55 protein-coding genes and 1 pseudogene (2 of these 56 only partly in view) are annotated in these 57,671 nt (G+C 32.8%); 32 read left to right on the plus strand and 24 right to left on the minus strand.

Translation table 11 applies throughout. The annotated features are described in order from the left end of the window. Positions 1 to 401 carry the 3' portion of an FUSC family protein gene (locus ASE40_RS18695; protein ID WP_057118639.1) on the plus strand. Its footprint begins 1,822 nt before the window's first position, so 401 of the gene's 2,223 nt are visible here — the last part of the coding sequence; the start codon falls outside the window, past its left edge; its stop codon occupies positions 399 to 401. 44 nt (positions 402 to 445) lie between these two features. Here the strand turns inward: ASE40_RS18695 and ASE40_RS18700 are convergent, their stop codons facing one another. From ASE40_RS18700 to ASE40_RS18710, 3 genes are all read right to left on the minus strand, one after another. Further along, positions 446 to 1,939, minus strand: coding sequence for a malate:quinone oxidoreductase (locus tag ASE40_RS18700; RefSeq protein ID WP_057118640.1), 1,494 nt, complete (start codon positions 1,937 to 1,939; stop codon positions 446 to 448). 126 nt (positions 1,940 to 2,065) lie between these two features. Continuing rightward, on the minus strand, positions 2,066 to 2,479 hold the full coding sequence (ruvX, locus tag ASE40_RS18705; RefSeq protein WP_057118641.1) for a Holliday junction resolvase RuvX: 414 nt from the start codon (positions 2,477 to 2,479) through the stop codon (positions 2,066 to 2,068). 144 nt (positions 2,480 to 2,623) lie between these two features. Further along, positions 2,624 to 3,253, minus strand: coding sequence for a PAS domain-containing protein (locus tag ASE40_RS18710; protein WP_057118642.1), 630 nt, complete (start codon positions 3,251 to 3,253; stop codon positions 2,624 to 2,626). A 264-nt stretch (positions 3,254 to 3,517) separates the two neighbouring features. On the opposite strand from ASE40_RS18710, the gene ASE40_RS18720 reads away from it, so the two are divergent. From ASE40_RS18720 to ASE40_RS18730, 3 genes are all read left to right on the plus strand, one after another. Further along, complete coding sequence (locus ASE40_RS18720) at positions 3,518 to 4,333, plus strand: 2,3,4,5-tetrahydropyridine-2,6-dicarboxylate N-succinyltransferase (protein ID WP_057118644.1); 816 nt, start codon at positions 3,518 to 3,520, stop codon at positions 4,331 to 4,333. Between the two features lie 106 nt (positions 4,334 to 4,439). Beyond that, entirely contained in the window at positions 4,440 to 5,516 is a 1,077-nt protein-coding gene (locus tag ASE40_RS18725) for a glycosyltransferase family 9 protein (protein ID WP_057118645.1), read from the plus strand. Next, positions 5,513 to 6,286 carry a glycosyltransferase family 2 protein gene (locus ASE40_RS18730; protein ID WP_057118646.1) on the plus strand — a complete coding sequence of 258 codons (774 nt, stop codon included), beginning with the start codon at positions 5,513 to 5,515 and terminating at the stop codon, positions 6,284 to 6,286. Before ASE40_RS18725 ends, ASE40_RS18730 begins: the two co-directional genes overlap by 4 nt. On the opposite strand, the gene ASE40_RS18735 is transcribed toward ASE40_RS18730, so the two are convergent. After that, entirely contained in the window at positions 6,283 to 7,050 is a 768-nt protein-coding gene (locus ASE40_RS18735) for a hypothetical protein (RefSeq protein ID WP_057118647.1), read from the minus strand. The two genes, ASE40_RS18730 and ASE40_RS18735, sit on opposite strands and share 4 nt — an antisense overlap. An 83-nt stretch (positions 7,051 to 7,133) precedes the next feature. Between ASE40_RS18735 and ASE40_RS18740 the strand changes: the two genes are divergently transcribed. From ASE40_RS18740 to ASE40_RS18760, 4 genes are all read left to right on the plus strand, one after another. Then, positions 7,134 to 8,210, plus strand: coding sequence for a glycosyltransferase family 4 protein (locus ASE40_RS18740; RefSeq protein ID WP_057118648.1), 1,077 nt, complete (start codon positions 7,134 to 7,136; stop codon positions 8,208 to 8,210). A gap of 66 nt (positions 8,211 to 8,276) precedes the next feature. Next, positions 8,277 to 9,248, plus strand: a complete 972-nt coding sequence (locus tag ASE40_RS18745; RefSeq protein WP_057118649.1) for a hypothetical protein — start codon at positions 8,277 to 8,279, stop codon at positions 9,246 to 9,248. Between the two features lie 184 nt (positions 9,249 to 9,432). Continuing rightward, complete coding sequence (locus ASE40_RS21910) at positions 9,433 to 10,110, plus strand: acyltransferase family protein (RefSeq protein ID WP_128414999.1); 678 nt, start codon at positions 9,433 to 9,435, stop codon at positions 10,108 to 10,110. 104 nt (positions 10,111 to 10,214) lie between these two features. After that, positions 10,215 to 10,775, plus strand: a complete 561-nt coding sequence (locus ASE40_RS18760; RefSeq protein ID WP_057118652.1) for an L-threonylcarbamoyladenylate synthase — start codon at positions 10,215 to 10,217, stop codon at positions 10,773 to 10,775. Between the two features lie 108 nt (positions 10,776 to 10,883). Here the strand turns inward: ASE40_RS18760 and ASE40_RS18765 are convergent, their stop codons facing one another. Further along, positions 10,884 to 12,008, minus strand: coding sequence for a cysteine desulfurase family protein (locus tag ASE40_RS18765; protein ID WP_057118653.1), 1,125 nt, complete (start codon positions 12,006 to 12,008; stop codon positions 10,884 to 10,886). Positions 12,009 to 12,095: 87 nt separating this feature from the next. Here ASE40_RS18765 and ASE40_RS18770 point away from each other — a divergent pair, with 87 nt between their 5' ends. After that, the gene (locus ASE40_RS18770) at positions 12,096 to 13,085 is read left to right on the plus strand and encodes a hypothetical protein (protein WP_057118654.1); all 990 of its coding nucleotides are present in this window, start codon (positions 12,096 to 12,098) and stop codon (positions 13,083 to 13,085) included. 146 nt (positions 13,086 to 13,231) lie between these two features. Here the strand turns inward: ASE40_RS18770 and ASE40_RS18775 are convergent, their stop codons facing one another. Both ASE40_RS18775 and ASE40_RS22145 read right to left on the minus strand, forming a co-directional pair. Beyond that, a complete protein-coding gene (locus ASE40_RS18775; RefSeq protein ID WP_057118655.1) occupies positions 13,232 to 13,783 on the minus strand; it encodes a Smr/MutS family protein in 552 nt (183 codons plus the stop codon). A 1-nt stretch (position 13,784) separates the two neighbouring features. After that, positions 13,785 to 13,958, minus strand: coding sequence for a hypothetical protein (locus tag ASE40_RS22145; RefSeq protein WP_172426676.1), 174 nt, complete (start codon positions 13,956 to 13,958; stop codon positions 13,785 to 13,787). Between the two features lie 106 nt (positions 13,959 to 14,064). On the opposite strand from ASE40_RS22145, the gene ASE40_RS18780 reads away from it, so the two are divergent. Then, complete coding sequence (locus ASE40_RS18780) at positions 14,065 to 14,349, plus strand: DUF2752 domain-containing protein (protein ID WP_057118656.1); 285 nt, start codon at positions 14,065 to 14,067, stop codon at positions 14,347 to 14,349. A 109-nt stretch (positions 14,350 to 14,458) separates the two neighbouring features. On the opposite strand, the gene ASE40_RS18785 is transcribed toward ASE40_RS18780, so the two are convergent. Then, positions 14,459 to 15,160: a DUF1003 domain-containing protein gene (locus tag ASE40_RS18785; RefSeq protein ID WP_057118657.1), complete on the minus strand. Its 702-nt coding sequence runs from the start codon at positions 15,158 to 15,160 to the stop codon at positions 14,459 to 14,461. Positions 15,161 to 15,350: 190 nt separating this feature from the next. Between ASE40_RS18785 and epsC the strand changes: the two genes are divergently transcribed. From epsC to ASE40_RS18805, 4 genes are all read left to right on the plus strand, one after another. Then, positions 15,351 to 16,142 (plus strand): serine O-acetyltransferase EpsC, encoded by a 792-nt coding sequence (epsC, locus tag ASE40_RS18790; RefSeq protein WP_057118658.1) that lies wholly within the window; start codon positions 15,351 to 15,353, stop codon positions 16,140 to 16,142. Continuing rightward, on the plus strand, positions 16,142 to 17,029 hold the full coding sequence (gene cysM / locus ASE40_RS18795; RefSeq protein ID WP_057118659.1) for a cysteine synthase CysM: 888 nt from the start codon (positions 16,142 to 16,144) through the stop codon (positions 17,027 to 17,029). The genes epsC and cysM overlap by 1 nt, the downstream gene beginning before the upstream one ends. 113 nt (positions 17,030 to 17,142) lie before the next feature. Then, a complete protein-coding gene (locus ASE40_RS18800; RefSeq protein ID WP_057118660.1) occupies positions 17,143 to 18,129 on the plus strand; it encodes an aldo/keto reductase in 987 nt (328 codons plus the stop codon). 63 nt (positions 18,130 to 18,192) lie between these two features. Then, positions 18,193 to 18,420 (plus strand): hypothetical protein, encoded by a 228-nt coding sequence (locus ASE40_RS18805; RefSeq protein ID WP_057118661.1) that lies wholly within the window; start codon positions 18,193 to 18,195, stop codon positions 18,418 to 18,420. Between the two features lie 45 nt (positions 18,421 to 18,465). Here the strand turns inward: ASE40_RS18805 and ASE40_RS18810 are convergent, their stop codons facing one another. Continuing rightward, positions 18,466 to 19,515 carry a sensor histidine kinase gene (locus ASE40_RS18810; RefSeq protein ID WP_057118662.1) on the minus strand — a complete coding sequence of 350 codons (1,050 nt, stop codon included), beginning with the start codon at positions 19,513 to 19,515 and terminating at the stop codon, positions 18,466 to 18,468. Positions 19,516 to 19,674: 159 nt separating this feature from the next. On the opposite strand from ASE40_RS18810, the gene rlmD reads away from it, so the two are divergent. From rlmD to ASE40_RS18825, 3 genes are read left to right on the plus strand one after another with little or no spacing between them, the layout of a single operon-like run. Further along, positions 19,675 to 21,087, plus strand: coding sequence for a 23S rRNA (uracil(1939)-C(5))-methyltransferase RlmD (gene rlmD / locus ASE40_RS18815; protein WP_057118663.1), 1,413 nt, complete (start codon positions 19,675 to 19,677; stop codon positions 21,085 to 21,087). 9 nt (positions 21,088 to 21,096) lie between these two features. Further along, positions 21,097 to 21,633, plus strand: coding sequence for a DUF6452 family protein (locus ASE40_RS18820; protein ID WP_057118664.1), 537 nt, complete (start codon positions 21,097 to 21,099; stop codon positions 21,631 to 21,633). Next, complete coding sequence (locus tag ASE40_RS18825; protein ID WP_057118665.1) at positions 21,605 to 22,423, plus strand: DUF6048 family protein; 819 nt, start codon at positions 21,605 to 21,607, stop codon at positions 22,421 to 22,423. Before ASE40_RS18820 ends, ASE40_RS18825 begins: the two co-directional genes overlap by 29 nt. A 140-nt stretch (positions 22,424 to 22,563) precedes the next feature. Here the strand turns inward: ASE40_RS18825 and ASE40_RS22420 are convergent, their stop codons facing one another. Both ASE40_RS22420 and ASE40_RS18835 read right to left on the minus strand, forming a co-directional pair. Beyond that, positions 22,564 to 22,800 carry a hypothetical protein gene (locus ASE40_RS22420; RefSeq protein WP_057118667.1) on the minus strand — a complete coding sequence of 79 codons (237 nt, stop codon included), beginning with the start codon at positions 22,798 to 22,800 and terminating at the stop codon, positions 22,564 to 22,566. A gap of 88 nt (positions 22,801 to 22,888) precedes the next feature. Then, positions 22,889 to 24,046: a class I SAM-dependent RNA methyltransferase gene (locus tag ASE40_RS18835; protein ID WP_057118669.1), complete on the minus strand. Its 1,158-nt coding sequence runs from the start codon at positions 24,044 to 24,046 to the stop codon at positions 22,889 to 22,891. A gap of 158 nt (positions 24,047 to 24,204) precedes the next feature. Between ASE40_RS18835 and ASE40_RS18840 the strand changes: the two genes are divergently transcribed. Both ASE40_RS18840 and ASE40_RS18845 read left to right on the plus strand, forming a co-directional pair. Then, the gene (locus ASE40_RS18840; RefSeq protein ID WP_057118671.1) at positions 24,205 to 24,969 is read left to right on the plus strand and encodes a class I SAM-dependent methyltransferase; all 765 of its coding nucleotides are present in this window, start codon (positions 24,205 to 24,207) and stop codon (positions 24,967 to 24,969) included. 114 nt (positions 24,970 to 25,083) lie between these two features. Continuing rightward, positions 25,084 to 25,752 carry a ZIP family metal transporter gene (locus tag ASE40_RS18845; RefSeq protein ID WP_057118673.1) on the plus strand — a complete coding sequence of 223 codons (669 nt, stop codon included), beginning with the start codon at positions 25,084 to 25,086 and terminating at the stop codon, positions 25,750 to 25,752. Positions 25,753 to 25,825: 73 nt separating this feature from the next. Here ASE40_RS18845 and ASE40_RS18850 read toward each other — a convergent pair whose 3' ends face one another. Together ASE40_RS18850 and ASE40_RS18855 are read right to left on the minus strand one after the other, a co-directional pair. After that, positions 25,826 to 28,213, minus strand: coding sequence for a TonB-dependent receptor domain-containing protein (locus ASE40_RS18850; protein WP_057118676.1), 2,388 nt, complete (start codon positions 28,211 to 28,213; stop codon positions 25,826 to 25,828). Between the two features lie 153 nt (positions 28,214 to 28,366). Then, positions 28,367 to 29,503 (minus strand): helix-turn-helix domain-containing protein, encoded by a 1,137-nt coding sequence (locus ASE40_RS18855; protein WP_057118678.1) that lies wholly within the window; start codon positions 29,501 to 29,503, stop codon positions 28,367 to 28,369. A gap of 169 nt (positions 29,504 to 29,672) precedes the next feature. Between ASE40_RS18855 and murQ the strand changes: the two genes are divergently transcribed. The 9 genes from murQ (at position 29,673) to ASE40_RS18900 (ending at position 38,949) form a co-directional block, all read left to right on the plus strand. After that, the gene (gene murQ, locus ASE40_RS18860; protein ID WP_057118680.1) at positions 29,673 to 30,485 is read left to right on the plus strand and encodes an N-acetylmuramic acid 6-phosphate etherase; all 813 of its coding nucleotides are present in this window, start codon (positions 29,673 to 29,675) and stop codon (positions 30,483 to 30,485) included. Positions 30,486 to 30,660: 175 nt separating this feature from the next. Continuing rightward, complete coding sequence (locus tag ASE40_RS18865) at positions 30,661 to 30,882, plus strand: DUF6095 family protein (protein ID WP_057118682.1); 222 nt, start codon at positions 30,661 to 30,663, stop codon at positions 30,880 to 30,882. Between the two features lie 84 nt (positions 30,883 to 30,966). Next, positions 30,967 to 31,539, plus strand: a complete 573-nt coding sequence (locus tag ASE40_RS18870) for a pentapeptide repeat-containing protein (RefSeq protein WP_057118684.1) — start codon at positions 30,967 to 30,969, stop codon at positions 31,537 to 31,539. Between the two features lie 114 nt (positions 31,540 to 31,653). Next, positions 31,654 to 32,232, plus strand: a complete 579-nt coding sequence (locus tag ASE40_RS18875; RefSeq protein WP_057118686.1) for a DUF1572 family protein — start codon at positions 31,654 to 31,656, stop codon at positions 32,230 to 32,232. A gap of 85 nt (positions 32,233 to 32,317) precedes the next feature. After that, complete coding sequence (locus ASE40_RS18880) at positions 32,318 to 32,689, plus strand: hypothetical protein (RefSeq protein WP_057118688.1); 372 nt, start codon at positions 32,318 to 32,320, stop codon at positions 32,687 to 32,689. A 215-nt stretch (positions 32,690 to 32,904) separates the two neighbouring features. Next, a complete protein-coding gene (locus ASE40_RS18885) occupies positions 32,905 to 34,824 on the plus strand; it encodes a DUF294 nucleotidyltransferase-like domain-containing protein (protein ID WP_057118690.1) in 1,920 nt (639 codons plus the stop codon). 2 nt (positions 34,825 to 34,826) lie between these two features. After that, positions 34,827 to 35,456 carry a PolC-type DNA polymerase III gene (locus ASE40_RS18890; RefSeq protein ID WP_057118692.1) on the plus strand — a complete coding sequence of 210 codons (630 nt, stop codon included), beginning with the start codon at positions 34,827 to 34,829 and terminating at the stop codon, positions 35,454 to 35,456. Positions 35,457 to 35,617: 161 nt separating this feature from the next. Continuing rightward, complete coding sequence (locus ASE40_RS18895) at positions 35,618 to 37,096, plus strand: hypothetical protein (RefSeq protein ID WP_057118694.1); 1,479 nt, start codon at positions 35,618 to 35,620, stop codon at positions 37,094 to 37,096. A gap of 68 nt (positions 37,097 to 37,164) precedes the next feature. Next, entirely contained in the window at positions 37,165 to 38,949 is a 1,785-nt protein-coding gene (locus tag ASE40_RS18900) for a cytochrome-c peroxidase (protein WP_057118697.1), read from the plus strand. Positions 38,950 to 39,010: 61 nt separating this feature from the next. On the opposite strand, the gene ASE40_RS18905 is transcribed toward ASE40_RS18900, so the two are convergent. After that, positions 39,011 to 39,574 (minus strand): hypothetical protein, encoded by a 564-nt coding sequence (locus tag ASE40_RS18905; RefSeq protein WP_057118700.1) that lies wholly within the window; start codon positions 39,572 to 39,574, stop codon positions 39,011 to 39,013. Positions 39,575 to 39,591: 17 nt separating this feature from the next. On the opposite strand from ASE40_RS18905, the pseudogene ASE40_RS18910 reads away from it, so the two are divergent. Next, a pseudogene (locus ASE40_RS18910) lies at positions 39,592 to 40,551 on the plus strand (AAA family ATPase); the annotation flags it as partial. A 50-nt stretch (positions 40,552 to 40,601) separates the two neighbouring features. On the opposite strand, the gene ASE40_RS18915 reads toward ASE40_RS18910, so the two are convergent. The 8 genes from ASE40_RS18915 to ychF all read right to left on the minus strand — a co-directional run bounded on the left by ASE40_RS18915 (position 40,602) and on the right by ychF (position 51,289). Next, on the minus strand, positions 40,602 to 43,319 hold the full coding sequence (locus tag ASE40_RS18915) for a DNA gyrase/topoisomerase IV subunit A (RefSeq protein ID WP_057118702.1): 2,718 nt from the start codon (positions 43,317 to 43,319) through the stop codon (positions 40,602 to 40,604). Positions 43,320 to 43,376: 57 nt separating this feature from the next. After that, positions 43,377 to 45,245 carry a DNA topoisomerase IV subunit B gene (locus ASE40_RS18920; protein ID WP_057118705.1) on the minus strand — a complete coding sequence of 623 codons (1,869 nt, stop codon included), beginning with the start codon at positions 45,243 to 45,245 and terminating at the stop codon, positions 43,377 to 43,379. Between the two features lie 163 nt (positions 45,246 to 45,408). Then, a complete protein-coding gene (gene pncB / locus ASE40_RS18925) occupies positions 45,409 to 46,584 on the minus strand; it encodes a nicotinate phosphoribosyltransferase (protein WP_057118707.1) in 1,176 nt (391 codons plus the stop codon). A 46-nt stretch (positions 46,585 to 46,630) separates the two neighbouring features. Next, the gene (locus ASE40_RS18930; RefSeq protein ID WP_057118709.1) at positions 46,631 to 47,611 is read right to left on the minus strand and encodes a transglutaminase domain-containing protein; all 981 of its coding nucleotides are present in this window, start codon (positions 47,609 to 47,611) and stop codon (positions 46,631 to 46,633) included. A 1-nt stretch (position 47,612) separates the two neighbouring features. Next, the gene (locus ASE40_RS18935; protein ID WP_057118711.1) at positions 47,613 to 48,137 is read right to left on the minus strand and encodes an NADPH-dependent FMN reductase; all 525 of its coding nucleotides are present in this window, start codon (positions 48,135 to 48,137) and stop codon (positions 47,613 to 47,615) included. Positions 48,138 to 48,205: 68 nt separating this feature from the next. After that, positions 48,206 to 49,126 carry a YihY/virulence factor BrkB family protein gene (locus ASE40_RS18940; protein ID WP_082586857.1) on the minus strand — a complete coding sequence of 307 codons (921 nt, stop codon included), beginning with the start codon at positions 49,124 to 49,126 and terminating at the stop codon, positions 48,206 to 48,208. A gap of 116 nt (positions 49,127 to 49,242) precedes the next feature. After that, complete coding sequence (locus ASE40_RS18945) at positions 49,243 to 49,920, minus strand: TIGR02117 family protein (RefSeq protein ID WP_057118713.1); 678 nt, start codon at positions 49,918 to 49,920, stop codon at positions 49,243 to 49,245. A 274-nt stretch (positions 49,921 to 50,194) separates the two neighbouring features. Next, complete coding sequence (gene ychF / locus ASE40_RS18950) at positions 50,195 to 51,289, minus strand: redox-regulated ATPase YchF (RefSeq protein ID WP_057118715.1); 1,095 nt, start codon at positions 51,287 to 51,289, stop codon at positions 50,195 to 50,197. A 294-nt stretch (positions 51,290 to 51,583) separates the two neighbouring features. Here ychF and ASE40_RS18955 point away from each other — a divergent pair, with 294 nt between their 5' ends. Then, on the plus strand, positions 51,584 to 54,217 hold the full coding sequence (locus tag ASE40_RS18955; RefSeq protein WP_057119855.1) for a TonB-dependent receptor: 2,634 nt from the start codon (positions 51,584 to 51,586) through the stop codon (positions 54,215 to 54,217). Positions 54,218 to 54,316: 99 nt separating this feature from the next. Here the strand turns inward: ASE40_RS18955 and ASE40_RS18960 are convergent, their stop codons facing one another. Together ASE40_RS18960 and ASE40_RS18965 are read right to left on the minus strand one after the other, a co-directional pair. Beyond that, positions 54,317 to 55,474 (minus strand): hypothetical protein, encoded by a 1,158-nt coding sequence (locus ASE40_RS18960; protein ID WP_057118717.1) that lies wholly within the window; start codon positions 55,472 to 55,474, stop codon positions 54,317 to 54,319. Positions 55,475 to 55,642: 168 nt separating this feature from the next. Next, positions 55,643 to 55,993: a 4Fe-4S dicluster domain-containing protein gene (locus ASE40_RS18965; RefSeq protein WP_057118719.1), complete on the minus strand. Its 351-nt coding sequence runs from the start codon at positions 55,991 to 55,993 to the stop codon at positions 55,643 to 55,645. A 136-nt stretch (positions 55,994 to 56,129) separates the two neighbouring features. Here ASE40_RS18965 and ASE40_RS18970 point away from each other — a divergent pair, with 136 nt between their 5' ends. Both ASE40_RS18970 and serC read left to right on the plus strand, forming a co-directional pair. Beyond that, a complete protein-coding gene (locus ASE40_RS18970) occupies positions 56,130 to 57,203 on the plus strand; it encodes an acyl-CoA reductase (protein WP_057118721.1) in 1,074 nt (357 codons plus the stop codon). Positions 57,204 to 57,296: 93 nt separating this feature from the next. Then, positions 57,297 to 57,671, plus strand: partial view of a 3-phosphoserine/phosphohydroxythreonine transaminase gene (serC, locus tag ASE40_RS18975; RefSeq protein WP_057118723.1) — the 5' portion only. Its footprint extends 696 nt past the window's final position; 375 of the gene's 1,071 nt are visible here — the first part of the coding sequence; the start codon lies at positions 57,297 to 57,299; the stop codon falls past the right edge of the window.

The raw sequence follows: 57,671 nt of genomic DNA on the forward strand, positions 1-57,671 counted from the left end.
CTTTGGTAAACAAACTAGTGGTTTTAAATCACTCATTATTATCTGCTTTAGCATCGCTGTCAACTTATATTCAATCGCATCAAACTACATCTGCTTCTGAGTCTTTCAATTATATCATTAAAACGATTTTAGCTAATCTTGATCACTCTATTTCTATTTTAAGAAATGAAGTTATTTTAAAAGATACATTTTTTGAAAAAGAAGATGTAACGTTACAATTTGAAGAATTAAAAAGAAAGAACTTTACACGGTTGGCAGAAGATGATGGTTTAGACAAAGAAACACGTCAAGCCAAAATGCAGGAAGCTTCAATGGTTATCGAACAATTAATCTGGATGAGCAATCTTGCCGAAAAAATTCTAAAAAACACAACCGACCTAAAAGCAACAAATCCAGATTAATTCATCTGGATTTGTTTTTTTTTATTCTATTAATTTAAAGAAGCTTATTTTATTTTTAAAACTTCTGCTGTATGTTTTCTAAGCTCTGCTAAAAGCTCCGGCTTATCATTTAAAGTCTGACCATAAGAAGGAATCATTTTCTTTAATTTAGCTTCCCATTCTGGTGTTTTAATTTGATTGGTAAAACATCTGCTAATCAAATCAACCATAATCGCTACGGCTGTAGAAGCACCTGGAGAAGCACCCAATAAAACTGCTAAAGTTCCGTCATGTGTATTAATTACTTCGGTACCAAATTCTAAAATACCGCCTTCTTTTTCATCTTTCTTAATAACCTGAACACGTTGTCCTGCTTTTTCTAATTTCCAATCTTTAGAACGTGCAGTTGGTAAATATTCACGTAAAGCTTTCATTCTATCTTTTGGAGACTGGCGAACCTGCTCAATCAAATATTTTGTCAGCGGGATATTATGATAACCTGCCGCAAGCATTGGAATTAAGTTATTAGCTTTAATTGACAAAGGCAAATCTAAATAAGAACCGTTTTTTAAGAAACGAGTTGAGAACCCAGCAAATGGTCCAAAAAGAAGTGCTTTTTCCCCATCGATTACACGGGTGTCAATGTGAGGAACAGACATTGGCGGAGCTCCAACACTTGCTTTTCCGTAAACTTTTGCCTGATGTTTAGCAATAACCTCTGGATTAGTACATTTCAGCCATTGTCCACTTACTGGAAAACCGCCGTAACCATGTCCTTCTGGTACATTTGCTTTTTCTAGCAAAGGTAAAGAACCTCCGCCTGCACCAATAAATACGAATTTAGTGTAAGCTTTACGAATTTTTCCTGTAGATAAATCTTTAATCTTTATTCTCCAAGATTTATCTTCACGCTGTCTTAGTTTTTTAACTTCGTGATTAAAAAATAAAGAAACGCCATCTAATTTTTCTAAATAATTGAACATACTTCTGGTTAAAGCACCAAAATTTACATCGGTACCAATTTCCATATGTGTGGCTGCTAATTTTTCATCAGCATTTCGTCCTTCCATTACCAGCGGCATCCATTTTTTTAGCTGCTCGACATCGGTACTGAAAGTCATTTCAGAAAAAATTGGATTGCTCTGCAGAGCTTCAAATCTCTTTTTTAAATAATTTACGTTTTTATCTCCCCATACAAAACTCATATGAGGTACGCTTTTAATAAAATTTTCAGGAGAAGGCACTTTTTTTTCCTGCACTAAGTAAGACCAAAACTGTCTTGAAATCTCAAAAGATTCTGCAATACTTATTGCTTTTTTAGGATCGATACTGCCGTCTGCCTTTTCTGGAGTATAATTTAGTTCACAAAAGGCAGAATGTCCAGTTCCTGCATTGTTCCAAGCATCAGAGCTTTCTGCAGCAGCAACATCTAATCTTTCGTAAATTTCAATTTTTATATCCGGTTGTAATTCTTTCAAAATTACTCCTAGAGTGGCACTCATAATTCCAGCTCCAATGAGTACTACATCACTATTTGAACGTATGGTTTCGTCAGGCATAACAGTATTTTTATTTAAAGTGCAAAGGTACTTTTTTAATTGCAAAAAAAAACTAATTTTTAGATGATAAAAGTTAGGATTTTCTAAAAACCTTTAAATTATAAACAATAAATAAGACGAAGAGCGTTATTTTTTTGCGGAAAGATAATCTTGAAGTAAAATTGTAGCAGATATCTCGTCTATTAAACCTTTATTTTGACGCTGTTTTTTACTTAAACCGCTGTCGATCATTGTTTGGAATGCCATTTTTGAAGTAAAACGCTCATCTACTCGAATCACTTTCATATCTGGAAAAATATTTGAAAAATGAGTCGCAAAACCATTAATTATAGAAGCACTTTCTGAAGGTTGCCCATTCATTTGCTTAGGCTCACCAATTAATACTGCTTCGACTTTTTCTTTTGCAAAATAATCTTTTAAAAAATCAATTAAAGTATGAGTTGGAATCGTTGTAAGACCTGATGCAATAATCTGCATTTCGTCTGTAACAGCGATTCCTGTACGTTTTTGTCCGTAATCTATAGAAAGGATTCTAGGCATTTATTTTTTTTGACAAATTTACTTCAAAATATTTTTCCAAGTTTTATTTCACTCAAATAAAAGAGATTAAAAATAAAAAAAAAATCCGCCTCGAAAACTCAAGACGGACCTATCCAAATATTTAAACCTAAAAAATAACTCAAATTATCTACCAAACAATCGGCCAAAAAAGCCTCTATGTTCTTCCTCTTCTCCATCTTCTTCTTCAACATAATTAGCAAACTTAGCTTGTGCTTTTTCATGTTCGTAAATCAACTCCTTAATATATTCAACATAAGATCTTTTTTTCTCTTCTAAAAATCCGATTAGGTATTTTTCGCTGAATTCCACTCCGCTCGCCGCTTCGATTTGCAATAATTTTTTATACAAAGGCTCTATATGCATTGCAATTACTTCCTGCGGTACAGATTGTCTACGTCCAAAATAATTTACGATTACATCATTTTCGTCACGAGCGATTTCAAAATCGGTAATTACCCAATAGTATCTTCCGGATTTAGCGAGATTTTTTACAATAGCGTGAAAGTTTTTACCGTTTTTAAGATTTTCCCAAAGTACTTTAAAAATAACTTTAGGCATGTCTGGGTGACGTATAATATTATGCGGCTGTCCCATTAATTCGTAATCTTCGTAACCACAAACATCTACAAATACTTCGTTGGCATATTCAATAATACCAAAGGCATTTGTTTTACTCATAATAACTTGTGTTTTATCCCAAGTTACCTCTTTGTCAATAATTACTCTGTTCTGAAGTTGATTTTCTTGATTCATATTTTACTGCTTATATGATTAATTTATTGAATGGAATGTTTTTCAATGATGCGAAATTAGAGAGAAGAAAAAACACAAAATCTGACTTTTGTCATATTTTGACATAAAAAAAACTTCTAGAGGTAGTTTTAAAAAATCTTTAATCCGTATAACAATTCTAAGTTTTACAAATAAGAAACAAAAAGTTAAATCTGTAACATTTTCGAGTCGTTTTGCTTTTTTGCATTTCTACAAATACGTTATCTTTGCCAAAAATTTAAACGTATGAATTCTTTACAGACTATAATTGAACAAGCTTGGGAAAACAGAGCTTTATTGCAAGAAACTACAACAACTGATGCTATTAGAGAAGTTATCGAATTAGTAGACGCAGGAAAATTACGCGTTGCTGAACCAGTTGGTGATAAATGGCAGGTAAACGAATGGGTTAAGAAAGCTGTTGTGATGTATTTCCCAATTCAGAAAATGGAAACATGGGAATCTGGTATTTTCGAATATCACGATAAAATGTTACTTAAAAGAGATTATGCTGCAAAAGGAATTCGTGTTGTACCAAATGCTGTTGCTCGCTACGGAGCTTACATTTCGAGCGGTGTTATCTTAATGCCAAGTTATGTAAACATTGGTGCTTATGTTGACGAAGGAACAATGGTTGATACTTGGGCTACTGTTGGAAGCTGTGCACAAATTGGTAAAAATGTACACTTAAGCGGTGGTGTAGGTATTGGTGGTGTTCTTGAGCCATTACAAGCTGCTCCAGTTATTATCGAAGATGGTGCTTTTATTGGTTCTCGTTGTATTGTTGTTGAAGGTGTTCACGTAGGAAAAGAAGCTGTTCTTGGCGCTAACGTATGTTTGACTGCTTCAACAAAAATCATTGATGTTACAGGTGATGAGCCAGTAGAAATGAAAGGTTTTGTTCCTGCTCGTTCTGTAGTGATTCCTGGAAGCTACACTAAAAAATTCGCCGCAGGAGAATTTCAAGTTCCTTGCGCTTTAATTATTGGTACTCGTAAACCATCTACAGATTTAAAAACTTCTTTAAATAATGCGCTTCGTGAATACGATGTTGCTGTATAGATTTTAAGAAAATATAGTAAAAAAAATCCAAATTTCAATTTTATCAATTGGAATTTGGATTTTTTTTGCTTCAATTTGTAAATTCTTAAAAGACTTAATTCACTATATGAAGATACTTGTAATTCAGCAAAAAATGATTGGTGATGTTTTGATCAGCAGTATAATATGCAATAATTTGCGTACTGCTTATCCAGAGGCTCAAATCGATTATTTAGTTTATGCCTCAACAACTCCAGTTTTACAAAGCAATTCAAGTATTGACAATATTATTTTATTTGAAGAAAAACACCGAAAAAGCAAAAAAGAGTTATTAAATCTTGGATTTCAGATTAGAAAAGAAAAGTACGATTTATTAATTGATGCGTATTCTAAGCTCGAAAGCTGGATAATAGTTTTATTAAGCAATGCTAAACGAAAAATATCTTACAAAAAACCAGGAAGAAACTTTTTATACACTGATAATGTGCCGTTTGAGCCTTTTCCAAAAACAAATTTAGGTTTAGCAATCGAGAGAAGACTTTCGTTATTAGAACCTTTAGATCTCAAAATTAAAATTAATCCAATTCCGAAATTATTTGTTTCTGAAAAAGAAAATCAAGATGCTATTACTCTTTTTGAAAAATATAATGTTCAAAAAGATCGAAAAACAGTTATGATCAGTCTTTTAGGCAGCGAAAAATTAAAAACCTACCCTTTAGAGTTTATGTCTAAAGTGGTTGATTTTATAGCTGATACCACAGATGTAAATATTCTTTTTAATTATTTCCCAAAACAGTTAGAAGAAGCTAAAACCGTTTTTAATGCCTGTAAACCTTCAACACAAGCAAAAATTTATTTTGATTTATTGGGAGGAGATTTGCGCTCCTTTATTGGTCTCATGAATCAATGTGATTTGATTATTGGTAACGATGGCGGTGCAATAAATATGGCAAAAGCCCTTGAAAAACCATCGTTTATCATTTTCTCGCCTTGGATTGAAAAGAAAATCTGGGCCACTTTTGAAGACGGAATTCATCATCTTTCTGTTCATTTAAAAGATTATCGTGCTGATTTATTTGAGCAAAAAACCGAAAAAATACTGAAGAGGGAAGCCTTATCTTTATACCATGAATTTAAACCTGAATTTTTTGAGAAAAAAATTGAGTCCTTCCTTAGTCAAAACCTAAGCGCTACAATAAAATGATTTTGACAGCAAAACAAGCAATGACCGCATTGGTTATTACTTATAATGAAGAACAAAATATAAAAGATGTGCTGGATAATTTGGCATTCGCAAATGAAATAATCATCGTAGATTCTTTTAGCATAGATAAAACTTTTGAGATCGCCTCTTCATTTCCTAATGTAAAAGTAGTACAGCGTGCTTTTGACAATTTTGCTTCTCAGCGTAATTTTGCCCTGAGTCTTGCTTCAAATTCATGGATTCTTTTTGTAGACGCTGACGAAAGATTGACTCCAGAACTTCAAAAAGAAATCAGTTTCATAACCAGCCAAAAAGATTGTGCTTCGGCTTATTTTGTTCGCAGAAACTTTATGTTTAAAAATAAAAAACTGCGTTTTAGCGGCTGGCAAACAGATAAAATTATCCGACTTTTTAAGAAAGAAACTGCAATTTATAATCATGAAAAAATTGTTCACGAAAAATTAATTGTAAGTGGGAAAATTGGTCAATTAAAAACAAAATTGATTCATTATTCGTATTCGAATTATGAAAATTACAAGCAAAAAATGATCTTTTACGGAAAATTAAAAGCTCAAGAAGAGCTATTAAAAAATACTAGGCCTAATTTTTTTCATTTTTACATTCGTCCGGCTTATCAATTCATAAATCAATACTTACTACGACTTGGAATCTTAGACGGAAAAAAGGGAATTATAATTTGCTACCTAAACGCATTGAGTGTTGCTGTTCGATTTCAAGAGCTAAAAAAAATTAGGTCTAGAAACGACTAAGATTTCCAAAATTTTAATTTCTTTTTTAATCTTTTCTTTCTCGCAAATTCTTCTTGAAAGTGATTAGTTGCATACCACATTTTCTCAAAAATTTCAGACTCTGTTTTATCTGTATAATACTTAGAATATTCATTGCTCATCACTGCAACCATCTCTTTTTTAGGCGTCAAGCGTCTAAAATTATTCATACGCTGTTCAAAACTCATAAAATCATGAAAATTCATTCTATTCAAATCTACCAAGAAAAAATCGTATAGATTTTCAGAAACTTTTTTAATTAAGGTATTTCCAGGCGAATGATCTAAAAACTCTACTCCTTTTTCATGAAGATCAAAAGAAAATTTGGTAAATTGTCTTAATATAGTGTCATGATCTGGATAGGTCGGAATTTCTACCAATTCTCTATATGTCAATTCGGTTACTAAATGTTCACTGGCGTAGTAACTGTCCTTTAAACCAATAAAATTGAAATTTTCAAGAAACGCAATGGGCTCAGGAGTTCCAATTCCTTTTTCCAACAAAAGAGTAGCATATTCAAACGAACGTCTTGCTTTTGATTTTCTAAAATATTTATAAGCGACTTTATTGATTAAATTCGGAACCTTAAATGATTTTATGTTAATCGTTTTTCCGTTTAATTCAAATAATTTAATTTTATTTCGATCGCCGTTTCCAAAAAGAATTCCTATATCATTAAAACCTTTAATACTTCCGATTATGGAGTCCGTATTATTCTTGAAAAGTGGATTTACTTTAAAATTCATCAGTATATTTTTATTAAGTACAAAAGTACATATACAATCTAACACTTCAAATTAATATTGTATTTTCGTAAAAAAAATAAAAGATGCAGCAACAAAAGACTGTTTTTTTAGAAACTCATAACATAAATAATAGAGCTACTGGTTTAGGAACTTTCAATTACGAGTTAATCAAAGGATTATCTCAACTAGAACTTGAAAACTTAAAGCTAACATTAAATGCTACAGATATAAAGCTTCTTGAAAGTGAATTTGGAAACAAATTCGATTACAACAAATACAGTAATTTATCAAGGATGAAATTCTTTAGAGTTCGCAAAAAATACGACCTATGGCATTCTGTAAATCAGAATATAAAAGTTGAACCTTTAATAAAAACCAAATATTTGCTTACAATTCACGATGTGAATTTTGCTGAGGAAATATCTTCAGATATTAATCACAGAAGAAATAAACTTTTTTTAGAAAAATTAAATAAAGCAACTGCCGTTACCTACATATCGGAGTTTGCAAAAAAGCAAACCCATCAATATTTTGATGTTCCAGACGTTCCTGAATATGTTATCCATAATGGAAATCCAATCACTAAATTTCTAGATACATCTTCATATGTACCTAATGTCCTTGTTGACAAACCTTTTTTTTACAGTATTGGCGATTTTATAGAAAGAAAAAACTTTGAATCTATTATTAATATGATGAGATTAATAAAAGATTACAATTTGATAATTTCTGGAAATCATGATAGAAAGTACGGAGAAAAAATAAAACAGTTAATAAAAGATAATGGCTTATCAAATCAAGTTTATTTAACTGGAAAAGTGAGCGATGAAGGTAAACAGTTTTTTATGAAAAATTGCACAGCATTTCTTTTTCCTTCAATAAGGGAAGGTTTTGGCTTACCACCAATTGAAGCAATGAGTTTTGGAAAACCTACATTTTTATCTGATAAAACTTCACTGCCCGAAATAGGAGGAAACGCCGCAAAATATTGGTCTGATTTTGATCCTGAATATATGAAAAACGTATTGTTTGATGGTTTAAATAATTTTGAAAATAATAAACCTGAAAATGAATTACTTTTCAAACAAAGAGCTGCAAGTTTCAATTGGAAAACAGCTGCTGCAGAATACGTAAAAGTCTATAACAAAATTTTACTGTAATATATACATAAGCCTCGTAACCAAGATTAAATAGTAAAGACTACAAACCGCATTAGAAATAAAACAATGAATATAACTCTAATAAGTTTAGATAATTTAGGCATGAATGAATGTATTTCGTCTGCTTTAGAAAAACAAGGACACAATGTCCATCATATTAATTTTAGAGATTATAAATACAAATATCCTACAGTTTTTCACAGGGTATATAATTTTGTTTTGAAAGCTTTTTTAAAAAAGAATCTCAAAACACTCCATCACGGAAAAGAAATACTGAAAGAATTAAAAAAAAACAATCAAATTCAGGATGTAATTTTGACAATAAAAGGCGATTTTATTGATCCCGATAGCGTTTTAAAATTCAAAAAATACACTAAAAAATCGATTGGATTTTTTAATGATAATATCTATCGCTGTCCTAAAATCAAACGAGTTATTCCTAGTTTTGATGAAGCATATTCGTTCGAAAAAGAAGACTGCGTAAATTTTAATTTAAATTTCGCTCCTAACTGGATTTACAGTAATAAGACCTCTTCAAATAATGAAATTCCTTTAGAATATGGCGTTTTCAATATTAGTACAATAGATAAAAGACTATCAACATTAATTCGAATAGCTAACGAATTGAAGTCTAAAAAAGTAAATTTTAAATTCATTGTTTACGATAAAAAAAACAAACATAAATCGGGAGATGACGGTATTACATATGTCACCAAACATGTTCCTTTGTCGAAAGTGCATGAATATGCAGACCGTTCTAAAGTATTGCTAGATATTCATCGAAATGGTCAAATAGGGCTAACTTTTAGAACTTTTGAAAGTCTCGGATTAGAAAAGAAACTTATCACAACAAATCCAGATATTAAAAACTACGATTTTTATAATCCAAACAATATTTTAGTAATTGACGAAAATAAACCTGTTATTCCTGTTTCTTTTTTCGAAAATGAATATGAAAAAATTCCAGAGTCAATTTATAAAAAATACACGGTAGAGGGCTGGATTGAAAATGTAATTTTCAAAAACAGCACCTTATAAATAGATCTTAAAAAATCTAGACCTCTTTGTCGAAATCATTGTTTTTAATTTTCACCAACACTTAACTCGAATTATCTATCTAATTTACAATGTTTTAATTCGTATTTAAATTAAAGTAAATATTTACTTACAGTTATTACATATTTTACAATACTATTTCATTAATTTATAAGTTTGAGTTTGTTTGCAAAAAAATAAAATAGCATCTACTCATTTATTTAGTAGTGCCACAGTCACATTACTAAGTATGATTTTTTCCGTTTTTATATCCCTGATTCCAATTCTAGTTGTTTTAATTTTAAACGTTTTTACAGTAAACAAAATAATAAAGATAGACCTAAAAGCGGTATTAAGTTTTACGTTTGCTGCTGCAATAATTATGGTTTTAAATAAATCATCATTGAGACACTTTACTCCTTTTCTTGGTGGAATTATAGTTGCCTCAATAATGAGCATGAAAAAGACCGAAGCGATTTTTAAGCAAAAGAAATATACAATTCTAGCCTTACTGCTGTTAGGAGTTTCAGTATATTTTTTTAACGGTGGAAAAAAGCCAATTCAAATTATAATTTCATCACTTGTATTTTTAATTATCGCATCTGGAAATAGCTTTTTCGGAATTCTGTCGAGTGCATTTTCACGTAAATTTGGTCAAATAACTTACAGTTTATACTTGCTTCATGGTATTTTTCTATTCATACTATTTCATTTTGTTGTTGGACTTGAAAGAGCAAAAACTTTAACTGATCTTGAATTTTGGATGATTGTAACAGTTTCAATTTTACCACTGCTTTTTATTTGTCAACTGACTTTTAAATATATTGAATCGCCTTTGATGTCATTTTCTAAGACAAAAAAATAAAAAAAGCAAAATACTTGATTATCCTGCCTATTCAAATAAATAATCTTTTTATTTATAACTTTGCAGCTGTATTATACATTCAAAACCAGTATAGATTTTTTATAATGAACGAAGAAATAATCAACGCATACGAAGTAATCAAAGAAGGCGGTATAATTTTATATCCAACAGATACTGTGTGGGGCATTGGCTGTGACGCCACAAATCCTGAAGCTGTTGCCAAAATCTACAAATTAAAACAGCGCGCAGAGACACAAAGCATGATAGTTTTGATGAATGGCGAAAAGATGATTTACAACGTGTTTAAAAACATTCCTGAAGTTGCTTGGCAAATCTGGGATTTATCAGACAAACCAACGACTTTAATTCTGGACGATGCCAGAAATGTGGCACCAAATATTATCGCAGCCGATAAATCTTTGGGAGTTCGATTGGTAAAAGAGCCTTTCTGTTACAAATTAATGGAAAGAATGAAAAAACCTTTAGTTTCAACTTCAGCAAATATTTCTGGACAGCCTACACCTCTTGCCTTTAAAGACATTAGTCCAGAAATTATAAATGGTGTTGATTATGTGGTAAAATTAAACCAAGACAAAATCAACGGAAAATCTTCTACAATTATCAAATTAACAAACGATTCTCAGGTAAAAGTAATACGTAAATAAAGGGCTTCGACTTCGCTCAGCCTGACAATCCTTATGTCTTTCTGAATGAAGTCGAAGAATATTTTAAACAAAAATCTTAGAATCTTAGCCTCTCAGAACCTTAGTTGCTTAAATATTTTTCAAACTCTCAATCAGCCAATCGACATCTTCTTTGGTGTTGTAATGGCTAAATGAAATTCGAAGATTGGGCAATTTTAGATCTTCTTCAGAAAGCATTTCTTTTAAAACATGCGAAGGTTTAATACTTCCAGACTGGCAGGCACTTCCTCTCGAAACTGCAATTCCTTTCATATCTAAACTAAAAAGAAGCATTGAAGTTTTATCTGATGAAAAAGGTAAAATGATATTAATGATATTATAAAAATCATCTTTTTTTCCATTAATTCTAAAATCAGGAAAATGACTTTCAAGCTGATCAATAAGATATTTTTTCAATTCTAAAATATAGTTTCTTTCCTCATCTAGTTTTTCATACGAAATAGACAAAGCTTTTGCCATTCCGGCAATTTGGTGTACTGCTTCGGTTCCTGCGCGAAGACCTTTTTCTTGTTCTCCACCAAAAAGTAACGGCTGCAAACCTGAGTTTTTTCTAACAAAGGCAAATCCGATTCCTTTTGGTCCGTGAAATTTATGCGCACTAGCCAAAATGAAGTCAATGGGGGTCTTTTGCAAGTCGATTTCAGTTTTTCCGACAGACTGGACTGTATCAGAATGAAACAAGGCATTATACTGCCTGCAAATAAGGCTTACTCTTTCTAAATCTAAAATTGTACCTGTTTCGTTATTAACATGCATTAAACTAACTAATGTCTTTTTCTCATCAGATAATAGATTAGACAAGTGCGTTAGATCTAAACTTCCGTCAGCATTTACCTTTACATAATCAACCTGAATATTGTATTCTTCCTGCAGCGCCAAAACAGTATATAGAACAGCGTGATGTTCAATTTTAGAAGTAATAATTCGCTCAACTTTCAAATCTTCAACCGCAGAACGCAGAATCCAATTATCCGCTTCAGTTCCGCCAGAAGTAAAAATTATTTCTTGGGCAGTACACTTGAAATGTTTCGCAATACTTTTTCTGGAAAGCTCTACTATTGTTTTGCCATTTCGTCCAAAACTATGTGTAGACGATGGATTACCAAAATCCTCAACCATAATTTTTGTTATTTCCTGAATTACTTCGGGACGTATTGCAGTTGTTGAGGCATTATCTAGATATACTTTTTTCATCGGGACAAAGTTAAGAAATATCAATTGTCAATTCTTAAATATCATTTGCCATTTTTTTCACTATTTTTGACCCAAATAAATTTTACGATGAAAAAATATGCTTCTCTCCTATTATTTGCTTTTTTATTAAACGGCTGCGATGATGGAGATTTAACTGTAGAAACAATAGATTTTGAAAGCGTTACAACTTCTCAAGCCTGCGATCCATTAACCAATACTTTAATTTATAAATTAAAAAATCAAGAAGCGCTTTTACTGCAATTGCCAGAAACTGCGGGAATTGTTAATGATCCTGGAACTTATGAGTATCCAATTGACTCAAAAGGTAACGGACAATATCGTGTAGTTTATAGAGCTTATGATGGCGCTGTTGCAACTGCTAATATTTGTGGAGCAATTCCGCCAAGTACTCCTAAAGTTACAGAAGAATGGCTTGCAACAGATGGTATAATTACAATTGAAACTTCACAAATCGAAAAACCAAATACAACTGATGATGGTTCACGCATAACAGGTTATGACCATAGTATTATAATCAAAAATGTAACATTTGCTAAACCGTCTGGAAACCAAACTCAGGCTCAATATGTTTTTGGAACCTACAGTACAACTGTAACTCCTGCTAGTTTAGTTTTCAAAACTAATACTAATGGTACGGCTTACGAATGTGGAGATCTTAAAAAAGTATATAATTACAACAACTCTTTTTATTTGACAATTGATGACATAGATCCTGCTTTAATTGTAAATACAGATACACCAGCAAACCAGCCTAGAACGAGTTTAATTACTGCATCAATGAATAAGGTTTATTATAGAACAGCAAAGGCAGAGACAGGTTCTTTTTCAGAAGCATATATCTGTAATCCGACATCTACACCTGCAATTGACGAAACGTGGAGTGGTCAACTTGGGGTAGCTGGAACAAGCGGAATTATAGAAGTAACAACAACACACGTTGCACAAGTTTACACACACACGATAGTTCTTAGAAATGTAATTTTAGAAAAAGGAAATAGCCATTTTAAACTGGGAAGCCGTTTTCTTTTAGGAAACATCGAAAGAACTGTTAACTAAAAAAATATAGATTTTCGACGAAAATCAAAAAAATAATTCTTACAAAAAACGTCTGTTTTTCAAAACTGGTTTAATACTAAAGCAGATGGAAAAACAGACGTTTTTTTATGCTCAAAAATAATCGATTTTAAGCTTCTAAATTGGTTTTATTTATTGTTTTGTCTAAAATAAACTTCGGTTGCACCAAGACCGTATTTTTGATAATTGGCATCTTGAAAATCAATTCCGTCATAACGACCTAATAAAAAATCAAGTTCGGCTTTTAAAATTCCTTCGCCGACACCGTGAATAAAAACGATTTTCGGAATGCGGTTTCGAATCGCAAATTCGATATGTCTTTTTGCCGTTTCTGTCTGTAATGTCAAAATATCATAATTGGACATTCCGCGTTTATTAGGAACCAATTTTTCGATATGCAAATCAAATTCTGGAACACCAACATCCCGCTTTTCTTTCTTTTCTTTAACAAAACTTCTAGGTTTTGGCTCTGTTTTTTCTTTTGAAACTTGATCTAAATCTATTCTTTTAATAGAATTCATTAAATCACTGGAATCTTGAATCTTAAGCAATTCATTGACAAAAAATGTCATCATAAATCCATCTTCAGTTTCTATCAAAACCTCGTTATTTTTAACCGAAACTACCGTTCCGTTTATGGCTTCATCAAGTACAGAAACCTTATCTCCTTTTACCAGCATCCTACTCTTCTTTATCGTTATTTTTACTTGGTGTTTTTGCACTTAGCTGCATCATTCCGAACATGAAAACTACAATTGCAATGATCATGATATAGATGTTTTTTTCTTCTGAAACCTGTTCGTAAAACGCAACCGAAATCGCAAGAATCATTATTATAATTTTAAAAGCTTTCATCAATTCAAAGTTTAAGATTTCAAAAGTATAAAACTTTCAAGTAGTACTTCTATCCTGTGCAAAACGTTTGTCATATTTTTTTAGTAAAATTGCAAAAAGATCTGTCATGACTTTAGAGAAATATATGATCCCATGTTTGTTCAAAACCATCTTCGGTTTCGAATGTTTGGGCTGTGGTTTTCAGCGGTCATTAGTCTTACTTTTTCAAGGTGAATTTTCAGCTGCTTTTAAAATGTATCCAGCAATATTTACCTGTCTTTTATTATTTGGTTTTATAGCGCTTCATTTTTTAGACAAATCTAAAAATTACAAAAAATTAGTTTGGAGAATGGCAGCTGTAAATTTCATTTTTATGCTTGGAGGTTATTACTTCAAGCACTTTTATTTTTAGATTTTAGTCCCGAAGCCTCGGGATAGATTTTAGATTTTAGATTTTCTAAAAAATCGCTTCGCTCTTTTTTGGAATTTGGGATTTTAAAAAATTGGAATTTTAAGAACCTTTATTTCTTAATCTGATCCAAAATATCATTCATCATCTCGATTTGCACTTTCTGAATTTCGATTAATTCTTGCTGCTGATGCATAATCAAATGATCGATTTTATCATGGATCATTCTAATTTCTAATTCAGACTTTAGATTAATCATATAATCTTTTTTAGCTCGATTCCTATCTTTTTCTTCTTGGCGGTTTTGACTCATCATAATCACCGGCGCCTGCAAAGCTGCTACGCAAGAAAGAATTAAATTTAAAAGAATAAACGGATACGGATCAAAACCTTTATTTAAAAGAATATAAACATTGGAGCCGATCCAGATAGCAATAAAAACGACAAACGAAATAATAAAAGTCCAGCTTCCGCCAAAATCGGCTACTCTATCAGCTACTCTTTGTCCTAAGTTTCGAACTTCTTCTTCGTCTTCAACAATACTTACTATTGATTTATCTTGTTTTAATGAAGAAATAACACTTTTCTCCATTGCCGAAAGCGCTCCAATTTCTGTCGAAAGATAATTGGAAATATATTGCTGGCGATAAACATTTAATTCGTTTACAGCGATACAATCGTCATCATTAAAATCAGGAAATTCTTTTTTGATTAAACCCAAAATAGGATCATGAATTGATTTACCACAGATTTTTTCGTTTTCACTAAATGGAAGTCCCGAAATTGCACTCTTAAATGTTTTATTATTTTTCATTTTGATATGTTTTGAAAGCTAATTTACGCAATTAACTTGGTAAGAAACACATAAAAAAGAAGTGTTTAGAATTCGTTTTTTATCACAAATACAACTATCTAAACAAAATTTCTTTAGTTAAATCGTGACTTTATTTCCAAAAAACACCTTACTTTTAACGTTCCAAAATTATTCATTCATTTTTACCATTGTGACAAAAGACACTATCATACAAAATATAAAGGCCTTAAAGAGCCATTCGCACATAAACTACGGTATTAAAACCAAAACAGAAGACTTTACAGAAAAGCTTTTTTACACTCTTTTTGATTCAAATGCAATTTTAGAAGAAAGCATTGATGAATTGGAAAAATGCTTTAAAGAAATCGCTGTTTTAGCCTGCAAAAAACCACAAAATTTATGCGGTTCTATGTGGGATAGATTTTTAGAAAAACTTCCAAGCGTTTTAGAAAAATTAAACCAAGATGCCGAGTACATTTTAGAAAACGATCCTGCCTCAAATAGTATCGATGAAGTTTATCTGGGATATCCTGGTTTTTACGCTATAGCTATTTATAGATTAAGCCATGAATTGTACCATTTAGATTTACTTCTGTTTTCTCGATTAATGAGCGAATATGCACATAGGATTACAGGAACAGATATTCATGCCGGAGCAAATATTGCATCGCCATTTTTCATTGACCACGCTACCGGAATTGTAATTGGAGAAACTACTGTTATCAAAAAACATGTAAAAATTTATCAAGGTGTTACGCTTGGTGCATTAAGTGTGAGCAAGGATATGAAAAATGCTAAAAGACATCCTACCGTTGAAGCGAATGTGTGTATTTATGCCAACGCAACAATTTTAGGCGGAGAAACGGTAATTGGAAAGAACAGTGTTATTGGCGGAAATTCATGGGTAACTAAATCTATCCCTGAAGATTCCATCGTATTAAACACCACCACAACAGAAGTCAAAATAAAAGAAAAAAAATAATGGGTCCACAGAAATTATTAAACCTAATTGGAAATACTCCTTTAATGGAAACTGTCAATTTGGTTAAAAATAAAAATGTAAAACTTTTGCTAAAACTCGAAGGAAATAATCCTGGAGGAAGCGTAAAAGACAGGGCAGCTTACAATATGATCGCTGCCGCATTAGAAAGAGGTGATATTAAAAAAGGCGATAAATTAATTGAAGCAACCAGCGGAAATACTGGAATTGCACTGGCAATGATCGCTCAATTATTTGGCATAGAAATCGAATTGGTTTTACCTGAAGATTCCACAAAAGAGCGCACACAAACAATGCGTGCTTACGGCGCTACAGTTATTTTAACCCCTGCCAGCGAAGGAATTATTGGTTCACGAGATTATGCAGACAAAAAAGTAGCACAAGGCGGTTATTTAATGTTAAATCAGTTTGCCAATGATGATAACTGGAAAGCGCATTACAAAACAACCGGTCCTGAAATATGGAACGATACTGAAGGAACTGTTACGCATTTTGTTTCGGCAATGGGAACTACTGGAACTATTATTGGAACTTCGACTTATTTAAAAGAAAAGAATCCAAATGTGCAGATTATCGGCGCTCAGCCAAGCGATGGATCACAGATTCCTGGAATTCGTAAATGGCCGGAAGAATATCTTCCGAAAATTTTTGATGCTTCTAAAGTTGATACTGTCGTGGATGTAAGCGAAGAAGAAGCACGCCAAATGACCAAAAGATTAGCATTAGAAGAAGGTGTTTTCGCGGGAATGAGCAGCGGAGGTTCTGTTGCCGTTGCCTTAAAAATTGCAGAACAATTAGAATCTGGTGTTATAGTTGCCGTTATCTGCGACAGAGGCGATCGTTATTTGTCTTCGGATTTATTTGATTAAAAAAAGATACTAAGAAACTAAGTTACTAAGGTTCTAAGATTTTAAACACTAAAACTTAGAATCTCAAAAAAACTTAGAACCTTAGCAACTCAGAAACTTAGAACCTCAAAAAAATGAACTACAGAAAACTAGGAAAAACAAACTTTAATATATCTGAAATCTCTCTTGGCACTTGGCAGGTGGGAGGAAAATGGGGTTCGGGTTTTGATGATAAAACCGCAGATGAACTTTTAAATACAGCAATAGACAACGGCGTTAATTTTATCGATACAGCCGATGTTTATGAAAACGGATTAAGTGAAACCGCTGTCGGCAGAGTGGTTCGATCTCGATCTGAACGAATTTATGTTGCTACAAAATGCGGACGCCAGATCAATCCTCATGTCAATGAAGGATATACTCCAAAAGTCCTTCAAAAATTCGTAGAAGACAGTTTAAAAAGAACTGGTTTAGAGACCCTAGATTTGATTCAGCTGCACTGTCCGCCCACTGAAGTTTATTACCGTCCTGAAATCTTCGAACTTTTTGACCGTTTAAAAGACCAAGGAAAAATACTTAACCTTGGTGTAAGTGTCGAAAAAGTTGAAGAAGCCTTAAAGGCAATAGAATATTCGAATGTAATGACTGTTCAGATTATTTTCAATTTGTTCCGCCAGCGTCCTTCAGAATTATTTTTCTCAGAAGCCAGAAAAAAAGATATTGGCATTATTGCCAGAGTTCCTCTTGCAAGCGGACTTTTAACGGGTACATTCAGCGAAAAAACAGTTTTTGAACCTCAGGATCATCGTAACTTTAACCGTAACGGAGAAGCTTTTGATAAAGGAGAAACTTTTTCTGGAATTGATTATGAATTAGGTTTAAAAGCAGTTGAAGCCCTAAAAGCATTATTCCCAGAAACGCCAAACCTCGCTCCTATTGCTTTACAATGGATTTTGAGTTTTAAAGAAATAAGCTGTATTATTCCCGGAGCATCAAAAGTAAATCATGTTTTATCAAATTTATCGGTTTATGATACTCCAAAATTAACTGTAGAGCAGATTTCGGAAATGAATAAAATTTATGATGAATTTATAAAACCTTCTGTTCATCAGCTTTGGTAATATTTTAAGTTTTTTTCTTTCATAAATACGCAGCCTTGCACAAATCCAGAAGATTGGGCATATATGAAACTTGATCCTTCTGGCTGCTCAGGATATATTATGTATTCTAAAAAAATAGACTTAGCTGTTTTTCAGAAAAAAATTGACAAGTACATTAATACTAGAGGAAAAATATATTCTAAATGGGGATTATATGCAGACTATGCAGATTGCGTAATGGTAATACCTCCAACAGGAATAGAATGTATAGATGAGAAACCAACGTTAGTATTTGGGGTTTATACAAAATAAAAAAAAGGTTATATAAGATTTACAAAACAATCTTAATAACCTTTTTTATATATCAAATTCAATTCTAAATTCAGCACCTTTGTTCTTGCCGTCACTCGAAGCCGTTAATCGGCCTTTGTTACGTTCTATTATTTTCTTGCATAAATACAAGCCAATTCCCGTTGAACCTTCATTAGCAGTTCCTAGTCGGCTCATTTTGGTAAACTTTTTAAACAATTCCTCAATCTGATTTTTATCGAAACCAATTCCAGAATCTTTTACCGTTAAAATCAATTTTGAATCTTCTGAAAAAATTCTCACTTTGATTTCACTGTCAAAATAAGAGAATTTCACGGCATTGCTTATTAAATTCACTAAAACCTGAATCAAAAGACCTTCGTCAATTTTAAGTTTAGCTTCAACACATTCTAAGATTAAATTCAATTTTATCTTTTTATCAAATAAACGCTGTTCTACCTGTTCATTAATAAAAGGAAGGATATTAGGAAACAAAATCGTTTTTGTATCTGAAGTTACTTTTACAACTTGATCCTGCTCGTTTAAAAGCTTAATAAAATTATCAATATATCTAAATTGAAGATTGGTTGACTCACAGATTAATTCTGCAAGGTTTTTAACTGATTCTGATGGATTTTCGCTTATAATTAATTGAGCCAAACCCTGCGGATTTCCAGCAAAATTCTTTAAATCATGCGAAAGCATATAAACTAAATCTTGTTTTTCATTAATAAAACTCTCGGCTTCGTAAATCGATTCTTGAATATTGCATAAAAGGAGTCCAGCTTCATCTGTATATTCTGTCGGCAAAACAGACAATTTTCTCAAGTTTCGGTAATCATCTAATGCTTTTGATGCAGTTGCAATAGGTTTAATTAACTTATTTAAAACTAAAAGTGTTATCGCCGTTGCCAGCAAAGTCATTATTAAAGAAAAAACGAGAATTGAAGTTGGAGAAATACTGTATTTAAAATACAATACAAAAAATAATATTCCGATTAAAGGAATATGAATCCCTATAAAAGCAACAAATAAAAATTTGAATGCATAACTTTTTTTCAGAAAGCTGATTTGTGAGAGCGCGTGATACAACTTCATAAAAAGAGGACAATATGGTAGGTTGAAATTCTAATTTTATTAGGATTATTATGCAAACAAAATTAGCTTTTAAAGTTTACTAAACTAATTTTTTGAAGAATTTCTAAAATATTTTTAAAATTAAATTTGTAAAAGTTTTCAAAGGCTTATTTTTGCGCTATGGGAAAAAAAAATACAGACAAAGTTGTCTTTCATCAAATTCAAGTTCTTGATGCCGGTGCAAAAGGAGTTTCGGTTGCCAAAGCACCTGACGGAAAAGTAATCTTTATTCCGAATGTGGTACCTGGAGATGTAGTTGACGTGCAGACATTTAAAAAAAGAAAGGCGTATTACGAAGGTAAAGCCGTAAAATTTCACGAATTATCTGATTATAGAGTAGAACCAATTTGTGAGCATTTTGGAGTATGCGGAGGCTGTAAATGGCAAAATATGAAGTACAGCCAGCAACTTGCATTTAAACAAAATGAAGTTAAAAATCATTTACAAAGAATAGGAAAAATTGAACTTCCGGAATTTGAAACTATTTTAGGTTCTGAGAAACAGTTTTTCTATAGAAATAAAATGGAATTTTCTTTTTCTAACAGCCGCTGGCTTACAGAAAAAGAAATTGGAAGTACAGAAGATTTAGGAAATAGAAATGCATTAGGATTTCATATTCCGAAAATGTGGGACAAAATTCTAGACATTAATAAATGTCATTTACAAGAAGATCCTTCAAATGCAATCCGCAATGAAATTCGCGCATTTGCAAACGAACATAATTTAGCGTTTTTTAATCCGAGAGAGCATTCTGGATTATTGAGAACCGTAATGATTCGTACCGTTTCGACAGGAGAAATCATGGTTTTAATTCAGTTTTTTGAAGAAGACAAAGAAAACAGAGAGTTAATTCTAGATCATTTATACGAGAAATTCCCTCAAATTACTTCATTACAATATGTTGTAAACGGAAAACCAAATGATACTATCTACGATCAGGATGTTGTTCTTTATAAAGGAAGAAATTACATTCTAGAAGAAATGGAAGGTTTGAAATTTAGTATCAACGCTAAATCTTTCTACCAAACCAACTCAGATCAAGCGTACGAATTATATAAAATAACTCGTGATTTTGCTGATCTTACTGGAAATGAAATCGTTTATGATTTATATACAGGAACTGGAACAATTGCTCAGTTCGTTTCTAAAAAAGCAAAAAAAGTAATTGGAGTAGAAAGCGTTCCCGAAGCTATTATTGATGCAAAAGCCAATGCAGAACGCAATAATATTACTAATTGCGAGTTTTTTGTTGGAGACATGAAAGTTGTATTTAATGAAGCTTTTATTGCTCAACACGGTAAACCTGATGTAATTATTACAGATCCACCGCGCGACGGAATGCATAAAGACGTAGTAGAACAAATCTTAAAAATTGCTCCAAAAAGAGTCGTTTATGTAAGCTGTAATTCTGCAACTCAAGCTCGTGATTTGGCTTTAATGGATGAAAAATACAAAGTTACACGTGTAAGACCTGTAGATATGTTTCCGCAGACACATCATGTTGAAAATGTTGTACTTTTAGAACTTCGATAGAAAATATACATGAAAAAATTACTCTCTATTTTGCTGCTCTTTACTTTTGGCTTATCAAGCTGCGAGAAAGATGATATCTGCGATGCAAACACACCAACTACACCTAGATTGATAATTACATTCTATGATATTGCCAATCCTACTAAAACTAGGAATGTCAATAATTTAAAAGTAATTGGCGAAGGAATGACCGAAGGAATCGTTTTTAACGAAAATGGCACAGATGAGACTAAATATCTAACTAGCGGAAGTACGGTTGCAATTCCTTTAAAAGTTAATGACGGTACGGTTACCTATAAATTTATTTATAATGCTGCCAGTACAAACCCAACATCAATTAATACTGATGTATTAACTATAAATTACACCAGTCAAAATGTATACGTGTCTAGAGCATGTGGTTTTAAAACTATTTTTGCTTTAAAGCCTGTTGACCCTTTTCTTCGCACAGATCCAGATGGAGATACCGTTTGGATGACTGATGTACAATTAAAAAACCCTAACATTGAATCTGAAAATGAAACACACATTGAAGTTTATTTCTAGTATTTTTTTATTCTTTTCAGTGTTTTTAGGGCAAGCTCAAGATACACCAGAGATATCACCAAATAAAAAAGACACTATTGTAAAACCTAAAACTGTAACTAGTAAACCACCAGTTCAGAAAGCTGAGGTAAAAAAAGACAGTGTCGTCAAAACAGATCGATACGGTCTTCGTGTTGGTGTAGATTTGTACAAACTTACCCGCGGTCTTTATGACAAAGATTATAAAGGAGTAGAATTTGTTGGTGATTGGAGATTAACCAAAAAATACTATCTGGCTGCAGAATTGGGTTATGAAAATAAAACAACAGATGATGACAGATTAAATTCATCGGCCGCTGGAACTTATGTAAAAGCTGGATTTGATTATAATTTCTATGAAAACTGGCTTGACATGGAAAACTTAATCACAATTGGACTTCGAGGCGGTTTTAGTACTTTTAGCCAGGATTTAAACAGCTATAAAATTTACAATCCTAATCCGTATTGGGGTGAACTGCCTGCTATAACAACAGACCAAAAATACAGCGGACTTACAGCGACATGGCTGGAAGTAGCAATGGGATTAAAAGCAGAAGTTTTTGATAATGTATTCGTTGGTTTTGGCGTTCAGCTGAAACTTTTGGCTACCAATAAAAAACCCAGCGGATTTGATAATCTTTATATCCCAGGTTTCAACAGAACTTACGATGGAAGTTTTGGAGTTGGCTTTAATTATACTGTTTCTTATTTTATTCCAATTTACAAGAAAAAGGTAGTGGTGCCAGAGATTAAGGAAGCTCCTAAAAAATAAGATGAGGTTCTAAGGCACTAAGGTTCTGAGATACTAAGTTTTATTATACAATATAAAAAAAGCCGTCAAATCAAAAATTGACGGCTTTTTTATGCTTTATAAATACTAAGAAACTTAACTGCTTAGAATCTTAGTAACTTCTACTCTATTTCTTTAATTCCTTTCACGAAAATCCATTTCATAAAAAGTTTTTCTCCATCTTTCGTTTTTACTGCCTGAAATTTTGGTCCAATAATGGTAGCCACCACAAAAGCAGTCAATGGAATCCAAATTCCAGTTAATCCTGTATAAGATGCAATTACAAATCTCAACAATAGAAATAAAATTGCGAAACTTCCTAATTGATATAAAAAAGCTCTTAATTGTAGTTTTGTCATTTTTTTTTNAAACAGCCAGAAACTTAATGTTTTTTTATAATATTCATTTCCAATTCTTAGCTCCTTAGAACCTTAGTAACTTAGAATCTTAGATCTGAAATTTCGTTCTCTTACTTCCCTCGTACATTTCGTATTTAACCAAACGTGCTTCTAGACTCGCATTAAAAAGTTTTATTTTTCTTGAAGGTTTTAAACCTACAAATTTCAACGCATCTAGATTTGCTGTAATAAACCAGGCATCGGTTCCTGGATAATTTTTCTTTAGCGTGTCACCAATACTACTATAGAATCTTTCCATTTGAATATCTAAACGTTCGTCATACGGCGGATTGAAAACCATATGGAGTTTTCCTTCGGTTTCTTTTTCAGTATCAAAAAAGTTATCTTCACGAATAGTTACATAATCCTCTAAATTGGCATTTCGAATATTGTCTTTCGCTTTGCTTACGGCACTTGGCGCTTTGTCAAAACCTTTAATAGTGTAATGAAACTCTTTTGTTTTTTTCATTAAACTATTTATAATTTGATCGAATAAATCATTATCCCAATCTTTCCATTTTTCAAAAGCAAATTCCTTTCTATTGATATTTGCAGGAATATTGCAGGCGATCATTGCGGCTTCCGCCAAAAAAGTTCCAGATCCGCACATTGGGTCCAAAAAGTGACCTTGACCTTCCCAGCCGGATAATAATAAAATCCCGGCAGCCAAAACCTCATTAATAGGAGCAATATTTGTAGCGGTTCTATAACCACGCTGATGCAGTGAATTTCCAGAAGTATCTAAAGATACCGAAACCTGATCTTTATCTATATGAACATTTATACGTAAATCTGGATATTGCTTATCGATACTTGGACGTTGTCCTGTTCTTTCTCTAAACTGATCGACAATTGCATCTTTACATTTCTGAGAAACAAATTCAGAATGATTGAAATATGTAGAATGTACCGTTGTATCTATTACAAAAGTCTGGTTTGCATTTAAATATTTAGACCAGTTTAAACCAGAAATCCCTTTGTATAATGCCTGCTCGTTATTAGCTCTAAAAGAGTAAATTGGTTTTAAGATTTTAAGAGCAGTACGCAAAGATAAATTGGCTTTGTACATAAAACCTTTATCTCCTTTAAAACTTACCATTCTCACTCCTTTTTCAACATCCTGAGCTCCAAGTGTACGTAATTCTTTTTCTAATATTTCTTCAAAGCCAAAAAAACATTTGGCAATCATTTTAAAATTTTCTTCCATCTTTTCTTTTAAATTAAAAAAAACTAAAGTTTATAAAGATGCACTACATTGCATCTGTACATAATAGCAAGGATTATCGAGGTATCGCTGCTAAATAGTTATTTTTCGGCAAAAATACACTAAATTTGCGGGACTTTGAATTAATTGAAATAGAATAAATGTCTGAAAAGCATAACGCATCAATCCCAAATCAAGAAGATGACAACCAAAATTGGTATTCTTCATGGTTTGACACTCCTTACTATCACATTCTTTATAAGGATCGCAACTATCGTGAAGCTCAGGTTTTCATGGACAATTTAACGCATTACCTTAATTTGCCTGAAAAAGCAAAAGTGCTTGACTTGGCATGCGGAAAAGGCCGTCATTCTATTTATTTAAATCAGTTAGGTTATGATGTCTTAGGTGCCGATTTATCTGAAAACAGCATTGCAGAAGCCAGCAAAAACAGCAACGAAACCCTGCATTTTAAAGTGCATGACATGCGCGAGCCTTTTGAAGAAAAGTTCGATGCTATCTTTAACTTGTTTACAAGCTTTGGTTATTTTGAAAACGATGAAGACAATCTGACTACTTTAAAAGCCATAAAAGAAAGTTTATCAGAATATGGTTTTGCCGTTATTGACTTTATGAATGTTACTCAGGTAATTGAAACTCTGGTTCCTCAAGAAGTTAAAACAGTTGACGAAATTGATTTTCACATCAAACGATATGTTGAAGACGGACATATTTTTAAAGAAATTGACTTTGAAGATCAAGGCAGAAAATATCATTTTACCGAAAAAGTAAAAGCGCTGACATTAAAAGATTTTCAAGATTTAATGGACGAAGCTGGTATTTATCTTTTGGATATTTTTGGAGATTACAAACTCAAAAAATTCCACAAAACCGAAAGCGAAAGATTAATCATGATTTTTAAATAGCTTTTATTGGTAAACCGTTTATTTGTTTAGTCGTTAAATCTATTAAACATAGACAACGATTAAACAATTAAACAGCTAAAAAGATTAAACAAATCAACGATTAAACAAATACAAATGAACTATCTACTACCCTTATTTTCTGTACTTTTAGGATATAGTGTGGCTTTGTTTATTAAACCCAATAACAAAACCAATTTAAAATTGCTGCTTGCTTTTAGCGGTTCATTTTTATTGTCATTAACTGTAATGCATCTGCTGCCAGAAGTTTACAGCACTCACAATCATAAAATTGGTGTTTTTATAATGGTTGGGATTTTGTTTCAAATCATTCTAGAATTTTTCTCCAAAGGTGCAGAACACGGTCACGTTCACGGACATGCAAAAATGTCTCAGATTCCGTGGCTTTTGTTTATCAGTTTGTGCATTCATGCCTTTTTAGAAGGTTTTCCAGTAAGTCATCACCACGATTTAGCACTCGGAATTGCCATTCATCATTTACCAATTGCGGTTATTTTAACGACATTTTTCATCAATGCCGATTTAAACAAAAAAGCCATTTTCGCCTTTATGCTGACTTTCGCCATTATGACACCGCTTGGAACTGTTGCCTCTGAATATTTACCCTTTTTAAGCGATTATTATACTGAAATTACAGCCATTGTAATTGGTATTTTATTTCATATTTCCTCAACAATTATCTTTGAAAGCAGTGAAGGCCATAAATTTAATATCGCCAAAGTCTCGATGATTGTTCTGGGAATTTTACTGGCATTCTTTTTATAATAAATTAATTAGAAAATGTGTCAATTAGATAATGAGATAATTTTCTAATTGACGCATTATCTAATTATCTAATTTAATTCCCCGTTCTCTTTTTCTCCTCCTGATTTCCGAAAGCACGCTCTTTTACATTTATTTTCTTGTTTCCGAAATTGTAAACTAAAGATAAGCGTACAAATCTATTGCTCTCATTCTGGCTGTAAACTTGTTTAACGCCATTTACAACAGAAGTAAAATCTTTTAAATAAGACATATTAAAAATATCATTGGCCAAGAATGCAATCTGCAATGTTTTATTAAACAAATCCTGTTTAAAACCAATATCAAAACTCGATGCATATCCTACTTCATACAAGCCGCTTTTAAAAGGCGAACTATAACTAAAATCAATTTGTAGTTTTGTCGTTTTGCCTAATATAAAAGTATTATTGGTAGAAAATTCAACTTGTAAACTATTTGAAGGCGTTGCATTTATATTTTTGATAAACTTGGTTTTTGCTCCTAAAAAATACAAGGAATTTTCACTTGACCACCAATCTGCAAAACCAGCTGAGTAACTTTCTCCAACACCATAATTCAAGTTTTTAAAATAGTTTTCGCGCGTTACAATCTGTGTGTTAGTTTCAGGATTTGATGTAAACAAAACTCCGTAACCGTTTGTAATTACATTCAAAAAAACACTTGTTCTCAAAATTTCTTTATACGAATGCGCAAACTCAAAATTATCACTAAATGAAGGTTTTAAAAACGGATTTCCTTCAGAATAACTGTTGCTGTTAATATAAACCTTAAACGGATTCAGTAAGTCAAAACGAGGTCTGTTGATTCGTTTTCCGTAATTTAAACTGAATGTATTATTTTCATTTCTTTTATAAGAAGTATAAAATGTTGGAAATAACTTCAAGTAATTATTTTCTGTTTCCTGATTCATCGTTTCAGAAAATCCGCTAGTTTGTGTATTCTCAAGTCTTAATCCCAATTGAAAATTCCATTTTTCATTTAACTTTTTATCTCCATTAATGTAAACTGCCTGATTATTTTCGGTGTATTTAAATCGGTTTGACTGCGAAGGGTCCAATTCTGGATTTCCTGTAATTGTATTATAATAAAATACATCGCTAATACTATTTGTAAAACTCATCTTTGCACCATAAGATAAATTTAAAGCTTGAAGCGGATGCTCCATATCGGCCTTAAAACTCCAGTTATCAATTTCCTGATTCGATATATTTCTTCCCGATTGATTTACATCCACAAATGTCATATCTGGAGTGTAATTATTGGCGGTAAAATTTCTATCAAATTTTGAATTGTAATTAAAGTAATCCGCATCAAAAGATAATCTTCTGTTTAAAGAATCCAATTTGGTAATCAAATGCGCATTATAAGTTTGGTTTCCTGAACTTTTATCAGTGTAACTATCATTCAGCGTAACATTCTGCAGCTGATTTTGAGTATTATATTTCCCAATTCTTATATCCGATCCAAAATCTGGATTATTTCTATCATTCAAAAATTGAAAACCAACCGAAGTGCGTTCAGAAAAATCATAATCGACAGCCAATTTTCCCGAAAGATTTTCATTTTTCACTTTCGTTACACTTTTCATACTAGAAAGTCCATTAGGAAAATACATATCCAAAGCTTCATCGGCATTTTTATAACCCGTTTTTCCGTTAACACTAGCTGCAATTCTAAACTTGTTTTTATTATAAAAGAAATTATCTCTCAAAGTATAAATTCCGTATTTATTCTGATCGTACGAAAGTGTTGTTGTATTTTTCCAAGAATCTCGCACTCCTTTTTTCATTATAATATTAATTAATCCGCCAGTTCCTTCCGCTTCATATTTTGCCGGTGGATTACTGATAATTTCAATATTTTTAATATCATTTGCCGAAATAGATTTCAAGAAATTATTTAGCTCTTCACCCGTTAATTCGATCATTCTTCCGTCAATCATAACTCGTGAAGTTCCTTTGCCTAATATCGTAATCAGATCGTTTTTTACCACAACTCCAGGCGCTGTATTAATAGCACTCAAAGCATCACCGCCAACCGTTGTAACATTATTTTCAAGATTATAAACCAAACGATCTGTTTTCTGCTCAACAGTTTTCTTTTTAGACTGAATGACAACTTCAACTAAATTGGTTGTATTTTCTTTTAAAATGATTGTTCCTAAATTGGTATCATTTTCAATTAAAATATCTTTTTCATAATCTGTAAATCCCAAAAGACTTATTCCAATTTTATAAGAACCTTTTTTAATAGTCATTTCAAAAGTACCGTCTTGTTTGGTTGTAGTTCCATCGATAATTTTTCCTTCAGAATTTGACATGGAAACATCTGCCCATTCTAATGAAGTTGTTTCGCTGGATATTTTTCCTTTTAATTTAAAAGATGATTGTGCTAAACAAAATAGAGGAAATAATAAGAAGATTAAAAGGTTTGCTTTTTTCATGATTTCTAATTTTAAACTTGTTCAATTAATTTGAAGCAAAGTTGCCGTAGAAATTTTCAGAATTCGACCGACAAAAAAAAGTCGAACCAATTTCTACTGTAGAAATTGGTTCGACTTTATAAGACTGAAGTACGACTTTTTACAAACCTCTTATTATGAAGCGTTTCGGTAAGCCGTAGGCGTTACGTTTGTATATTTTTTAAAAGAAGTATTAAACGAAGATTTGGAGTTAAAACCTACTTCGTATAAAATCTCTAACACAGTAAGCTGGCTTTTAGACTGATCTTTTAAAATATTCATGGCTTTTTGAATGCGATATTCATTCACAAAATCAAAAAAATGTTGATTGATATGATGATTAATCAAAATTGATAAATCCCGAACCGGCATATTAATTTGATTTCCTAATTCCTGTATTGTAAGTGAAGGATCTAAAAAAGGTTCTTTTTCGATCATATATTGTTTCAACGCTGCAATTTGCTTATTAATTAAATCGTTTTGAGCATTTACCCATTCTGGTTTTTCTTCCACTTCTGGCAGAATGTCTTTTGTAAGTTTCAATTTAGAATTAACTCCTCTAAAAAGCTCTGGATGATTCAATGCTTTCATTATAAACCAACAAGTTATAAACAAAGCGATTGTTCCGACTAGTACATTTGCCCAAAGAAAAACTTCTCTAAAACCGCTGTAACGTATTATATTTTTTAATGCCACGATAGAGTGTGCAGCAAGAAAAACACATGTCATTTGAAAAAGCCATTTATAAGTGGAAGTACTCGGATTGGCGTAATTTTCTAAGTAAATTTCTCTGTACTTCTTTAAAATTAAAAATACATTGATCATGTAAAAAGCATATTGAAATTCAATTAAAATCTGAATAAAGTAAATTTCAGACATTTGATTAAGCGTGCTGGCAAAACTTCCTTCATCGATTGGAAGATAGATTCGTGGAATAAAGATCAAATTAGTAACAATAAAAGGAATCACATGAACTAAATGTTTCCATTTTAATCTAAAATCAGAATAACAAACGGCCAATACATATAAATAAAATAGTGGCATTCCCAACAAACAAGCTGTGGATCTAAAAATCTCCAGATTTCTATGGTCTTCCGTATATAAATACATAAAGAATCCGCTGAGATCGATAGCAGAGAAAATAAAAAAGAAAGCAAATAGACGGTTGGCTAATTTATTTTCGGTTTTAACCGTTAATAAAAAAAACGCAAGTAATAAAGAAACGAAAACTGAAATCCGGGCTATATTCTGCAGTAAATCTAACTTATCCATTGAATCTTTTAATATAGAACAAATATAATATTTTAGTTGGTGTAACAACGCTTGAGAAAAACAGTCCTTATAAATAAAAAATAGAAGAAAAAAAAGATTTATAAATCTTTGAGACTTTGCGAGATTGCAATAAAAAATATTAATTTTGACCTGTCTAAATAACACTCAAATGACATTTACGAAAACTACTGAACTAGCATCAAAGTATGAACATTTAGAAAAAATGTCTGTTCATGAATTGTTATCCAATATTAACCAAGAAGACAAAACTGTTCCTTATGCAGTTGAAAAAGCTTTACCGCAAATAGAAGCTTTAATTCCGCAAATAGTCGCTAAATTAAAATTAGGAGGCAGATTGTTTTATATCGGAGCAGGAACTTCTGGTCGCCTTGGTGTTGTTGATGCTTCAGAATGTCCCCCAACATTTGGTGTTCCTTTTGATTTGGTAAATGGTATAATTGCAGGCGGTGATACAGCTATAAGACGTGCTGTAGAAAATGCTGAAGACAGTACTACAAATGCTTGGATTGATCTTCAAAATCATAATATTGATTCTAATGATGTCGTAATTGGTATTGCAGCTTCTGGTACAACTCCTTATGTAATAAGCGGTTTAGAAGCTTGTAATCAAAACAATATTGTAACAGGATGCATAACATGCAATGCGGGAAGTCCGCTGGCATTGACCGCGCAATTCCCAATTGAAGTGGTTGTTGGTCCAGAATTTATTACCGGAAGTTCTAGAATGAAAGCCGGAACTGCACAAAAATTAGTTCTTAATATGATTTCGACTGCAGCGATGATTCAGCTTGGAAAAGTGAGAGGCAACAAAATGGTCGATATGCAGTTAAGTAATATTAAACTGGTTGATCGAGGCGTTAAAATGATTATGGATGAAATTCCTGTTTCTTACGAAGAAGCTTCAGAATTATTAAAAAAATACGGCAGCGTAAGAAATGCTGTTGACAATTATAATAAGTAAATAGGTTTACTTTAATTTAACCGCAAAGTTCGCAAAGTTTTTTTTGTTTGCAATGCTTTGTATAAAACACAAAGCCCGCAAAGTTTTATCTAAAAAACTTTGCAAACTTTGCGTAAATCTTAGCGCAATTTGCGGTTAAATGTAAGTTCAACAACCTGAAACAAAAAGCAAACAAATGTCTACAAATAAAGAATTGCTACGAAAAGGAGTTAAGTACTTAACAGGCGCTCTGCCTTTGATGTTTCTTGGGCCGTCAATGATTTATAATGCTTTTATGAATCAGCATACAAACTGGCACTATCTAGTTTTAGGAATTGGAATTATAGCTTGTTTGAGTTCGATGTTTTTGATCTTTCTTGGATTGAAAATTATTATGAAAGGTATATTTAATGACTAAATAATCTCCTCCATAGACCTGACAGGTTTTAAAAACCTGTCAGGTCTACTAATCTCTAAAATATAAATCTTTATCCAAATAAAAATGGAAGGCATAATTCACATTCAGAAAACATTCGAGAAAGTTGTTTACATCGACAAAAAAATAAACAATCGAGAGTTTGAAGATTGTGTTTTTAAAAATTGTGACTTTTCGAACAGCAATTTCTCCAACAATACTTTTTTAGACTGCGAATTTATTGACTGCAATCTTTCTATGACAAGTTTGGCAGGAACGAGTTTAAAAAATGTGACTTTTAAAAACTGTAAACTTTTAGGAATTGCTTTTAATGAATGTGATGATTTTTTGTTCCAAGTTTATTTTGAAGAGTGCACTTTAGATTATGCGTTATTTTCGAATAAAAAAATGCCTAAAACAAAGTTTATCAATTCGTCTGTACGCGAAGTAACTTTTATTGGAACCAATTTAACGAGTTCTGTTTTTGATAATTGTAACCTTGACGGTGCTATTTTTAATGAAACGCAATTAGCGGGAGTTAATTTTAAAACCGCATACAATTATAAAATAGATCCTGAATTCAATCCGATGCGAAAAGCACAATTTTCTAACGATGGAATTGTTGGATTGTTAGATAAATACGATATTAAGATTGTCTAATTCTATAAAGATGCCTTAAAGAGGCAAAATATTTGTAGATAAAATATTTTCGTAAAGTTCAAAGCTTCATCGGAGCGACATATTTATTCTACCAATCAGTTAAAAATATTATTTATGAGTGTCGCCGATAAATCCTATTTAGAAAGTGTAAAAAAGCAATTTTTATATTATAAAATGCTTGGCGAAAAAGCTATGGATCAACTTGAACCAGAACAGCTATTTACTGCTATTAATCAAGACACGAACAGCATTGCCACAATTGTAAAACACATTTCTGGTAATATGCTTTCGCGCTGGACAGACTTCCTTACTACAGATGGCGAAAAAGAATGGCGAAATCGTGACGCCGAATTTGAAAATGATTTACAATCGAAAGAACAAGTTTTAGAAATTTGGAACAAAGGCTGGAATGTTTTTCTTGAAACGCTGAATAGTCTAAAATCAGAACATCTTTCAACAGTTATCTATATCCGAAATGAAGGTCATACAGTTATAGAAGCCATAAACCGCCAATTGGCACATTATCCGTATCATGTTGGACAGATTGTTTTTTATGCCAAACAATTGAAAAACAGCGAATGGAATAGTTTATCGATTCCGAAGAATAAATCGGGAAATTACAATGCCGAAAAGTTTGCCAAAGAAAAAGAAATTAAGAACTTTACCGATGACGAATTAAAAAGATTAAAATGATAAAAGCTATAAGCTTTAGGCTATAAGCAAAACTGCTTATTAAGTAAAGCTTAAAGCCTATTGCCTAAAGCTTAAAGTATAAAAAATGAAAAAAATTATATTCTTATTCCCTTTTCTGGCTTTAGTTTCTTGTTATAATGCAGAACACAATTGCAAGGATTTTAAAACTGGAAAATTCAAATTTGAGTTTGAAGTAAATGGTGTTAAAAAAACAACTTATTTTGAACGTAAAGATGATATCGAAATTGAAACTTTTGAGGGAAAAACTGATACTGCGACAATACGCTGGGTAAGTGACTGCGAGTATGTGCTGCAAAAGAAACATCCGAAAAATATGGCTGAAGAAAAAGCAATCAGCATGAAGATTTTAAATACTTCTAAAGATTCTTATACATTTGAATTTGGTTTAGTTGGTTCTGAAGAAAAACAACGAGGCAAAGTCTATAAAGTTGATTAAACTTTCGTTCTAGAATATTAAAGCTCCAATCTTGGGGCTTTTTTACTTTTAATCCGTTAAAATACTGTGTGGAGCTACTTGTGGAGATACCTCGTTCCTCGGGTGTGAAGAAAATCTTGTCCATTTGCTCCTCTGTTTCTTTGCAACTCAAAAAACAAAAATGTTTCTTTTACATTTCTATTTTAAATAGTATTTTAGAACTCTAATCTAACCACATGAAAAATACCATTTCGCAGAGAGTTGCTGACTTTTTAAAAGGATATCCGCCGTTTAATTTTTTGCATCAGAGAGATTTAGAAAAACTGTCTGAACAAATTTCTATTATCTATAAAGAAAAAGATGCTGTAATTTTTGCTGAGAATGACAAAACGCACGACTCTTTTTATGTAGTCCATAAAGGTGCTGTTGCTTTGAAAAAAAGCACTAAAAACACCGTTTTAGACATGTGTGATGAAGGTGATATTTTTGGTCTTCGTCCGCTTTTAGCACAGGAAAACTATATTATGGAAGCTGTCGCGCATGAAGAAACTATTTTGTATGCCATTCCTATTGCAGTTTTTAAACCTTATGCGCTGGAGAATAGAAATATTGGTAATTTTTTGATTGAAAGTTACGCTTCAAACACCCGAAATCCTTATTCAGATATTCATAAAGATAAATTGTATGGTGATGATTCGTTAAATGAAAATCTTCATTCCAGCAATCATTCTTTTGATTTAGCTCCAATAAAATACTCTAAAAAAATTGTCACCTGCAGTCCGTCAACAACGGTAAAAGATATTGCCAAAATCATGGGCAAGAAAAAAGTGGGCGCTATTTTGATTGTAGATGAAATGCTTCCAATTGGTATTTTGACAGATAAAGATCTTAGAAATAAAATTGTTACAGGAGATTTTCCAATCACTACTACAGCCGAAACTATAATGACAAAACCTGTTATTACATATCCTAAAAAAATGACGGTAACTGAGGCACAAATGGCAATGATGAAAAGTAATATCAGTCACTTATGTTTGACGAAAGACGGAACGGTAAACACAAAAGCGGTTGGGATTTTATCGAAACACGACGTGATGGTTGCACTTGGAAACAATCCAGCCGTACTGATAAAAGCGTTGAAGCGTACCAAAAAAATTAAGGAAATAAAGCCTATTCGAAACCGAATCATGCAATTGCTTCAAGGTTATCTGGATCAAAATATTCCGATGACTTTGATTACCAAAATCATTACCGAACTTAATGAAGCCTGCACCACCCGTGTTATCGAAATTTGCATAGACAAAATGAGCAGTCCGCCGCCAGTAAAATTTGCGTGGCTCGCTCTTGGAAGTCAAGGAAGAGGCGAGCAAATGCTGCATACCGATCAGGATAATGCGATTGTGTACGAAAATGTAAATGAAGTTTTTAGAGATGAAACTAAAATCTATTTTCAAAAATTTGCGGGACTTGTAAATAAAGGTCTTTTTGAAATTGGTTATGATTACTGCCCTGCCGAAATGATGGCTTCTAATCCAAAATGGTGTATGAGTTTGGACGAATGGAAAGCCCAAGTACATCATTGGATTACCAATCCTGGTAAAAATGAAGTACTGCTTTCATTTATTTTCTTTGATTATAGTAAGACTTATGGCGATTCAGAAATCGTTAATCAATTATCAGATTCTATTTTTGAAGACGTAAAAGCAAATCCGATTTTTTATATGCATCTAGTGAGTGGTGCTTTGCAAAGTCCATCTCCTACTGGTTTCTTTAGACAGTTTTTGGTGGAACAAGATGGCGCTAACAAAGATAATTTTGACATTAAACGAAGAGCTTTAATGCCTTTAACAGATGCGGCGCGTGTTTTAATTTTATCACATTCGGTAAAATCAATCAGCAATACGGCAGAGCGTTTTGAAAAATTAGCTGAATTAGAACCTAATAACAGAGAACTGTATTTATCCTGTTCGTATTCTTTTAAAGCCTTATTAAAATTTAGAACGAAACAAGGACTTTTACATCACGATTCTGGACAGTTTATTGAATTAGAATCTCTAACCAAAATGGAAAAAATTAAACTGAAACGTACTTTTAAAACCATAAAAGAACTTCAGGAATTGATTTCAGTTCGTTTTAATATTTCAAATCTGGTATAATCATGAGTTTATTCAATTTTTGGAAAAAAGAAGAAAATAATCTATTCGACGAAAATATTACAATCGAAGAAACTCGTTTTGTTGTTCTGGATACAGAAACGACTGGTTTTGATTATGAAAACGATCGAATGCTATGCATAGGCGCATTGGTTCTACAAAATGGAATTATTAATGTTCAGGACAGCTTTGAAATATATCTTGAACAAGATCATTACGATAAGTCTACCGCTCAAATTCACGGAATTTTAAAAGATTTACTTGTCAAGCGTCCAACAGAATTAGAGGCTTTGCAACAATTTTTAGACTTTTTAGGAGATTCGATAATCATTGCACATCACACTATTTTTGATGTTACGATGATTAATAAAGCTTTGGAACGAAATGGTCTTCCGCATTTAACCAATAAAACTTTAGATACCGCGTATTTGTATAAAAAGACTTTAATTCAGTCGCATTTGTTCGAAAGAAAAGATCATTATACTTTGGATGATCTGGCAGATAAATTTGATATTTCAAAAAAAGACCGTCACACCGCTTTGGGCGATGCGTATATAACAGCGATTGCATTTCTTAAAATTGTCAAGAAGCTGAGAGAGAAGAAAGAAGTTAATCTAAATCAGCTTTTTAAATAGTTTTAAGTTTTTTTTATCAATCTTAAATTTACATTTAAACAGGAATATTTACCATTTAGTAATATAAGACTGATAATTATTAGCAAAAAGAAAAAATAGCCATAACATGTATTTTGTTTTTGAAAGATAGCTTTGCTCTAATCAAAAAAACAAAACAAATTATGAAAGCTAACTTCTTAAAATCAATTACTTTACTTGGAATTGCAGGTCTTTCTGTAATTTCCTGTCAAGATGATGACAAAAAATCTTCGAACGATGTAAATGCCAGTATCGATTTTACTTCTCACTCAAAAGTTCCTGCATTTGTATATGCAATGCCTGGCTTCGAAAACATAAAAATCAGTACTTTAATTGCAAGTTCAGATGTGCTTCCAGAATCTCCTTCTTTTGTTTACGGTGCCCAGCCAGATGGCGCTGGATTAATGAAAGATCCAAATGGAGATGGTTATATTATGATTACGAATCACGAAATTCTTCAATCGGTTTCGAGAGTTTATTTAGATAAAACATTCAAACCTGTAAAAGGTGATTACCTAGTGGATGGTGTTGGAGGTTTAACTCGTTTGTGTTCTGCAACTTTAGCAACTCCAGAAATTCACGGATTTGGTCCTATCTTTTTAACTGCTGGAGAAAGCGGTCAGGAAAGCATGGTTCACGGAATCAATCCGTTGGGATTATCTTCAGACAAAGCTAGAACAGATAGAGTTTTACCAGCTTTAGGAAAAGCAAGTATGGAAAACGCTGTTCCATTACCAAAGGAAGCTTATCTAGGAAAAACAGTAATTCTTATCGGAGAAGATCAGTCTTATGCTACTTCACATGTAAGTGCAGGACAATTGATTATGTATATGAGCACAGTTGGTGATTTGTCTAACGGAAAATTATACGCTTTAAAAAGAACAGACGGAAATCAGGTTGAGACGTCTATGACATTAAACAATTCTTATCCAGTTCAATTTGTTGAAATTCCGAATGCTAAAAACTTAACTGGAGCTGTAATTAATACAACTGTAAACGATTTAAAAGCTATTCGTTTTTCAAGAGTTGAAGATGTTGATTATAGAAAAGGAAGCGCAAGCAACAATAGAGAAATTTATTTTACAGCAACAGGTCAGGCAACTAATAACGCTCCAGTTGATGGCTACACAATGTGGGGAAGAGTTTATAAATTGAAAATGGATGCTGCAGATCCGCTTAAAGGAACTTTAGAATTAGCGGTTGAAGGTGACAGTACTCCAGGAACTGGAATTATTAATCCGGATAACTTATGTGTTACTGAAAACTTCGTATACATTCAAGAAGATGGTGACAGCTATTATGCTGATGCTAAACACGATTCGTACATCTGGCAGTATAATATTGCTACAAAACAAAATAAAGCGTGGTTAAACATGAACCACAAAAGAACTGATGTAGCTTGGAATACTTTATACAACCAGACTGGAGAAATGAGATTTGGAAGCTGGGAATTTGGAGCTATGCAAGATATTTCAGACATCATTGGTGTTCCAGATACTTTCACAGTAAACGTTCATCCTCATACTTGGCAGAGTGATGCTTTTAAAAATGCTGACGGTTCAGGAACTCAAACCAATAAAGAGGGCGGGCAAACTGTAATTATTAGAAACGTACAGCGATAATAATTTCATTCAAAATCATAAAGCAACCCTTATTTTTTGATAAGGGTTGTTTCTATTACAGTACTATTATGAAATTAAACCATTTTTCATTTCTGGTTATAACACTTTGTTTGTTGTTTTCATGCCAAAAGAATGAAGATCCTAAATCATCTATTAAACAAGATTTACTAATTGATTTAACCAAATTAGGCAACGAAATCATTCATTTTCAAAAGCTTGTAAATGACAATTCATCTCAAAAAGAGATTTTAGAGCAATTCAAAAAATCACGTCTTATTTACAAAAAAGTCGAATGGGCAGTTGAATATTTTATTCCAGAAACGGCAAGATTTATGAATGGTCCGGCTTTGGATGAAATGGAATTGGAAGAAAACAGATCTTTTGAACCACATGGTTTTCAGGTTATAGAAGAAATGATTTACCCTGAATACAATAAAAAAAATAAAGAAGATTTAATTCGAGAATTGAATATTTTTCAATCGAACATTAAACAGCTGAAAAGTACTTTTGAAGTTATTGCCATAAGTGATGATTATGTTTTAGATGCAATTCAGCAAAATGTTTTTCGAGTTATTGCTTTAGGAATTACGGGTTTTGATAGTCCGATTTTGCAATCATCAATTCTAGAAGCTGGAGAAAGTTTAAATTCGATTCCAAATCCTCTTGAAAAAATTAACAGCAATAATAAATCATTAGTAGATTTAAAAAAACTAGTATCTAAAGCACAAAAGTATTGCCAAGAAAACAACAATTTCAATGCCTTTAACCGAGCTGTTTTTATAAGCGAATATTTGAATCCGATTTCAAAAAAGTTAAAAGCTTTTCAAAAAGAAGAGCATATTAAAAACGTAAAGAAAAGCAGTCCGTTAAAGCCAACGATTGAAACTTTATTTGACAAAGATGCTTTTGATGTAAATGCGTTTGTACTTTCGGAAGAATATAATTTTACGAAGGACAAATCAATTCTGGGAGAAAAACTGTTTTATGACAAAAGCCTTTCTAAAAATAATGATCGAAGCTGTGCAAGCTGCCATCATCCTGAAAAAGCATTTACAGATGGACTAAAAACAAATCTTTCTCTAACAGGTTCAAATCTAGCACGAAACACTCCTACCCTAACCTATGCCTCTTTACAAAATGCTCAATTTTGGGACATGCGTCAGTTAGATTTGGAAAAGCAGAGCGTTGATGTTATTCAGAATAAAGATGAAATGCATGGTTCTATGGATAACATTCATGCCAAAATTCTCTTAGATCAAGAGTATATAAAACTCTTCAAAAAAGCCTATCCCAAAACTTCAAAGCCAGAAGCTTGGCAGATTCAAAATGCAATTGCAAGTTATGTTCGTTCTTTAAATGCCTTTGACTCCAGATTTGATGAGTACATGAGGGGAAATAAAAACAGCCTTAATAAGCAGGAAATTGAAGGAATGAATCTTTTTATGGGAAAAGCAAAATGTGCCACCTGTCATTTTACGCCTTTGTTTAATGGAACAGTTCCGCCAAGTTATTCAAAAACAGAACATGAAGTTATAGGAACTCCAAATGAAGCATCAGGCAGAACTTTGAGTCCAGATAAAGGTCGTTATTTATACAATAAAATGCCCCAATTGGTTGGTGCGTTTAAAACTCCCACAGTTCGAAATGCAGCAGTTACCGCTCCGTACATGCACAATGGAGTTTTTAAAACCCTCGAAGAAGTAGTTTCTTTTTACAATAAAGGCGGCGGACAAGGTTTAGGTTATGAAGTAGCAAACCAAACTTTGCCGTTTGATAAATTGAATTTAACCATAAAAGAAGAACAAGCTCTTGTTGCTTTTATGAAAACGCTTACAGATAAAAAATACCAATAAAACCAATAGTAACTTCCAGATTAACAAAACGCCGAAAATTATATTTTCGGCGTTCCTCTTTTTAGTCGACAAACATTCTATATGGAAATACATTTGACGATCTATTCTTAAGGTTTTTCATGAAGCTATCACAAAGATATTCCCATTCGGAATTTGATAAATGTTCCTTTTCTTCTGGGTTTATTTTTATGAAAATATCTACCGTTCGGCTAAAACCTGCTTTTACAGAAATTTCTTTTCGAGTTCCTTTTTCTATTTTAATATCGATAATAGAATTTTTAAAATGATTAAATCCAAACGCTTTGATATCTGCAAAAGTTACAATTCTGCCACGGGTTAGTAATGCATTTCTATAAGCTAAAATCCTGTCCTTATTATTCTGCTTATTTACACCTCCTACGGTATTAGTCATCAGGGTAACTTTATTGCTTACAAAAAATAAATCTTTGCAGTCTAAAGCTGTTCCTGCTTTAATGTCATTTCCTTCTTCTGCACAGGTTGACCAGTAATTGATAGAAAAATCTTTTCCGACACTTTCATCATTTTTAGGTTTAATCATTAAATATGGATCACTATTCTTAGAAAAATCGCTTTCTTTTGCCTGCTGCTCTACAGAAGCCAGCAATTGGTTGATTTGAAGGAATACCAGCAGGAAAATTAAACGAAGAAGAAAAACAAAAACTTAACAACATCGAGCAGGTTCTAAACCAAAGAGTAATTGGTCAGGATCATTGTATTGCAACAGTTGCAGGCTCAATTCTAGAATCACGATCTGGATTAAGTAAAGCTGGACAGCCGATCGCTTCTTTCTTTTTCTTAGGTCCAACAGGTACTGGTAAAACAGAATTAGCCAAAAGTCTAGCCGAATTTCTTTTTCAGGATGAGAATGCCATTATACGTTTTGACATGTCTGAATTTAAAGAAGAACATTCCGCAGCCTTGCTTTACGGTGCGCCCCCAGGGTACGTCGGGTATGAATCCGGTGGATTGCTCGTAAATAAAATTCGTCAAAAGCCATATTCAATAGTTTTATTTGATGAAATAGAAAAAGCGCATCCGTCTGTTTTTGATGTTTTTCTTCAAATTATGGACGAAGGAAAACTGCACGACCGACTAGGAAAAGAAGGTGATTTCTCTAATGCTATTATTCTTTTTACTTCGAATATTGGTGCAGACCATATTGTTGAAACTTTTAATAGTGGTAAAATTCCTTCGTCAACTTCTTTAATGGAAATTATGGCAAATTATTTCAGACCAGAATTTTTAGGACGTTTAACTGAAATTGTACCTTTTGCGCCTATCAGCAAAGAAAATGCGTTGAAAATATTTGAGATTCATTTGAAAAAAGAGTTTATGGATTTACTCAAAAACATCAATATTAAAGTCGATATTCCAATAGAAGCTAAACTTTATCTGGCTGAAAATGGGTATAATGCTAAATACGGAGCAAGACCGATTAAAAGTATCATTCGAACACATTTAAGAAGACCTTTAGCTAAGAAAATAATCTCAGGAGAAATAAAAGATGGAGATTCTGTTTCTGTAGTCATTGAAAACAATGAAGTAAAATGGATTAAAGAGGAATTTATCTCTCAAAATTAAACTGAATCTAACAAAAAAACGCTAAGATTATCTCTTAGCGTTTTCATTTTTTATTCTAAAACAAGGCCTATTTGCCCGTCATCATCTAATTCTGTTTCTACAGAATCATCTTCTGATATTTCAGGTTTCTCTGGAACTTCTTCAACTGGTTCGTCGTAAGGAAGCGGATCTAACAAATTAACTTGTTTTAATTTGTCAGTTGTCAACTGATTTCCTAGAGCCTTGAAGCCTTTTACAGCTATAAAATCTTCAACATCAATATGTAAATCTTCTTTTTGAACTCCTTTTACTTTTGCAAAAACCAATTGAGCCACAGGACGATAATCTGTCGACACAATTTCTAACTGCGAATTCGGGTGATCTGTAATAAAGCTTTCTTCCTTACCTTCATTCTCCACAAGAAAACGTTTCAAGAAATAGCGCTCTTTTTCTCCATCATAATAAATTGCCGAAATTGGCTTTTTAGGCTTCCATTTTTCCAAAACAATCATATCTTCTTCAAAATGAGTTGATAATTCTGGAATAATGACTTTTAATTTTCCTGACTGGCTAATTATTAAGATTTTATCTGTTGGTTTAAATTCTCCAAGCAGTTCTCCTCTTCCATCAACATTTAGACGTTTTACAGTATCATCAAACCAAACTTTTCTTGGCAGTAAAGTCGAAATTCCTTTTTCTTTTAATTCGATTTTCTTGATTGGATATTTTGTTACTAAATTTCCTTTTGATCCACGGCCTTTAATAGCCAGCTTAGCAAAATCAATATCGAATTTCAGTTTCTTAATGGTTCCTATTTGACGCAATAATATGGTTACAACCTCAGCTTCTCCATTTGGATTATGTGAAAAATAAACCACTTGCGAACCATTTGTTCCGTTTGTCAAATCGTATGCTTTGTCACGTGTTACCCCTGTCACATTAAAACGTTTGATATAAGACGGACCCGATTTACCATCACGGTACATCATGTTATAAATCGTACGTTTATCACTCTTATCAAAAACAGCAACATGAATTATATCTTTACCTATAAACGTTTTAGCGTCTACTTTTGTGATCATCATTGTACCATCTCGTAAAAACACAATTACATCATCAATATCAGAACAATCGGCAACGTATTCGTCTTTCTTTAAGCTGGTTCCAACAAAACCTTCTTCTCGGTTTACGTACAATTTGGTATTACGTAAAACTACTTTGGTTGCTTCGACATTATCAAAAACACGAAGCTCTGTCTGACGTTCACGACCTTTTCCGTATTTTTCTTTTAATTTGGTAAAATATGCAATTGCAAAATCTGTTAAATGCTCCAGATTATGCTCGACTTCTTTCATTTCTTCTTCTAATCTAGAAATCAATTCATCGGCTTTATCCGAGTCAAAACGGGTAATACGAATCATAGGGATTTGAGTCAAACGCTGTAAATCCTCATCAGTGATTTCCCTAACGAATGATTTTTTGAAAGGCTCAAAACGATCGTATAAATATTTGTAAAGCGATTCTCTGTCTCCATACAACTTGAAATCAATATACATTTCTTCGCGAATGAATATCTTTTCTAAAGTAGAGAAATGCCATTTATTTTTTAATTCTTCTAAATGAATTTCTAATTCCTGACGAAGCAAATCTACGGTTCTGTGCGTTGAAATTTTCAACATTTCAGAAACCCCGATAAACAACGGTTTATTATCTTCAATCACACAGCCTAAAGGTGCAACAGAAGTTTCGCATGCTGTAAAAGCAAATAAAGCATCAATTGTTTTATCTGGAGAAACGCCTGGAAAAAGATGAATCAAAATCTCAACATCGGCTGCTGTGTTGTCTTCAATTTTCTTGATTTTGATTTTACCTTTATCATTGGCTTTCAAAATACTATCAATTAAACTTGATGTATTGGTCGAAAACGGAATCTGCGTAATTACCAATGTATTTTTGTCTAATTGCGAAATCTTAGCACGTACACGCACACGTCCGCCACGCATTCCGTCATTATAATTGGAAACGTCGGCAATACCTGCCGTCATAAAATCAGGGTAAAGTGTAAAAGGCTTTCCTTTTAAAATCTTGATCGAAGCATCAATTAACTCGTTGAAGTTGTGAGGCAGCACTTTTGTAGAAAGTCCAACTGCAATACCTTCTGCACCTTGTGCCAAAAGCAATGGGAATTTTACTGGAAGATTGTTTGGTTCTGCACGACGACCATCATACGAAACTCCCCAATCTGTAATTTTTGGAGAATATAAAACCTCCAACGCAAATTTAGATAAACGTGCCTCAATGTAACGCGAAGCTGCCGCTCCGTCGCCTGTTAAAATATTACCCCAGTTTCCCTGGCAGTCAATTAGTAAATCTTTTTGACCAATCTGTACCATAGCGTCACCAATACTCGCATCTCCGTGTGGGTGATACTGCATGGTGTGCCCTACTACATTGGCAACTTTGTTATATCGACCATCATCCAGCTCTTTTAAAGAGTGCATAATACGACGCTGAACAGGTTTAAATCCGTCCTCGATAGCAGGAACTGCACGTTCCAGAATTACATACGAAGCATAATCCAAAAACCAGTCTTTGTACATTCCCGTTACTTTTGTAATAACGTCTTCGCCTTCTTCTTCTTGGTTTTCGTAAAAATGCTGTCCTTCAAAATGCTTAGCATCTACATCGATAATCTCATCTTCATCTCCATCCTGATTATCCATCAGGTTTTCATCTGAATTATTCTCGTCGTCGTTTGGAATTATGTTATCGTCTTCTTCGTCTTTCATATATTTTGTTCAGTATAACTACTAAAAAATTCTTCTATAATTCTTTTATTCTTTCTTCTAAACCTCTACCAACTCATCAATCTCCACCTTCAAATTCTTGATAATAAAATCTTGTCTGTCTGGAGTATTTTTCCCCATATAGAAAGATAATAATTGCTCAATAGAAGTGTTTTTATCCATCATAACAGGATCAAGGCGAATGGTTTCTCCAATAAAGTTTTTGAACTCATCTGGCGAAATCTCCCCCAAACCTTTAAATCGGGTGATTTCTGGTTTTGGTTTTAGTTTTTCAATGGCTTCTTTTCTTTCTTCTTCAGAATAACAGTAAATGGTTTCTTTTTTGTTTCGAACCCTGAAAAGAGGCGTTTGCAAAATGTACAAATGCCCTTCTTTAATTAATTCTGGAAAAAACTGTAAAAAGAAAGTAATCAAAAGCAAACGAATGTGCATTCCGTCGACATCGGCATCGGTTGCGATTACGATGTTGTTGTAACGTAATTTTTCCAGTCCGTCTTCGATATCCAAGGCTGCCTGAAGTAAGTTGAATTCTTCATTCTCATACACAATTTTCTTCGTCATTCCGTAAGAATTCAAAGGCTTACCACGCAAACTGAAAACGGCTTGCGTATTCACGTCGCGTGACTTTGTAATTGATCCAGAAGCCGAATCTCCCTCGGTAATAAAAAGTGTGCTTTCTAAGTTTCTTGGGTTTTTGGTATCTGGAAGATGCGCGCGGCAGTCTCTTAATTTTTTATTATGAAGATTGGCCTTTTTAGCACGATCTGTAGCCAGTTTTCTAATTCCTGATAATTCTTTACGTTCGCGTTCTGCCTGCAGAATTTTACGCAATAAAGCTTCGGCAGTCGGTGGGTTTTTATGTAAATAATTATCTAATTTGGTTTTAATGAAATCATTTACGAAAGTACGAACAGAAACAGGAGGTGTTCCATCATCTGAACCCATATCTGTAGAACCTAATTTTGTTTTGGTCTGAGACTCAAAAACAGGTTCCATTACTTTAATACTAATCGCACTCACAATCGATTTTCTTACATCTGATGCCTCGAAATTCTTATTGTAAAATTCACGAATTGTTTTTACAACAGCTTCACGATAGGCCGCTAGGTGCGTTCCTCCCTGCGTTGTATTCTGACCGTTCACAAAAGAGTGATATTCTTCGCTGTACTGCGTTTTACTGTGTGTTAACGCAACTTCGATATCATGCTCTTTTAAATGAATAATTGGGTATTCTAAATCTTCTTCGCTAATTGTCTCTTCTAATAAATCCCGAAGTCCGTTTTCTGAATAATATTTTTCTCCGTTAAAAATAATCGTCAAACCATTGTTTAAGTAACAATAGTTTTTGACCATTTTGATCACATATTCTAAACGGAATTTATAGTTTTTGAAGATCGTTTCATCTGGCGTAAAAGTCACTTTGGTTCCTTTACGTTTTGTTGTATCAATTACATCTTCTTCTGAAACTAAATTTCCTGCAGAAAACTCCGCCGCTTTTTGTTTATCGTCACGAACAGATTCTACACGGAAATAATTGGAAAGCGCATTTACCGCTTTTGTTCCGACACCATTCAAACCAACTGATTTTTGGAAAGCTTTAGAATCGTATTTTCCACCTGTATTCATTTTCGAAACTACATCGACAACTTTTCCTAACGGAATTCCACGTCCGTAATCACGAACGGAAACCGTTTTATCCTTGATTGTCACTTCAATAGTTTTTCCAGAGCCCATTACGAACTCATCGATACAGTTATCTAAAACCTCTTTTAAAAGAATGTAAATACCATCGTCTGGAGAAGAACCGTCCCCCAACTTTCCGATGTACATCCCTGGACGCATACGAATATGTTCTTTCCAGTCGAGTGATCGAATATTATCTTCGGTATATTGATTTTGCTCTAGCATAAGGTGAATTGGATTTTTGGCTAATGTACCATTTATCGGTAAAAAATGAAAGCGTATTTTTTTTTTGTTATGAATAATAACAGTTTAAAAATCTATTTAAATTGATTTTAAAATAAAACGGACGCTAAAATTATCAAAAAACTGCATTTTCAGCAAAAAAATACTATTTGATTCCGAGTACTTGTTTTGCCAAAGTAATCATTTCGGGAGTTCCAGTATTTTTATTTTTTTCGTCAGAAAGCTTTACTACGCCCTGCCAATGTATATTATCGGGTTTTGTGTCGGTTAATTTGATAACCATATTCATGGCAGGAAGACCAACATCATTAGTGAAATTTGTTCCAATTCCAAATGACGTTTTGATTTTGTCCTGACAAAAATCGACAATCTTTTTTACTTTATCGTAATTCAATGAATCTGAAAAAACAATAGCTTTCGATTTGGGATCAATTCCCATTTTAACGTAATGCGAAATCACTTTTTGGGCAAATTCGATTGGGTCGCCGCTGTCATGTCGGACACCATCAAAAAGTTTGGAATATTTTTTATCAAATTGATTGAAAAATATCTCTGTAGTGTAAGTATCTGTTAAGGCAATTCCGAGGTCGCCTCCATAAACTTGCGTCCAATGTTCTAAACTTATAGAATTGGCCATTTTAAAGCCATATTGTGCGGCATGAAACATAAACCATTCATGGGCATGCGTGCCTAAAGGCCTTCTGTTATTGACCATTGCAAAATGCACATTACTGGTGCCAATAAAACTTTGTCCGCCGTATGTCTTCAAAGTTTCATTTACCAAATCATGTACATCATACGAATGACGGCGTCTTGTGCCGAATTCTAAAACCGAAACTCCTAATTTATTGTAATTGTCAATTTTCTCTTTTGTCAAATCTTTTATCGCTTCATCATTCAATCGAGTTAAATGATTTGACTTGTAAAAAAGTTCTGAAATCAAAGCCATCAAAGGTACTTCCCACAAAATGGTTCTGTACCAAAATCCTTCAACAGTAACTTTTATTTCTGAACCTTCCTGGCTAATCTGCACTTCAGATGGATCAAAACTATAACCTTGCAGAAAATCTAAATAAGTTGGATCAAGATAAGGGCAATAATGTGATAAATAACTTTTTTCTTCTTTCGTTAACCGAAGATCTGCCATTGCATCTACCGAACTGCGAAGTAAATCTGCGAAACCGGCTGGAAAAATATGTTTTCCTCGATTTATAAATCCGTAACGAACTTTTGCCTTAGGAAAAAGCTTTATTACAGCATGCTGCATTGTAAATTTGTAGAAATCATTGTCTAAAATAGATTTCAGGAAAGTTGTTTCCATAGCTTTTTAATTCGAATCATTACTTGCTAAGATACGTCAATTAAATCTATTTTGGAAGTATTTTGAAAGACACAACACTACTCGTATTTACAAAAATAGTAATATAGTCTCCTACGTTATTATCAATAAGAATTTGAAATTCTAAACCGCCTCGTTTCTCTTTTGGATTTTGAACTTTAACTGCCTGATTCTTTTTATTGAGATAAAAAACCTGATTTGATTTTGAAACATTTTTGATTTCAAAATCGATTTTATCTCCTCTCCTAACCTCTAAAATTCCAGAATCTGGAGCTTTTATTTTATAATCTTCCTCGATTGTTTTATTATAAATTAAAGGCCCGTTTAAGAAATCTTCTTTGCTTAATCTATTTCCTAAAAAAGAACCCGAATCTGGAAAATGTTTAGCAAAGAAATAATCGGGATCTGTATCGAAATAAATAGGCGCAAAATCATTTACCATTCTGCCTTTACTGCTGTCATAGTAACCCTGCCCCCAAGTTACATCAATTAAACGCCACTTTTTATCAATCAAAACCATATTCCAGGCATGATTAGAAGATGTTGTTTTTCGCCCAATATCACGAACTGAAGTTTTAGAATCTCCACGGATTATTTCACATTTAATTCCCACTAAAGAAGCCAAATGCTGATACAAAGCCGTAAAGCCTTCACAAACTGCTTTTTTTGAAGTAAATGCTTTCTGAATCAAATCATCATTCATCTGTTTTATTTTTCGCTGCTTTTCGGCTTCTGAAGAATAGGTAAAACCGCGCACTCTTGGCGGATTCAAATAAGCATTATAATCGTATTTTATATTGAGAGCAATCCAAGTGTAAATAGCACGTGCGCGATCATAATCCGAATTAAAATCATTCTCGATTTTATCGGCTAACTTTTCTGTGGTATTAAAGCTTTTAGGATATTTTGCAACGATTCTATCTACTTCACTAAGCTTTTGTGCGAAAGTAAAATTTAGAAAAAAGATATGCAGAAAAAGAAATACAAAAGCAGTTTTGTGTATTCTCATTTTAAAAACAATCTTTGATAATATCTCTTAATTCTTTGTCTAATTCGGCATTAGAAATTTGATTTTTCTCTAAATCAAAATTGGCATTAAATGCCGGAAGCGAAAATGAAGCTTTAATTTCTGCACCATATCTTGGCAAAGCATTACGAGCTATTTCTAAAACAGATGCCCCGCCTCTTGTTCCAGGTGATGTCGCCATTAAGAGCATTGGCTTTTTCTGAAAGACTTCTTTATTAATTCTCGAGCTCCAATCGAATATGTTTTTAAATGCAGTTGAATAATTGTTATTGTTTTCTGCCAATGAAACCACTAATACATCTGCGCTTTCTATTTTGGCAAGAAATGCTTTTGCAAGTTCATGCTGACCGATTTCTTTCTCAGTATCAACGCTGAAAATAGGCATTTCAAAATCGTTTAAATCTAAAACTTCAACCTCAGCATTTTCAAATAAACTTGATGCATAAGTTGCTAAACGTTTATTGATTGAATGCTGGCTGTTACTTCCTCCAAAGGCTATTATTTTCATATTCGTGGTATTTATTTTATTTTAGTAACAAAGTTCTTGCCACATATTTTAAAGATCAAAATTTGCGGCTAAGCATTATTATCGATTTCGTAAATCTCTTTTTGAATCTCAACTGAATATTCGTTAGGATAAATTTTTCCGCCGTACGATTTTGCGTATACTTTGGTAAATTCTGCTCCAAAATACAGAATAATTGCCGAATAATAAACCCAAACCAAAATTATTATAACAGATCCCGCAGCACCGTAAACAGAGGCTACTGTAGAACTTCCTAAATAAAAACCGATAGCAAATTTACCAATCATAAAAAGCACCGCTGTAACTCCAGAACCTATAAAGGCATCTTTCCATCTTATTTTTCCGTCTGGAAGAGTTCTAAAAATTATGGCAAAAAGAAGGGTAATACTAGCCAGTACAAGTACAACATTTACCACATAAAACAAGTAAACCGTACTCTCTGGAAAATATATTTTTAAGCGCGAGCTCACTAAATCTAAAGTTGTATTTACTAAAAGACTCACCAGCATTAAAAAACCTACTGATGCTATCATCGAAAAAGACATTAATCTATTTTGAATAAACTTCTTAACTCCTTTATCTGGCTTGGCGCGTAACCCCCAAATAAAATTAATAGAACTTTGTATTTCGGCAAAAACCCCCGACGCTCCAATCAATAACATCACAATTCCGAAGATGGTTGCAAACATATTATCACCAGATAATTGAACATTTTTTATCGCTTCCTGAATTTGACCCGCTGCACTATTACCAACCATGCCATTTATTTGTCCATATAATTGACCCGTTACCGCATCTTCTCCAAAGAAAAAACCACAAATAGTAATGATAATAATCAACAAAGGAGGCAATGCAAATATGGTATAATAAGATAAAGCGGCACTTAGCTTGATAGCATTGTCATCGTTGAATTCTAAAAAGGTGTTTTTCAATAGAAACCATGACTTGGAGAATATATTTTTGATTTTCATTTGCTGATTTTTTGAGATACTCTCAAATTTACGCATTAATCAAAATCTTAAATTCTCGTTTTTTAGTGGAATCTTATATTTTTTCCATGTTAGTTTAAGATTAAAAAGCAGAATATTTATTGATAATGACAAAAAATCCCTTTATCATAAACCGTCCATAAACTTGCTTTTTGATTGGCGGCTTTCAAAGCAGAATTTGCCCAAGTATTGCAGGTATAAAAAAGACTGTAACTTCCTTTTGCTTCATAAAAAGCATCTTTTTTTCCGTAGCTGTGACCTTCAATCCATTCCGGGTGAATTGGATCGCTGAAGCTATCTGAAATATAATCAACCAGACTTTGATAATTTTCTTTTGAAATCAAAATGCGCTTACAATCATCACCTTCTTTTAATTGTTTAAAAAATGTAGTATGCATAGCTGACGAACTTACTCCAAAAGCTGCTTTTAAAGCTGTGCTGGCTTTTAAATCTGACCATTCTGGAGTATCGAGATAAAAACCTTTGTCGCCCCAGCCAAAAGCGATAAAATTCATTAGTGAATCTTTGGATTGAGTTTGACTGAATTGAATTTCGTTTCGCCAATCTTTAATTTCATTTTTTATCGGAACGACAATATCGGTATGAACACCGTTTGAAAGTATGTAAATGGGAATTGCATTTTGTTCCTCAACTTTTGCAACATCTGAATTGACTGTAATCTTAGAAATGAAATAAACAGAAACCACATAAAGAACAAGAAAAGTGAAGATTCCGAAAAGTGTCCAGCCCAGAAATTTGAAGGTTTTTTTTAGCATTTTTGATTAATTGATTTTAGATTAGTAATTGGTTATTTTTTCTGTAACCAATTTTTGAGCCAAAAATTTTACTTCCTGAAGATACTACACGGATTTTACGGATTCGCTTTCGCGAAAGCGCGGATTTTACACGGTTTTTTTTGTTTTATTTTGTAGAAAAATCAAAATACAGACGCATAGTGAAGGCTCACTCTTAAAAATAAAAAAACTGCTGAATTTCTCCAACAGTTTTAAATCTATTTTCTTGTTTCTTTCTTCTATTATCTAAAAAAAATTAAACGTTGAAACGGAAGTGCATTACATCACCATCTTTTACTACGTATTCTTTTCCTTCCACTTTAAATTTTCCAGCTTCTTTTGCTTTTGCTTCAGAACCGTATTGAACGTAATCATCGTATGAAATAACCTCAGCACGAATGAAACCTTTTTCAAAATCTGTATGAATAACTCCAGCTGCTTGAGGTGCTGTAGCTCCAATATTGATAGTCCAGGCACGAACTTCTTTTACACCTGCTGTAAAGTATGTTTGTTGTTTTAGCAATTTGTAAGCTGCACGAATTAAAACTGAAGCTCCAGGTTCTTGTAATCCCATATCTTCTAGGAAAACCTGACGCTCTTCATAACTTTCTAATTCTGTAATATCAGCCTCTGCTCCTACTGAAAGCACAATAACTTCAGCATCTTCATCTTTTACTAACTCACGAACTTGATCTACGTATTTGTTTCCGTTTACGGCAGAATTTTCATCAACATTACAAACATACAAAACTGGTTTTGCAGTAATTAACTGAAAAGATTCCATTAAAACTTCTTCGTCATTACTTTGAGGAGTAATAGTACGAGCCGATTTAGCCTGCAATAATGCTTCTCTGATTCTGTCTAAAAGTGCTTTTTCAGTCTGCGCTTCTTTATTTCCAGTTTTAGCGGCACGATTTACTTTTTCCAAACGTTTTTCAACAGTTTCTAAATCTTTTAGCTGTAATTCGATATCAATAGTTTCTTTATCACGAATTGGATTTACATTTCCGTCAACGTGAACAATATTATCATTGTCAAAACAACGTAAAACGTGAATGATAGCATTACACTCTCTAATGTTTCCTAAGAACTGGTTTCCAAGACCTTCACCTTTACTTGCTCCTTTTACCAAACCTGCAATATCTACGATATCTACAGTTGCCATTTGAACGCGTTCTGGTTTAACCAATTCTTCCAATTTGTTGATTCTTGGATCTGGAACGTTTACAACACCAATATTAGGTTCGATTGTACAAAACGGAAAGTTGGCACTTTGCGCTTTTGCATTAGATAAACAATTAAATAATGTTGATTTTCCAACATTTGGTAATCCTACAATTCCTGCTTTCATCTGTTTGTTTCTATATTATTTATTCGGTCTTTATTTAATTAGACCTAAAACATTAAACGTTGTAATTTAATGCCTTATGATTTACGTTTTTCTTGGTTTCTGCCAAAATGATATTTTTTGGCTTTAAAATTTTGCAAATATAAGATTTAATAGCTCTTGCACGAAGTAAAAATGTTCAATAATATAATTTTAAGAGCATTCTTTAAAATTTTTAAACATTTTATTAATTTTTTGTTAAAAAACACTACTTTTATAAAACTAATCAACAAAAAACAAATCAAAAAACCAATAACCATGAGAAAGATTGCATTATTTTTATTTCTGCTGAATTCAGCATTTCTTTTTGCACAAAAAGAAGTCTCGGGTCTTGTAAAAGACAAAACTGGTAATCCACTGCCTGGCGTTAATATTATTGAAAAAGGAACTTCGAATGGAGTATCAACCGATTTTGAAGGTAGTTTTAGAATAAAAGTAAAAGATGGTGTAACATTAGTTTTTAGTTATGTCGGATTTGGAACTGTTGAAAAAACTGTTTCTGGAGATAAATTAGATATCGTTTTAACGGAAAGTGAAGGTCAAATTTTAAATGACGTTGTTGTCGTTGGTTCTAGAAATGCGAAAAGAACCGTTGTAAATTCGGCTGTTCCAATTGATGTAATCAATGTAAAGGACGTTACGACACAAAGTGGAAAAATTGAAATCAACCAATTATTACAATATGTAGCGCCGTCATTTAATGCCAATAAACAATCTGGTTCTGACGGCGCCGATCACGTTGATCCTGCTTCTTTAAGAGGTATGGGGCCTGATCAGACTTTGGTTTTGATTAACGGAAAAAGAAGACATCAATCTTCATTAATTAATTTGTTCGGAACACGCGGACGCGGTAATACGGGAACCGATTTGAACGCAATTCCTGCTGCGTCCATTAAAAGAATTGAGATCCTGCGAGACGGAGCATCTGCACAATATGGTTCTGATGCGATTGCCGGGGTTATCAATATTGTTACTAATGATAATGTAAACGAACTTACTGGCTCTATCACTTATGGCGTTTTTAATACTCACGCAAAAGGTGATTTCCTGCCGGGAACACCAAATACCGAAGGTTTTCGATTGGATAAGAATGGAAACGGAAATTCATACGGAAAGGATCAGGATTTTGATGGAGGTTCTGTAAGGGTTGCGGCAAACTACGGAACAGCAATTGGCAGTAAAGGTGGTTATGTAAATATTACTGGAGAATTTTTAAACAAAAATAAAACATTAAGACCTGCTTATGATTTTAGAAAAGGTTTTGGTGATGCTGAAATGCAGGGTGTAAATTTATTTGCAAATCTTGCTATTCCGATTTCTGACAAAACTGAGTTTTATGCTTTTGGAGGAAGTAATTTTAGAGATACTGACGCTTACGCTTTTACTAGAAATGACGGCGAAAGAGTTGTAGAATCTGTTTACCCAGGCGGTTACACTCCGAGAATTACTTCTAAAATTAATGACAATTCGGTTGCTGCGGGAATTAGAACAGAAACTTCTGGAGGCTGGAAATTTGACTTAAGCAATACTTTTGGTAAGAATAAATTTCAATACGAAATAAAAGGAACGATCAATGCTTCTCTCGAAGAAAATTCGCCGCTCCAATTTGATGCAGGTGGACACAGTTTACTTCAAAACACAACCAATTTTGACATTTCAAAAAATTACGGGGATGTTTTAAGTGGCTTAAATATTGCTTTTGGAACAGAATTTAGAGTTGAAAAATTCGAGATTTTTGCTGGTGAAGAAGGTTCTTATACCACTTACGACACCAACGGACAGCCTATAACAGATCCGACTACACAAAGTGCCCCAATTGACCCAATCTCTGGCGAACCAAGACCAGGAAGTTCACAAGGTTTTCCTGGATATAGTCCGGCAAATGAAGTGAATAAAGATCGTACTAACTTCTCTCTTTATGCAGATGCAGAATTGGATGTTACAGAAGCCTTAATGTTCAGCGGTGCCGTTCGTTTTGAAAATTATAGTGATTTCGGAAGTACTGTAAACGGAAAATTAGCTTCAAGACTTAAAATTACAGATCATATTAATGCCAGAGGATCTATTAGTACTGGATTCCGTGCACCATCTTTAGCTCAGATTTACTATAACTTACGTTTCACTAATTTTAATGCCAGCGGTGCAACCGAAGTTTTACTGGCTCCAAATGACAGCCCTGTAACTAGAGCTTTTGGAATTGATAAATTGAACGAAGAAAAAGCAGTAAATGCTTCTTTAGGCTTTACAGCTTCGTTTGGTGATTTTACTGCAACAATTGACGGATATTATATCCAAGTTAAAGACCGTATTGTTCTTACTGGATATTTTGACGCAAGTGCATTAAATCTTGGTGTTTCTGAAGCGCAATTTTTTGCAAATGGTGTAGACACAAGCACTCATGGTTTGGATATCGTTTTTTCTTGGAAGAAACAATTTGACTTTGGACAGTTTGGCGCAACGTTAGTTGGAAACATTAATGATATGAAAATTGACAAGGTTAAAAATGGCGCTTTAGACGAAGCAACTTTCTTTGGAAAACGCGAAAAAGCCTTTTTATTAGCTTCTGCTCCAGATAATAAATTCGGATTAAACCTTACTTATACTAAAAATAAATTTGATGCAGGATTGGCTTTTACACGTTTCAGTAAAGTCGTTTTGGTAGATTACGCAGATGAAGATGATGTTTACAATCCGAGATTAATTACTGATTTAACTGTTGGATATCAATTTACTAAAAGCTTGAAATTAACTCTTGGAAGCAACAACTTATTCAATGTTTATCCAACAAAACAAGATGAACAAGGAAATACAGAAGCTGGAGGTTATTGGGATGCTGTACAAATGGGTTTCAGCGGTGCGTATTACTATGCAAGACTTGGATTTAATTTTTAATGCATAATGGCTTCGAATTCAGCCTGACAATAGATTATCAATAATCATAAATAAAAAATCCTGAACAATTAAGTTCAGGATTTTTTTCTGTTTATATAATTACAATTTAAATTCTAAAGAGGCAATAATTGCTTTTTCTTCATCAGTAGCAGTAAAACCAGAAATATCCCAATAATTAGTTAAGATTTTATTTCGTTTATTAAAAAGGGATTTTTCTTTAAAGACATCACTTTCGCTATACGTGAAGTTTTGTTTATTAAAACCTGTCGTCACAAAACTATTTCTGACTTGAATATTTTTGGCTTTATCTTTTAAAATCACAGTATATCCAATTTCTTCATTAGAACTTAGCAGATAATAATCGGTTCCATCCCAGCGATAATTCACTTTTACAAACGATTTGGTAATATTTTTGTCTCCAACCTTTGTTTTATCTTCTATTTTATCAAGACTCGTCGCAGTTACAGATATAGTAAATTCTAAAATTATTTTTTTTACTGGATCATAAATAATCTCAAAATTATCGACTGCCTCTTTAGCTTTATCCAGCGGATTAACCGACATTACGTAATACTCTTTATTTTTAGCATGCCCTTTAATAGTAAAATCATATTCTTTCTTTGCTTTTGAATCTAACAAAGGTTCAAAATATTTAAAATTCGAATAATTTTCCATTATATTATTCAAATTATATCCCATTAAATCTGCGCTTACATCTGTTTCCAGTAATCCGTAAGAGCGATTTTGTTCTACCAATAAAGTGGTTGTGTTATTTTTATTGAATTGAAAATTAACCAATCCGTCATTATAATAGGAATATTGGTTGTCGAGCATAAAAAATTCTCGAACATAAACTTTTAATCGATGTGAAATACTTATTTTATCTTTTGAATTTGAAACTATTTTTTGAAGTGTTTTTTGAGGATTTTCTTTTGATACAACAACCTCATCTAAGTTTTCTTTCTTGTTTTTGAGGTAAACTGTAAACTCATTTTCTTTTAAAGAAGCCCAGCGCATTGTCAGATTTTCATAATTCATTTCTGAAACCTGCACATTTGAGCCGCCGTTTAAAACAAATGTAACTTTACCATCTTCGTTAGTCAGCAAAACTTGTTTGGTTTTTAATACAACCACAGTAGCATTTTCGATTGGCTGTAAAGTTTCAATATCTTTTACAAGAATAGAATACTCTTCACTTTGTGCAAAAACGCTTACATTGTTGAGTAATACGACAAATAAAAGTAGTAGTTTCTTCATAGGCGTTATTAAATTTTCAACTAAAGTATTAAATTTTTGTTAATAAATCAATACTCAAAAATAAATCATTAGTTATCAATACAATAAGATTCCGAAAATATTTCAATTTTAAGCAAAAAAAATCCTGAGCATAAACTCAGGATTATATTTTAAATAACTTTAAAGTAATTATTCTCCGTGTAAAAACGCTTGTCTTTGTAACAAAGTTTCTTCGTCTTCTACGTGATTATCATCTGGCACACAACAGTCTACCGGACAAACCGCAGCACATTGAGGCTCATCGTGGAAACCTTTACATTCTGTACATTTGCCTGGCACGATATAGTAAACCTCGTCAGAAATTGGAGTTTGAGCATCGTCTGCATCAACTTCAGTTCCGTCAGGTAAAACTATCTTTCCAGTAAGACTTGTTCCATCTTTATATCTCCAGTCATCTGCTCCTTCATATATTGCTGTATTCGGGCACTCTGGTTCGCAGGCCCCGCAGTTTATGCATTCGTCAGTTATTATAATTGCCATCTTTTTCGTAGTTACATGTTAAAAGTTATAAGATTTGAGTTTAAAATATCAAAGATTTGAATCTACTTTGCCTTATAACGTAATATAGCTTATTTTTGTGCAAAATTACAATCAAAACAATTCATAAGCAAACATTATGACATTAGAAACAAAAAAAAGTGTTTTTGTTGAATTAGGAAAATTTTTAAGTCAGTTTTCTGAAGAGCAATCGGTGCAAAAATCTGACGTTTTATATAATGATATCTTTTTTGAAGATTTTAAAAGTCTCATACATTTATCCCAATCCCATAACGGATGGTATACTCCTGAACAGGTTTATTTCGCATTACAGTCTTGGGCAGAAGCTTTAACAGAAGAAAACCTCGAAAAATGGCTTTCTCAATACGAAACTGACTTCGCTCAAAATGACAGCAGAGAAAAAACTGTTGCTTTAATATTAGCTGGAAATATTCCTTTAGTGGGCTTTCATGATTTTTTATCGGTTTTAATTACAGGCAATAAAGCTTTAATAAAAACATCATCAAACGATCAGCATTTACTGCCTTTTTTGGCCAAGTATTTAATTGCTGTAGATGAAAGTTTGAAAGATAAGATCACTTTCGTGGAAGGAAAACTAGAAAATTTCGATGCTGTAATTGCTACAGGAAGCAACAATACTTCTCGCTATTTCGAATACTACTTTAAAGATAAGCCTTCGATTATTCGCAAAAACCGAAATTCAGCGGCTATTTTAACGGGTAAAGAAACCCATGAAGAATTAGAACAATTAGGCGAAGATATTTTTAGATATTTTGGTTTAGGATGCCGAAATGTTTCTAAACTTTTTGTCCCAAAAGGATATTCTTTTGATGCCTTCTTTCAGGCCATTTTCAAATATCAGGATGTTATTCATTATGAAAAGTATGCTAATAATTACGATTACAATAAAGCTGTATTTTTAATGAGTAATTTTAAATTGTTAGACAATGGTTTTCTAACCTTGAAAGAAGATTCGAGCTATGCCTCTCCTATTTCGAGTGTTTTTTATGAATATTATGAAAACCTTGAAGAACTTCAAAAACGCCTTGAAACCGATTCAGAGCAAATTCAATGCATTGTTGGTACCAATTTAACAAGTGACACTATTGCATTCGGAGAAACGCAAAAACCTCAATTGTGGGATTACGCAGATAATGTCGATACTATAACGTTTTTGTTAACAACAAAGTAATAAAATGTTTAATTATTTCGAATATTTTAACGCTTTTTCGGCTCTTATTACCGAAATTTGCGTCTTTAAAATTTTCGACTATTAACAACAACCATGAAAAAACACAACTACAGCGCAGGACCAAGTATTTTACCTCAGGAAGTTTTTGAGAAAGCATCAAAAGCAATTTTAAATTTTAATGATTCAGGATTATCTATTCTTGAAATTTCGCACAGAAGCAAAGATTTTGTTGCTGTTATGGAAGAAGCTCGATCCCTTGCTTTAGAATTATTAGGACTTCAAGGAAAAGGTTATCAAGCTTTATTTTTACAAGGTGGTGCAAGTACAGCATTCTTAATGGCTCCATATAACTTAATGAAAGAAAATGGAAAAGCAGCTTATTTAGACTCAGGAACATGGGCAACTGCTGCTATTAAAGAAGCTAAACTTTTTGGAGAAACTGTTATCGTTGGTTCTTCAAAAGACGAC

The sequence above is a fragment of the Flavobacterium sp. Root935 genome, assembly GCF_001429295.1.
Classification (GTDB): Bacteria; Bacteroidota; Bacteroidia; order Flavobacteriales; family Flavobacteriaceae; genus Flavobacterium.

Coding starts and splice junctions, on each gene's coding strand:
- ASE40_RS18765 (WP_057118653.1), bottom strand. CDS start 12,008: ATGAAAAAAGTATATCTAGATAATGCCTCAACAACTGCAATACGTCCC.
- ASE40_RS18960 (WP_057118717.1), bottom strand. CDS start 55,474: ATGAAGAAACTACTACTTTTATTTGTCGTATTACTCAACAATGTAAGC.
- ASE40_RS18890 (WP_057118692.1), top strand. CDS start 34,827: ATGAGTTTATTCAATTTTTGGAAAAAAGAAGAAAATAATCTATTCGAC.
- ASE40_RS18845 (WP_057118673.1), top strand. CDS start 25,084: ATGAACTATCTACTACCCTTATTTTCTGTACTTTTAGGATATAGTGTG.
- ASE40_RS18955 (WP_057119855.1), top strand. CDS start 51,584: ATGAGAAAGATTGCATTATTTTTATTTCTGCTGAATTCAGCATTTCTT.
- ASE40_RS18930 (WP_057118709.1), bottom strand. CDS start 47,611: ATGAGAATACACAAAACTGCTTTTGTATTTCTTTTTCTGCATATCTTT.
- murQ (WP_057118680.1), top strand. CDS start 29,673: ATGACATTTACGAAAACTACTGAACTAGCATCAAAGTATGAACATTTA.
- ASE40_RS22145 (WP_172426676.1), bottom strand. CDS start 13,958: ATGAAAGCTTTTAAAATTATAATAATGATTCTTGCGATTTCGGTTGCG.
- ASE40_RS18920 (WP_057118705.1), bottom strand. CDS start 45,245: ATGCTAGAGCAAAATCAATATACCGAAGATAATATTCGATCACTCGAC.
- ASE40_RS18770 (WP_057118654.1), top strand. CDS start 12,096: ATGAAAAAATATGCTTCTCTCCTATTATTTGCTTTTTTATTAAACGGC.
- ASE40_RS18725 (WP_057118645.1), top strand. CDS start 4,440: ATGAAGATACTTGTAATTCAGCAAAAAATGATTGGTGATGTTTTGATC.
- ASE40_RS18885 (WP_057118690.1), top strand. CDS start 32,905: ATGAAAAATACCATTTCGCAGAGAGTTGCTGACTTTTTAAAAGGATAT.
- ASE40_RS18710 (WP_057118642.1), bottom strand. CDS start 3,253: ATGAATCAAGAAAATCAACTTCAGAACAGAGTAATTATTGACAAAGAG.
- ASE40_RS18840 (WP_057118671.1), top strand. CDS start 24,205: ATGTCTGAAAAGCATAACGCATCAATCCCAAATCAAGAAGATGACAAC.
- ASE40_RS18850 (WP_057118676.1), bottom strand. CDS start 28,213: ATGAAAAAAGCAAACCTTTTAATCTTCTTATTATTTCCTCTATTTTGT.
- ASE40_RS18915 (WP_057118702.1), bottom strand. CDS start 43,319: ATGAAAGACGAAGAAGACGATAACATAATTCCAAACGACGACGAGAAT.
- ASE40_RS18785 (WP_057118657.1), bottom strand. CDS start 15,160: ATGAAAAATAATAAAACATTTAAGAGTGCAATTTCGGGACTTCCATTT.
- ychF (WP_057118715.1), bottom strand. CDS start 51,289: ATGAAAGCAGGAATTGTAGGATTACCAAATGTTGGAAAATCAACATTA.
- ASE40_RS18820 (WP_057118664.1), top strand. CDS start 21,097: ATGAAAAAATTACTCTCTATTTTGCTGCTCTTTACTTTTGGCTTATCA.
- ASE40_RS18965 (WP_057118719.1), bottom strand. CDS start 55,993: ATGGCAATTATAATAACTGACGAATGCATAAACTGCGGGGCCTGCGAA.
- ASE40_RS18855 (WP_057118678.1), bottom strand. CDS start 29,503: ATGGATAAGTTAGATTTACTGCAGAATATAGCCCGGATTTCAGTTTTC.
- rlmD (WP_057118663.1), top strand. CDS start 19,675: ATGGGAAAAAAAAATACAGACAAAGTTGTCTTTCATCAAATTCAAGTT.
- ASE40_RS18865 (WP_057118682.1), top strand. CDS start 30,661: ATGTCTACAAATAAAGAATTGCTACGAAAAGGAGTTAAGTACTTAACA.
- ASE40_RS18730 (WP_057118646.1), top strand. CDS start 5,513: ATGATTTTGACAGCAAAACAAGCAATGACCGCATTGGTTATTACTTAT.
- ASE40_RS18760 (WP_057118652.1), top strand. CDS start 10,215: ATGAACGAAGAAATAATCAACGCATACGAAGTAATCAAAGAAGGCGGT.
- ASE40_RS18800 (WP_057118660.1), top strand. CDS start 17,143: ATGAACTACAGAAAACTAGGAAAAACAAACTTTAATATATCTGAAATC.
- ASE40_RS18945 (WP_057118713.1), bottom strand. CDS start 49,920: ATGCTAAAAAAAACCTTCAAATTTCTGGGCTGGACACTTTTCGGAATC.
- ASE40_RS18735 (WP_057118647.1), bottom strand. CDS start 7,050: ATGAATTTTAAAGTAAATCCACTTTTCAAGAATAATACGGACTCCATA.
- ASE40_RS18880 (WP_057118688.1), top strand. CDS start 32,318: ATGAAAAAAATTATATTCTTATTCCCTTTTCTGGCTTTAGTTTCTTGT.
- ASE40_RS18900 (WP_057118697.1), top strand. CDS start 37,165: ATGAAATTAAACCATTTTTCATTTCTGGTTATAACACTTTGTTTGTTG.
- ASE40_RS18775 (WP_057118655.1), bottom strand. CDS start 13,783: ATGCTGGTAAAAGGAGATAAGGTTTCTGTACTTGATGAAGCCATAAAC.
- ASE40_RS18940 (WP_082586857.1), bottom strand. CDS start 49,126: ATGAAAATCAAAAATATATTCTCCAAGTCATGGTTTCTATTGAAAAAC.
- ASE40_RS18870 (WP_057118684.1), top strand. CDS start 30,967: ATGGAAGGCATAATTCACATTCAGAAAACATTCGAGAAAGTTGTTTAC.
- ruvX (WP_057118641.1), bottom strand. CDS start 2,479: ATGCCTAGAATCCTTTCTATAGATTACGGACAAAAACGTACAGGAATC.
- ASE40_RS18780 (WP_057118656.1), top strand. CDS start 14,065: ATGACTTTAGAGAAATATATGATCCCATGTTTGTTCAAAACCATCTTC.
- ASE40_RS18700 (WP_057118640.1), bottom strand. CDS start 1,939: ATGCCTGACGAAACCATACGTTCAAATAGTGATGTAGTACTCATTGGA.
- ASE40_RS18895 (WP_057118694.1), top strand. CDS start 35,618: ATGAAAGCTAACTTCTTAAAATCAATTACTTTACTTGGAATTGCAGGT.
- ASE40_RS18810 (WP_057118662.1), bottom strand. CDS start 19,515: ATGAAGTTGTATCACGCGCTCTCACAAATCAGCTTTCTGAAAAAAAGT.
- ASE40_RS18805 (WP_057118661.1), top strand. CDS start 18,193: ATGAAACTTGATCCTTCTGGCTGCTCAGGATATATTATGTATTCTAAA.
- ASE40_RS18875 (WP_057118686.1), top strand. CDS start 31,654: ATGAGTGTCGCCGATAAATCCTATTTAGAAAGTGTAAAAAAGCAATTT.
- ASE40_RS18935 (WP_057118711.1), bottom strand. CDS start 48,137: ATGAAAATAATAGCCTTTGGAGGAAGTAACAGCCAGCATTCAATCAAT.
- pncB (WP_057118707.1), bottom strand. CDS start 46,584: ATGGAAACAACTTTCCTGAAATCTATTTTAGACAATGATTTCTACAAA.
- ASE40_RS18740 (WP_057118648.1), top strand. CDS start 7,134: ATGCAGCAACAAAAGACTGTTTTTTTAGAAACTCATAACATAAATAAT.
- cysM (WP_057118659.1), top strand. CDS start 16,142: ATGGGTCCACAGAAATTATTAAACCTAATTGGAAATACTCCTTTAATG.
- ASE40_RS18720 (WP_057118644.1), top strand. CDS start 3,518: ATGAATTCTTTACAGACTATAATTGAACAAGCTTGGGAAAACAGAGCT.
- ASE40_RS22420 (WP_057118667.1), bottom strand. CDS start 22,800: ATGACAAAACTACAATTAAGAGCTTTTTTATATCAATTAGGAAGTTTC.
- ASE40_RS18835 (WP_057118669.1), bottom strand. CDS start 24,046: ATGGAAGAAAATTTTAAAATGATTGCCAAATGTTTTTTTGGCTTTGAA.
- ASE40_RS18745 (WP_057118649.1), top strand. CDS start 8,277: ATGAATATAACTCTAATAAGTTTAGATAATTTAGGCATGAATGAATGT.
- ASE40_RS18970 (WP_057118721.1), top strand. CDS start 56,130: ATGACATTAGAAACAAAAAAAAGTGTTTTTGTTGAATTAGGAAAATTT.
- ASE40_RS18825 (WP_057118665.1), top strand. CDS start 21,605: ATGAAACACACATTGAAGTTTATTTCTAGTATTTTTTTATTCTTTTCA.